This is a genomic window from Granulicella rosea, assembly GCF_900188085.1.
Classification (GTDB): domain Bacteria; phylum Acidobacteriota; class Terriglobia; order Terriglobales; family Acidobacteriaceae; genus Edaphobacter; species Edaphobacter rosea.
On sequence record NZ_FZOU01000005.1, the window covers coordinates 56,563 to 114,233 of the forward strand.

General features: G+C 65.4%; 38 protein-coding genes and 1 tRNA gene (2 of these 39 only partly in view). 24 read left to right on the forward strand and 15 right to left on the reverse strand.

From position 1 onward, the window contains the following. The 4 genes from CHB87_RS14425 to CHB87_RS14440 all read left to right on the forward strand — a co-directional run. Positions 1-319, forward strand: partial view of an FMN-binding negative transcriptional regulator gene (locus CHB87_RS14425; RefSeq protein ID WP_089409145.1) — the 3' portion only. Its footprint begins 239 nt before the window's first position; the window shows 319 of its 558 coding nt (coding positions 240-558); the start codon falls outside the window, past its left edge; the stop codon is at positions 317-319. Between the two features lie 201 nt (positions 320-520). Then, complete coding sequence (locus CHB87_RS14430; protein ID WP_176441776.1) at positions 521-1,372, forward strand: EF-hand domain-containing protein; 852 nt, start codon at positions 521-523, stop codon at positions 1,370-1,372. Positions 1,373-1,468: 96 nt separating this feature from the next. Next, positions 1,469-3,013 carry a DUF2271 domain-containing protein gene (locus tag CHB87_RS14435; RefSeq protein ID WP_142988360.1) on the forward strand — a complete coding sequence of 515 codons (1,545 nt, stop codon included), beginning with the start codon at positions 1,469-1,471 and terminating at the stop codon, positions 3,011-3,013. After that, positions 3,003-3,650 (forward strand): PepSY-associated TM helix domain-containing protein, encoded by a 648-nt coding sequence (locus tag CHB87_RS14440; RefSeq protein WP_089409148.1) that lies wholly within the window; start codon positions 3,003-3,005, stop codon positions 3,648-3,650. Before CHB87_RS14435 ends, CHB87_RS14440 begins: the two co-directional genes overlap by 11 nt. A gap of 139 nt (positions 3,651-3,789) precedes the next feature. Here the strand turns inward: CHB87_RS14440 and trpE are convergent, their stop codons facing one another. Beyond that, complete coding sequence (gene trpE / locus CHB87_RS14445) at positions 3,790-5,301, reverse strand: anthranilate synthase component I (RefSeq protein WP_089409149.1); 1,512 nt, start codon at positions 5,299-5,301, stop codon at positions 3,790-3,792. Between the two features lie 307 nt (positions 5,302-5,608). Between trpE and CHB87_RS22480 the strand changes: the two genes are divergently transcribed. Both CHB87_RS22480 and CHB87_RS14455 read left to right on the forward strand, forming a co-directional pair. Next, positions 5,609-5,944, forward strand: a complete 336-nt coding sequence (locus CHB87_RS22480) for a tetratricopeptide repeat protein (RefSeq protein WP_217897058.1) — start codon at positions 5,609-5,611, stop codon at positions 5,942-5,944. Between the two features lie 270 nt (positions 5,945-6,214). Next, entirely contained in the window at positions 6,215-7,516 is a 1,302-nt protein-coding gene (locus CHB87_RS14455) for a Glu/Leu/Phe/Val family dehydrogenase (RefSeq protein ID WP_089409328.1), read from the forward strand. Between the two features lie 38 nt (positions 7,517-7,554). Here the strand turns inward: CHB87_RS14455 and CHB87_RS14460 are convergent, their stop codons facing one another. Continuing rightward, positions 7,555-7,779: a superinfection immunity protein gene (locus CHB87_RS14460; protein WP_089409151.1), complete on the reverse strand. Its 225-nt coding sequence runs from the start codon at positions 7,777-7,779 to the stop codon at positions 7,555-7,557. Between the two features lie 229 nt (positions 7,780-8,008). Next, entirely contained in the window at positions 8,009-8,671 is a 663-nt protein-coding gene (gene pgsA / locus CHB87_RS14465; RefSeq protein WP_089409152.1) for a CDP-diacylglycerol--glycerol-3-phosphate 3-phosphatidyltransferase, read from the reverse strand. A gap of 147 nt (positions 8,672-8,818) precedes the next feature. On the opposite strand from pgsA, the gene CHB87_RS14470 reads away from it, so the two are divergent. Together CHB87_RS14470 and CHB87_RS14475 are read left to right on the forward strand one after the other, a co-directional pair. Next, a complete protein-coding gene (locus tag CHB87_RS14470; RefSeq protein WP_089409153.1) occupies positions 8,819-13,102 on the forward strand; it encodes an FG-GAP-like repeat-containing protein in 4,284 nt (1,427 codons plus the stop codon). Between the two features lie 247 nt (positions 13,103-13,349). Continuing rightward, positions 13,350-15,029: an OmpA family protein gene (locus CHB87_RS14475; RefSeq protein WP_142988362.1), complete on the forward strand. Its 1,680-nt coding sequence runs from the start codon at positions 13,350-13,352 to the stop codon at positions 15,027-15,029. 103 nt (positions 15,030-15,132) lie between these two features. Here the strand turns inward: CHB87_RS14475 and CHB87_RS14480 are convergent, their stop codons facing one another. Next, a complete protein-coding gene (locus CHB87_RS14480) occupies positions 15,133-15,864 on the reverse strand; it encodes a FliM/FliN family flagellar motor switch protein (RefSeq protein ID WP_176441777.1) in 732 nt (243 codons plus the stop codon). A gap of 57 nt (positions 15,865-15,921) precedes the next feature. Next, positions 15,922-16,488 carry a chemotaxis protein CheX gene (locus CHB87_RS14485; protein ID WP_089409156.1) on the reverse strand — a complete coding sequence of 189 codons (567 nt, stop codon included), beginning with the start codon at positions 16,486-16,488 and terminating at the stop codon, positions 15,922-15,924. 118 nt (positions 16,489-16,606) lie between these two features. Between CHB87_RS14485 and CHB87_RS14490 the strand changes: the two genes are divergently transcribed. After that, positions 16,607-17,560, forward strand: a complete 954-nt coding sequence (locus CHB87_RS14490) for a flagellar motor switch protein FliM (protein ID WP_176441778.1) — start codon at positions 16,607-16,609, stop codon at positions 17,558-17,560. A gap of 4 nt (positions 17,561-17,564) precedes the next feature. Here the strand turns inward: CHB87_RS14490 and copC are convergent, their stop codons facing one another. The 5 genes from copC to CHB87_RS22320 form a co-directional block, all read right to left on the reverse strand. Continuing rightward, positions 17,565-17,933 (reverse strand): copper homeostasis periplasmic binding protein CopC, encoded by a 369-nt coding sequence (gene copC, locus CHB87_RS14495; RefSeq protein WP_089409158.1) that lies wholly within the window; start codon positions 17,931-17,933, stop codon positions 17,565-17,567. Positions 17,934-17,967: 34 nt separating this feature from the next. Beyond that, the gene (locus CHB87_RS14500; protein WP_089409159.1) at positions 17,968-19,383 is read right to left on the reverse strand and encodes a PepSY-associated TM helix domain-containing protein; all 1,416 of its coding nucleotides are present in this window, start codon (positions 19,381-19,383) and stop codon (positions 17,968-17,970) included. Between the two features lie 127 nt (positions 19,384-19,510). Then, positions 19,511-22,504, reverse strand: coding sequence for a TonB-dependent receptor (locus tag CHB87_RS14505; RefSeq protein ID WP_245818004.1), 2,994 nt, complete (start codon positions 22,502-22,504; stop codon positions 19,511-19,513). A gap of 64 nt (positions 22,505-22,568) precedes the next feature. Further along, positions 22,569-22,982, reverse strand: a complete 414-nt coding sequence (locus CHB87_RS14510; protein ID WP_142988363.1) for a hypothetical protein — start codon at positions 22,980-22,982, stop codon at positions 22,569-22,571. Between the two features lie 175 nt (positions 22,983-23,157). Then, positions 23,158-23,535, reverse strand: a complete 378-nt coding sequence (locus CHB87_RS22320) for a hypothetical protein (RefSeq protein WP_176441779.1) — start codon at positions 23,533-23,535, stop codon at positions 23,158-23,160. Between the two features lie 141 nt (positions 23,536-23,676). On the opposite strand from CHB87_RS22320, the gene CHB87_RS14520 reads away from it, so the two are divergent. From CHB87_RS14520 to CHB87_RS14530, 3 genes are all read left to right on the forward strand, one after another. Continuing rightward, on the forward strand, positions 23,677-24,423 hold the full coding sequence (locus CHB87_RS14520) for a glycosyltransferase family 2 protein (protein ID WP_176441780.1): 747 nt from the start codon (positions 23,677-23,679) through the stop codon (positions 24,421-24,423). A 313-nt stretch (positions 24,424-24,736) separates the two neighbouring features. Further along, a complete protein-coding gene (locus CHB87_RS14525; RefSeq protein WP_089409164.1) occupies positions 24,737-25,123 on the forward strand; it encodes a BlaI/MecI/CopY family transcriptional regulator in 387 nt (128 codons plus the stop codon). Positions 25,124-25,144: 21 nt separating this feature from the next. Then, positions 25,145-27,196: a M56 family metallopeptidase gene (locus CHB87_RS14530; protein WP_089409165.1), complete on the forward strand. Its 2,052-nt coding sequence runs from the start codon at positions 25,145-25,147 to the stop codon at positions 27,194-27,196. Between the two features lie 16 nt (positions 27,197-27,212). Here CHB87_RS14530 and CHB87_RS14535 read toward each other — a convergent pair whose 3' ends face one another. The 4 genes from CHB87_RS14535 to CHB87_RS14550 all read right to left on the reverse strand — a co-directional run bounded on the left by CHB87_RS14535 (position 27,213) and on the right by CHB87_RS14550 (position 33,438). After that, the gene (locus CHB87_RS14535; RefSeq protein ID WP_089409166.1) at positions 27,213-28,490 is read right to left on the reverse strand and encodes a hypothetical protein; all 1,278 of its coding nucleotides are present in this window, start codon (positions 28,488-28,490) and stop codon (positions 27,213-27,215) included. Then, positions 28,487-29,575 (reverse strand): FHA domain-containing protein, encoded by a 1,089-nt coding sequence (locus CHB87_RS14540; RefSeq protein ID WP_089409167.1) that lies wholly within the window; start codon positions 29,573-29,575, stop codon positions 28,487-28,489. Before CHB87_RS14540 ends, CHB87_RS14535 begins: the two co-directional genes overlap by 4 nt. After that, complete coding sequence (locus CHB87_RS14545; RefSeq protein WP_089409168.1) at positions 29,572-32,535, reverse strand: FHA domain-containing protein; 2,964 nt, start codon at positions 32,533-32,535, stop codon at positions 29,572-29,574. The genes CHB87_RS14540 and CHB87_RS14545 overlap by 4 nt, the downstream gene beginning before the upstream one ends. Positions 32,536-32,634: 99 nt before the next feature. Beyond that, on the reverse strand, positions 32,635-33,438 hold the full coding sequence (locus tag CHB87_RS14550; protein ID WP_089409169.1) for a Stp1/IreP family PP2C-type Ser/Thr phosphatase: 804 nt from the start codon (positions 33,436-33,438) through the stop codon (positions 32,635-32,637). A gap of 201 nt (positions 33,439-33,639) precedes the next feature. Here CHB87_RS14550 and CHB87_RS14555 point away from each other — a divergent pair, with 201 nt between their 5' ends. The 11 genes from CHB87_RS14555 to CHB87_RS14605 all read left to right on the forward strand — a co-directional run bounded on the left by CHB87_RS14555 (position 33,640) and on the right by CHB87_RS14605 (position 55,976). Next, a complete protein-coding gene (locus tag CHB87_RS14555; protein WP_142988365.1) occupies positions 33,640-35,853 on the forward strand; it encodes a S9 family peptidase in 2,214 nt (737 codons plus the stop codon). Between the two features lie 337 nt (positions 35,854-36,190). After that, entirely contained in the window at positions 36,191-37,693 is a 1,503-nt protein-coding gene (gene aceB, locus CHB87_RS14560; RefSeq protein WP_245818005.1) for a malate synthase A, read from the forward strand. Between the two features lie 263 nt (positions 37,694-37,956). Further along, a complete protein-coding gene (locus CHB87_RS14565) occupies positions 37,957-39,909 on the forward strand; it encodes an amidohydrolase family protein (protein WP_089409172.1) in 1,953 nt (650 codons plus the stop codon). Positions 39,910-39,987: 78 nt separating this feature from the next. Continuing rightward, complete coding sequence (locus tag CHB87_RS14570) at positions 39,988-43,458, forward strand: DUF4450 domain-containing protein (protein ID WP_089409173.1); 3,471 nt, start codon at positions 39,988-39,990, stop codon at positions 43,456-43,458. Between the two features lie 299 nt (positions 43,459-43,757). Further along, positions 43,758-47,603 carry a TonB-dependent receptor gene (locus CHB87_RS14575; protein ID WP_245818006.1) on the forward strand — a complete coding sequence of 1,282 codons (3,846 nt, stop codon included), beginning with the start codon at positions 43,758-43,760 and terminating at the stop codon, positions 47,601-47,603. 277 nt (positions 47,604-47,880) lie between these two features. Next, positions 47,881-50,577 (forward strand): glycosyl hydrolase, encoded by a 2,697-nt coding sequence (locus CHB87_RS14580; RefSeq protein ID WP_245818007.1) that lies wholly within the window; start codon positions 47,881-47,883, stop codon positions 50,575-50,577. 11 nt (positions 50,578-50,588) lie between these two features. Then, a complete protein-coding gene (locus CHB87_RS14585; RefSeq protein ID WP_089409175.1) occupies positions 50,589-51,956 on the forward strand; it encodes a glycoside hydrolase family 28 protein in 1,368 nt (455 codons plus the stop codon). A 9-nt stretch (positions 51,957-51,965) separates the two neighbouring features. Next, the gene (locus tag CHB87_RS14590; protein WP_089409176.1) at positions 51,966-53,213 is read left to right on the forward strand and encodes a glycoside hydrolase family 88/105 protein; all 1,248 of its coding nucleotides are present in this window, start codon (positions 51,966-51,968) and stop codon (positions 53,211-53,213) included. Between the two features lie 23 nt (positions 53,214-53,236). After that, positions 53,237-54,139 carry a rhamnogalacturonan acetylesterase gene (locus CHB87_RS14595; protein ID WP_089409177.1) on the forward strand — a complete coding sequence of 301 codons (903 nt, stop codon included), beginning with the start codon at positions 53,237-53,239 and terminating at the stop codon, positions 54,137-54,139. Between the two features lie 159 nt (positions 54,140-54,298). Beyond that, positions 54,299-55,084, forward strand: coding sequence for a hypothetical protein (locus tag CHB87_RS14600; RefSeq protein WP_089409178.1), 786 nt, complete (start codon positions 54,299-54,301; stop codon positions 55,082-55,084). Between the two features lie 91 nt (positions 55,085-55,175). After that, entirely contained in the window at positions 55,176-55,976 is an 801-nt protein-coding gene (locus tag CHB87_RS14605) for a PGN_0703 family putative restriction endonuclease (protein ID WP_089409330.1), read from the forward strand. 21 nt (positions 55,977-55,997) lie between these two features. Here CHB87_RS14605 and CHB87_RS14610 read toward each other — a convergent pair. Beyond that, a tRNA-Phe gene (locus CHB87_RS14610) sits at positions 55,998-56,072 on the reverse strand. 272 nt (positions 56,073-56,344) lie between these two features. On the opposite strand from CHB87_RS14610, the gene CHB87_RS14615 reads away from it, so the two are divergent. Further along, on the forward strand, positions 56,345-57,671 hold the 5' portion of the coding sequence (locus tag CHB87_RS14615) for an adenosine deaminase family protein (protein WP_089409179.1). The gene runs 269 nt beyond the window's last position; the window shows 1,327 of its 1,596 coding nt (coding positions 1-1,327); it begins with the start codon at positions 56,345-56,347; its stop codon lies beyond the right edge, outside the window.

Genomic DNA, 57,671 nt, shown 5'->3' on the forward strand with positions numbered 1-57,671 from the left:
TCCCGAGCACTATATCTCGGCCGCCTGGTATCCCGGCAAGCAGGTCCATCACAAGGATGTGCCGACCTGGAACTACACTGCCGTCCACGTCTACGGCGCGCTGCGTGTGATCGAGGATGCGGACTGGCTGCTCGCCCATCTGCGCGCGCTCACCGACCGTCACGAGGCGTCGGTCGGGATGTCGTGGAGCGTCGACGATGCGGCGCCGGGCTTCATCGAGCATCTGACGCGCGCCATCGTCGGCGTGGAGCTGGACGCGGTGGGAACCCCGGCCAGCGCGGCGATGGGCGAGCTGGTGCGGTCGCGGCGTCCCCGCTGAGCCGCTGCCGTTCGTTACATTTCTTTACACATTTCGCCTTGTCTTTTGAACTCGGACTGGATTAGTCTTAATTAGACGAAGTTTTGTCTTTGAGTCTCGACGAACATATTCCCCGTCTCTACGGGCGGCGCAGGTAAGGAACTCCGGCTACGGCACGGGGCTCGCTGCAGTGCGTCTGAACGAATGCGAAAAGGAACGACGATGCGGTTGCAATGCGGCGTGATGCCGGTCCTCAAGGTGGGTGTTGGATTGTTGGCGCTGGCTTGCGCGGCGCTGTATGCGCAAGGTCCGGGCGGCGGCAGCGGACGTCCGCAGCAGCCGCGCCCGGTGCTGCTGGCGCTCGATGTGGATCGCGACGGAACGCTGTCGGCGGCGGAGATTGCCGCTGCGCCGAAGGTGTTGCCGACACTGGACGCCGACGGCGACGGGCAGTTGAGTTCGCTCGAGTATCTGCCGAAGCAGAACGATCCGAACGCAGTCGATCCCGACGCGCTGGTCGCGCGGTTGATGGTGTTGGACAAAAACGGAGACGGCGTACTGACCGCCGACGAGCTTCCGGAGCGGCTGGGCGGCATGATGGCGCGGCTGGATGCGAACCACGACGGCAGGATCACGCCGGACGAGGTTCGCGCCTCCGCGACGAAGCAGGGCGGCCCGGCCGGTCGACGGCTGACCGGGGCGGGGGCGACTCGCATGGACCCGGTGTTGAACGCGATCGATGCGGACCACGACGGAGTTCTGTCGGCGGCGGAGATTGCCAATGCGGCGGCGGCGCTGCGGTCGCTCGATCGGAACGGCGACGGCCAGTTGACGCCGGACGAACTGAAGATGCGTCAGCAGACGCCGGCCGACCGCGCGCAGCACACGCTGGACGAGTGGGACACGAACAAGGACGGCAAGCTGAGCAAGGCCGAGGCGCCGGATCGCATGCAGGAGCAGTTCGAGAAGATCGATACGAACGGCGACGGATTCCTCGATCTGGCGGAGCTGACGGCCTACAACGCCGCTCAGCCTGCGCAGGGACCGCGCCCAAACAGCGAAGGAAAGCAGTAGTTCCAAGCCAGCACATGCGACCACAAAAGCGAAAAGCGGATCCTTCGCCTCGCTCAGGATGACAAACCGTTTTCGGTGAACAAGGGAGAAGAACGGATGCAGAGCAAGACGTTACGCACACTGGCGCTGGCGGCGGTTTCGGCGCAGTGCTTCGGGCTGGGATCGGTTGAGGCCCAGACCCTGCAGCACCCGGCGACCAAGCCGGTGAACGAGGAGACCGGGACGCGGGTCTTCCACCACGAGAACGTGCTGGGCACGTCGCTGGAGCTGAAGCTGCGTGTCGCCGACAGTGCGCGGGCCGCGAAGGCGGAGAACGCCGTGCTGGCCGAGATCGACCGCTGCGACCGCATTCTGAGCGCTTGGCGCGCGGATAGCGAGTTCTCGCGCTGGGCCTCAACCCAGGGGACGGCTGTGCCGGTCTCGGCCGAGCTGATGGACGTGCTCTACCTCTTCGATGGCTGGCGGCGGCAGACCGGCGGGGCGCTGGACGCGTCGGCTGAGTCGGCCACCCGGCTATGGCGGCAGGCTGCGTTGACAGGCGTCGCGCCCACGGCTGCGGAGCGCGCGGCGGTCGTGCGCCAGATGCAGGCGCCGCACTGGACGCTCGACCGCGTAGCCGGCACAGCAACTCACCTCGACGACGCTCCGCTGGCGCTGAACAGCTTCGCCAAGAGCTACATCGCGGGCCGCGCGGCGGACGCTGCGCTGGCTGCCGGAGCGAAGGGCGTATTGCTGAACATCGGCGGCGACCTCGTCATGCGTGGCGACTGGACCGAGCGCGTCGCCATCGCCGATCCGCGCGCCGACGCCGAGAACGACGAGCCGATCGACATGGTGCGAGTCGCGAACCGCGCGCTGGCGACCAGCGGCACATACCGCCGCGGGGTGGAGTTGGATGGCGCGCATCTGTCGCACATTCTCGACCCGCGCACGGCCGAGCCGGCGATGCATGTACTCTCGGCGACGGTGATCGCGCCCGATGCCTCCGAGGCAGGCGCGCTGGCGACGGCGTTTTCCGTCATGAAGCCGTTCGAGAGCGAGGCGCTGGCTGCGCAGTTGCGCCAGGTGGACTATCTGCTGGTGCTCGCCGATGGCCGTCGGGTCGAAAGCCCCGGCTGGGCGGCGCATCAGCTTCCTCGCATCGTGCGGACGGCGTACCTTCCGCCGGTGAAGGCCGCACAAAATCTGGACCTGGTGATTACGCTGGAGCTGGCGCGCATCAACGATCCGCGCTACCGTCGTCCGTATGTGTCTGTGTGGGTTGAAGATAAGGACCGCTACCCGGTGAAGACCATCGCGCTGTGGTTCGACAAGGTGCGCTGGCTGCCGGACCTGAAGGGCTGGTATCGCGACGACCAGGTGCGGTCGCTGGCCGAGGGCACGGATCTTTCGACGACGATCAGCGCGGCGACGCGTCCGCCGGGCAAATACACCCTGCGCTGGGACGGCAGGGACAACGCCGGCAAGCCGGTGAAGCCGGGTAAATATACCCTCTGCATCGAGCTGGCGCGCGAGCACGGCGGACATCAGCTGGTGGAGCAGGTGATCGACTTCGACGGCAGGACCGCAGCGAAGTTCACACTGCCGGGCGGCGCGGAGTTGGCGGGCGCAACGCTCGACTACGGTGTCCATGCCAAGTAATTCGACGACCGAGACGAAGCCCGCACGGCAGCCTGTCCCGCTGGCCGCAAGGCTGCGGAAACAGACCGCGATCGTCAGCCGGTGGCTGCATATCTACCTGTCGATGGCGTCGTTCGCGGTGGTGCTGTTCTTCGCGGTCACCGGTCTGACGCTGAACCATGCGGACTGGTTCGTCTCGCAGCAGCGCACCTCGCAGCGCAGCGGGTCCGTTCCGCTGGAATGGCTGCCGCCCGCCGCGAAGGAGCCGGCGAAGCTGGAGATCGTTGAGCGCCTCCGTTCGGCGGAGAAGCTGCACGGCGCGGTCTCGGACTTTCGCGTGGACGCGGATCAGATTGCGGTCAGCTTCAAGGCGCCGGGCTATGCGGCGGACGCCTTCATCGACAGCCACACGGGCAAGTACGACCTGACGGTGACGAGCAACGGCTTCGTCGCCGTGTTGAACGACCTGCACAAGGGCCGCGACGCGGGCAAGGGGTGGGGCTGGCTGATCGATGCGTCCGCAGTGCTGCTGACGCTGGTCTCGCTGACCGGGCTGCTGCTGCTGTTCTTTGTGTACAAGCGGCGGGTGTCGGGGTTGATCCTGGCGGTCGCGGGTGGGGTGTTCTGCTGGCTGGTGTGGCTGAAGTTTGTGCCTTAATGTTTGAAGGTGTCATCCTGAACGAAGTGAAGGATCTGCTTCTTGCCCGTGGCTGAGATACTGCTTCGGGCAAGAAGCAGGTCCTTCGACTGCGCTGCGCTTCACTCAGGATGACAGGCTTGGTTGCAAGTCTGGGATGTTAGCTCTCCCGCGCCCGCTCGATCGCGCGGACAACGGCCCTGGCCTTGTTGCCGCACTCAGCGAACTCGCTCTCCGGCACCGAGTCGGCGACGATGCCCGCGCCGGCCTGGATGTGGCCCTGTTCGCCGTTCATGAAGAGGGTGCGGATGGCGATGCAGGAGTCCAGATTGCCGCTGAAGTCGGCGTAGAAGATGCTGCCGCCGTAGACGCCGCGGCGCGCGGGTTCGAGCTCTTCGATGATCTCCATGGCGCGAATCTTCGGCGCGCCCGAGAGGGTGCCGGCGGGGAAGCAGGCCTTGAAGGCGTCCAGCGCGCCAAGCCCGGATTTGAGCTCGCCCTCGATGGCCGAGACTAGGTGCATGACGTGGCTGTAGCGTTCGACGAACATCAGATCCTTCACTCGCACCGACCCGAACTCGCTGACGCGGCCCACGTCGTTGCGGCCCAGGTCGACGAGCATGATGTGCTCGGCAACCTCTTTTTCATCGGCGCGCAAGCTGGCTTCGTGGGCGCGATCCTCTGCCTCATCGGCTGAACGCGGTCGCGTTCCCGCGATGGGCCGGTACTCCACCTTGCGGCCGTGGACGCGGACCAGCAACTCCGGCGACGAGCCGACGATGTGCGCGACCGACGGCTTCGCTCCGGGAGCTTCCAGACCGAAGCGCAGGAAATACATGTACGGCGAGGGATTGACGATGCGCAGCGCGCGGTAGACCTCGAAGGCCGGAACCTCCGGCTTGCAGTCGAAGCGCTGCGAGAGCACGCACTGGAAGACGTCGCCCGAGGCGATGTACTCCTTGGCCTTGGTGACTGCCTTGAGGAACGCGGCCTTGCCGGTGCGTGGCGTCAGCTTCAGTTTGGCGTCCTTGCCCTTGTAACGCTTGATCTTCGGCAGCGCCTGCGCGAGGCGGCGTTCCATTTTGTCCAGCCGGCGGACGGCGCGCTCGTAGGCGCCGGGCTTCTTGTCGCGCAGCAGGTCGACGGTCGCGATCAGCAGAATCTCTTTCTTCACGTGGTCGAAGGCGAGCACCTGGTCGAAGAACATCAGGCAGGCGTCGGGCGCGCCGAGCTCGTCGGCGGCGAGGGTCGGGAGTTTTTCGATCAGCCGGACGATGTCGTACGCGAAGAAACCGACCGCGCCGGCGGTGAAGGGCGGCAGGCCGGGCAGGCGCGCCGGGGTGTGGCCGGAGAGCGCGAGCTTCAGTTCGTCGAAGATATCGCCCTCGAAGGCGCGGCGCCTGCGGCCCTCTTCGACCGTGATGCTATGGCCGCGCGCGACCATCTTCTTATATGGCTCGATGCCGATGAAGGTGTAGCGTCCGACGTGCTCGCCGCCTTCGACCGATTCGAGCAGAAACGCCTCGGGCGCATCCTGCGCGATGCGCAGAAAGGCGGAGACCGGTGTCTCAAGGTCGGCGGTGACGGTGCGGTAGACGGGGACGAGGCTGTGGGTCTTCACCAGCTTCGAGAAGTCGCGTGCGTTCGGCAGGGATTGTTTGGAGGAGGCCATGGTCGTCAGCTCAATGGTAAATGGCGTCCCGTGCTATCTCATGCCGTGCCTTACAATACCGACATTGAGCCGAACTTTTTCCCACTTTCGTCATTGGATTTCCGCGAACTCTTCCAGAAGGCGGACGTGGCTCCAGGTGCTTGTCTGTGGATTCTTCTTCATCGCAACTGGGTGTCATTCCAAACCAGTTGCGTCGTCCTCCGCAGCCAAACCTGACAATTTTCAATCTCCGGCTGCGCCTCGCAATAGGACTCCCGGAGCCCTTCTTGGTGCCTGCGAATCCCGAGATGCGGTGGGATGCATCCTTTTGGGCGTTGATTACGAAAAGGGCGACGGCGTGGATCAAGACGATAAGCAGGCATTCCACTACTTCCGTCAAGCCTGCGACCTCGGGTTGCCGGACGGGTGTTTGAGAACTGGATTCTTCTACGAAACAGGCGCTGGAATGGCTCACAAAGATCAGAAACAGGCAGCTGTTCTGTACCGCTTAGCGTGTGCCGCAGGAAACGCGAATGCCTGTTACTCAGTTGCCGTCCTTCTTCATCAAGGGAATGGCATCCCGAAGGATGACGGAGAAGCGGCCATCTTTTTCGAGAAAGCCTGCTCATTGCACTTCGATACTGCCTGCGGAGTTATCCGCTAGTCCTCAAGAGAGGCTACTTCTTGCAATGCGTTTCTTCAAAGGCCTATACTCCGCAGGGTTTGCACCTTTGGCGGATCATCCATCCGGCCTGATTTGCCAGGGATTTACGATCCTTTTCCTCGTTGGCAGCGTCTCACAGTAGAGCCTGCCGGCCGGCGAAGCGATCAGTATGGCCGGAACAACCAGCGCCCTCTCGACCCCCATGTCGCGGTCGATATATACCCAGGGGCGCGCCCTGTATTTGTAGAAGAAGAAAAGGAACGAATGACCATGTCCGTCATCAGCAAGTCTGCAAGCAGCAAAAACTCCCCTACCTTATCGCTCGAACAAGAGATCAACCCCTGGCAGGCGCAGGCCGCCCGGTTTGAGCTTGCCGCCTCCAAACTGAACCTCGACCCCGGCATCTGGAAGATCCTCTCGGTCCCGCAGCGCGAGATCATCGTCCACATTCCGGTGCAGATGGACGATGGTTCGATCGAGGTCTTCACCGGCTATCGCGTCCAGCACAGCACGTCTCGTGGGCCGGCCAAGGGCGGCATTCGCTACTCGCCGGAGGTCTCGCTCGATGAGGTCCGCGCGCTGGCCTCGTGGATGACCTGGAAGTGCGCGGTGGTCAACATCCCGTTCGGCGGCGCGAAGGGCGGCGTCATCTGCGACCCGAAGCACATGTCGCAGGGCGAGCTGGAGCGCATGACCCGGCGTTATACGGCCGAGCTGATCGAGTTCATCGGGCCGGAAAAAGACGTGCCCGCGCCGGACATGAACACCAACGAGCAGACGATGGCCTGGATCATGGACACCTACTCGATGCACATGCGGCAGACCGTGACCTCGGTTGTGACGGGCAAGCCGGTGAACATGGGCGGCTCGCGCGGGCGGACGGAGGCGACGGGACGCGGCGTCTCGATCATGTGCGACGAAGCGGTGCGGGCACTCGGCATGAAGGTCGAAGGCACGACGGTGATCGTGCAGGGCTTCGGCAACGTCGGCTCGAACACGGCCAAGCATCTGTATCTCAAGGGCTACACCGTGACCGGCATTACGGAATACGACGGCGCGCTCTACAACCCGAAGGGCATCGATATCCCCGCTCTCGCGGAGTACCGCAAGAAAGCTGGGACGATCAACGGCTTTCCGGGTGCGGAGTCTGTCGATAAGGACGAGCTGATCACGCGCGAGTGCGACATCCTCGTTCCGGCGGCGACGGAGAACGCCATCACCAGCCAGAACGCGGAAAAGCTGCGCTGCAGGATTCTGTGCGAGGGCGCGAACGGGCCGACAACGTTTGTCGCGGACGAGATCCTCGAGAACAAGGGAATCTTTGTCGTTCCCGACATTCTTGCGAACGCCGGCGGCGTGACCTGCAGCTACTTCGAGTGGGTGCAGGACCGCATGGGCTACTTCTGGACCGAGGCCGAGGTGAACCAGCGGCTGGAAGCCATCATGGTGGAGTCGTTCCGCGACGTGGTTGCCTACGCGGCGGCGCACAAGGTGAACAACCGCATCGCGGCATATATGCTGGCGATCGACCGCGTGGCGTTCACGACCAAACAGCGCGGCATGTACGCGTAGGCTTTTAATCTTGACACTTCAGGGGCTGGTTCCGCAGTCTACCGGTACCAGCCCGAGGGCCCACCGTACATGGTCGGCGGCGGCACGGCGACGCAGTAGCGCGGCCAACTCAGCAGCGCCCACAGCAGCATGGCGATCCAGCCGATGCCGGTCCAGCCGAAGAAGAGGTTGAGCAGCAGGATGCCGGTCACGCCGTGGCCGCGATGCACCGCGACGATGGTAGGAAGAAAGTAGATGAATCCGAAGAAGAGAAGAGCGAACATCGGGCGCCTCCAAAGGGCAACATCTATCCATACGCACGTCGCGGTGGGAAGGTTCCGTTGCGCCGCCCGGTTGGATCGGCATTGTGATTGAGCGCAAGCTCTGCCCAAAGAGCGACTGCGTGAAGTCGGTGAGTTTCCACCTTTCAGGCGGTTTCAAGAACAGAAGCGGATTCCCTTCGAGAACGACAAACAAAGGAACGGTCGCCGGCAAATAAGAGCGACGGCGAGGCTACGGGCGGGAGGGGTTCTCGATCGGCGGCTTGGCCTTCCGGCTCAGCACGCTGGTCCGCGTGGTGCGGGCGCGTTCGCTGGCGTGGTCGATCTTCTTCCAGAAGCCGATGAAGTAGTCCACGGCGGAGATGATCGAGACGATCGCCATCCAGTAGATCGCCGTGACGGCGATGAAGTGGACGGCGACGATGAAGCCGCCCCAGTTCCAGTAGTCCCAGCGATGCGCCAGGATGGCGGCGACGACCGAGACGATCTGGATGACGGTCTTCAGCTTGCCGATCTCGCTGGCGTCGATGGTGAAGCCTTCGGATGCGGCGATGGAGCGCAGGCCCGAGACCAGGAACTCGCGTCCGATGACCAGCACGGCGATCCACGGCGGCACGATGCGCGGGTTATACGCGACCAGGATGATGTACGCGGCCGTGACCATCAGCTTGTCGGCCAGTGGATCCAGCAGCATGCCCATGGTGGTGATCTGGTTGCGCCGGCGCGCGAGGTAGCCGTCCAGCCCGTCGGTGATCGAGGCCATGATGAAGATGGTGCAGGCCGCGATCTCCTGCGCGCCGTTATGCGCGTCGAAGGGCGAGTGCGGCGAGAGGAACCAGATGAGCAGCGGTACGCTGGCGATCCGGCTCATCGTGATGGAGTTGGGCAGGTTCATCGGCTCTCTCTTCGATTCTACGACCGCGCAGAAGGATGCTGCATAGCATTCTGTCACAGGGAGTGGTCCGACCGTGCGGCGAAGGCTGCGGATGGCGTGATAGAGTCGTGGTGAATCGACCTCCACGGCCCTGAATTGAGTCTTGCCATGCCGCTTCGCGTCTCCCGGTTCCTGCTTCTTTTGGCCGCTCTGGCGGCGTCATGGTCGACGAGCGCGCGGGCGCAGACCCAGTTTGCCCAGCCGCAGGTGGTGAAGACCGGCAACTGGCCGGCGGCTGTCTACGCGGCCGATATGAACGGCGACGGCTTTTCCGATCTTATCTATATCGATCAGGGCGCGACCTCGACGGCCTCCACAACGCATGTCCTGCTCAACAACGGGAAGGGCGGCTTCAGTGAATCTTCAAGACTTGCCACCACAGGCGTCTCCGTCGCGATCGGCGATCTGACGGGAAACGGTCATATCGACATCGGTTGGATTGGCGCGACGCCCTATCAGGCTCCTGGGAGCCCCTATAACGTTACGGTGACCGTTTCCATCGCGCCGGGTCTGGGCGACGGGACCTTTGGTGCGTTGCAGACCCGCACCACTACTGGCTATGCGCCGAATCTTCCCGATTATCGCTACCTCACGGCTGCGGCCATTCGTCCTCCTCTTCCAAGCGCCATTGTGGTCGAAGATGTCGCAAACAACTACCTGGTTGGGTTTCTGGGTACGAACTCCGGCTTTGATGCCGCTCTGCCCGACGGGCCAGGCCCGATTACCGTTCAATCGCTGTCCGGCAACGGAAAGCTGGATCTCATTGTCAACGGGACATCCGCGCAGATATATCTCAACGCCGATCTGGTGCCCCTGGGATACCCGACGCTGCCGTCTAAGCGGTTCACCAGTCCATCTGCAATTCGCTCCCTCCTTGTGCAGGAGGTCGACAATGACACCTATCCGGACCTCGTGATCGAAGGCGCAAACGGACGCTTCGACATTTACCACGGCAACGGCGACGGCACGTTCTCCACCCAGAGCGAAGGCGGCAGCGGCACGCTGGACGGCACGACCGGCAACGGCGGCCACCTGATCGGCGAAACGACGCTGGCCAATGGGACGCGGCACAACTTCATCACAGCGACCCCGGCGGGCGTGAGTGTGCTGGTGGGGCAGGGCAACCTGACCTATGTGCTGAAGGGCGTCTATAACGCCGGACCGGGGCGCAGTGCGTATGCGCTGGCGGACTTCAACGGCGACGGCAATCTCGACCTCGCAGTCGATTCGCCTGAGGGCGTCGCGATCCTTTATGGCAATGCGGATGGCAGCTTCCAGAGCTCTCTGGCCTACGCGGCGGGTCAGCCGGCGATCAGCGGCGCGCTGGGGGCGTTTACGAACAGCGGCAATCTGGACGCTGTTGTGGGGACGCCGCTGCTCACAGCTCAGGTGATGCTGGGCCAGGGCGACGGCAGCTTCGTGCCGTTCGGCGGTGCTGCTTCTCCGAAGCCGACCATCACGACTACCACGCCCGCTTCCGGCTCGTGGGGTCAGATGCTCACAGGCGACTTCGACGGAGATGGCCGCACCGACATCGGCATGACGATCGACGGGCCATCGCAGAATAACGGAAGCCCCGCCCTGCCGTACTTTGCCGGCTCCGGTCTGTGGGTGCAGTACAACCCAGGCAAGAACAATGGCGACTTCGGCTTCGTGATCGTCATGGCGCCGTATTACAGCGTTTCGACCGGGCCGAACAGCGCGGCTTATCCGTGGTTCGGGACCGGAGCGGTGGGAGCGTTTGGTGGAAGCGCCGCGGCGAAGAGCATCGCCATCTTGAACGGTGCTCGGCTGCAGGTGCTGAACGGGGCAAACACCACGCCTCCCCTGGCTCTGTTGCAGGGCTTCGACGACCTGACCGACGGCATCGGTATTGCGTACAACAGCGATGTCCACGCTCACGACCTTACCGTCGCTGGCGACCTGAACCACGATGGCGCGGACGACCTCATCGTCCAGCACAACGGCCTGCTGACGGTCTATCTGAGCCTGAAGAACGGCCAGTTCCGGAAGCTGGCGACGACCGTGCCCGTCGCCGCGTACGTTTCGAGCACCTGGGGCGGCGCCTCGCAGACCTACAACGAACCGGCGTTTCCCGGGTCGATGGCGATCGCGGACCTGAATGGCGACGGCTTCGGCGATCTGGTCGTCGCTTACGACGACATGGGAGCGGACCACACGCAGCCCACGGCGAGCCGGCCGAACCATATCCTGATCTGGCTTGGGAATGGCGACGGGACATTCAAGGGGCCGGAGACCGTCGTGCCGTCGCGCAACTTCTACCAGATCGCGCTCGCGGACCTGAACGGCGACGGGCATCCGGACCTGGTGATGCACGACGGCTACGTGCTGTCGGTGCAGTACGGCAAGGGCGACGGCACGTTCGGCGCGGAGACGCATTATCTGGCCGGTATGGGGCTGAACACGATCTCCGCCGGCGACCTGAACCACGACGGCAAGGTGGACCTCGTCGTCGCGAACGGCGGCACGTTCTTCGGCAATCCGGTCGCGAATCACGAGGCGCCGGTCGCGAATCCCGACGTGAACAGCGGCGGCGTCACGGTCCTGCTGAACACGCAGGCCGCGACCCAGCCGGCCGCCAGCGGCAGCATCGTCGCGACGCCCAATCCGGTCGCCTGGCAGGGGGCCTTCAACGTCACGATCGCGTTGAACGGGTCGCCCGCGCCGACCGGCACGGTCACCTTCACCATCGACGGCGCCCCCGCGGGCGGCTCGACCAACGGCGTCTACACGTTGACGAACGGCGCCGTCACGCTCAGCTTCCCGGTCGCTTCATTCTCCGTGCCGTTGACGCCCGGCGCGCACGCCCTGGCGGCGGTCTACGCGGGCGACGCGAACTATAGCGGCGCGACCCTGACCGGCACGCTGACCGTCGGTCTTGCGCCGACCTCCGTCGTCCTGACCCCCACGACCCCGCTGCTGGTCTACTACGGCCAGGGCATCGACGGGCTGTTCGCCATCACCGCAAGCTACCCCACGACCGGGACCTACACCGTCCTCGACAACGGCGTCGCCGTGCCGATCTGCACCAACCTACCGGTGAGCATCAACGGCGTGCCGAACGACTGCCCGTATGGCAACCCGGTGCTGCTGGACGCCGGGCCGCACTCCTTTTCGGTCGCGTACAACGGCGACTCCGAGAATGCGCCGAGCGTCTCGGCGGCGGTGCCGTACGTGGTGGCGCAGGACTTGACGACGGCCTCGCTCGCCAGCTCCCTGAACCCCTCGACGGTCGGCCAGACGGTGACTTTTACGGCGACCATGACCGGCAACGCCGCGGTTCCGGCCGGCTCGGTCACGTTCTTCGACGGTGCCGCGGCCATCGGGGCGGCGACGCTGAACGCCGCCGGCGTGGCGACTCTGACGACCGGCACGCTCGCCGTCGGCACGCATCCCATCCGGGCGGTCTACGCGGCGACGACGGACTTCAACGCGGCAAGTTCGACCGTGGTGAGCCAGGTGGTCAATCCGCAGGCCGTGCCGCCGGCGACGCCGCTGACGACGGCGATCCAGCTCACCTCCAGCCTGAACCCCGCGCCCGCCGGCTTCGGCCTGATCCTGACCGCGACGGTCGTCAGCTCGGGCAACTTTCCGGTCGTGCCGGCGGGTTCGGTCAGCTTTCTCGATGGCGGCGCCATCATCGGCACGGGCGTGCTGAACAACCTGGGCGTGGCGACCTTCGCGACCTCCACGCTGGCGGTGGGCAGACATGCATTGACGGCGAGTTATGCGGGCGCGACGGGCAGCGGCGGCGGGGTGCCTCCGCCGTCGCCGCCAAAGCCGCCGGTGCCTCCGCGCGCCGCGTACGCGAACCCGACGCAGACGCTGCTGCCAAGCGTTTCCCCGGTGCTGACCGAGGTGATTACGACGCCGTTGAAGAGCTATCCGGCGAGCTTCTCGCTCTCGGTGACGCCGGACCCGGTGTATGTGCCGGCCGGCCAGGACGCGGTGCTGGCGGTCCACGTGTTGGTGGAGGGCAACTTTACCCAGACGATCCAGCTTGGCTGCACCGGTCTGCCGGCGGAGGCGAGCTGCGTCTTCGTGAACAACACGATCGGGTCAGCCGGCGGCACGACGACGCTCTACGTGTTGCCGCAGGGGCCGCACGGCTGTGGCGCCAATGGCGCGCCGTACTACGGTCTGCTGGGCCTCTTCGGGCTGGCGTTTGTGCGAAAGCGCCGGCGGATGGGTCTGCTGCTGGCGGCGGTCTGCCTCTTCGGGCTGGTAGGGCTTTCGGGTTGCGGCAGCGGCTGCACGGATCTCGGAGTGATTCCGGGCAACTATAACTTCGTCGTGACCGGGACGCCCAGCGTGGGTCCGGTTACCGGGACGCAGGGCTGGACCGTGGGGATGAAGGTCACGCTGCCGTGATATCGGTGGAACGGAAGCATCGAGCCGTTCAGGCACGGGGTCCGCGGGGACCCCGTAAGTGACTGCAGACATTGAGCACATGCCAATGTCTCCGCGAAACTGCATCCGCCAAGGTACGTGGTTACTTAAGAAAATTCTAATTTTCCTTGCAATTCCGGCATAATTGGAGGTAGTTCCGCCGCCAAGCGCATTTTCCGCAGTATCGAATGATACGATTCGAATCCTTTTCGCGGGTTCAAGGACATCTATGACTTCACGTCTTGCTTCAATTCTTCGCCTGTCGCTTCGCACTGCATCGGCGCTCCTGCTCCTCCCCGCGCTTATGAGCCAGATCTCGCTCGGCCAGGCCACGGCAGCCGCCAGCGGAGGGACCACGACCTCGCGCGCGGAGCTCTTCGGCGGCGTCAGCACCTATCGCCCGTTCAATAGCGATATCGACGAGCGGCCGTATCATGCGATCGGCATCGGCGGCGTCGCCAGCGCGACCGCCTATTTCAACCGCTACCTCGGCTTCCAGGTCGAAGGCAGCATATTCCCGAAGGGTAACGACGACAACGACTGCGTCTACACCGCGCAGGCGGGTCCCGTCGCGCGCCTGCAGAAGGGCCGCTTCGTGCCCTTTATTCACATCCTTGGCGGTTCAGCCAAGGAGGGTGGCCCGGTCGCGCAGCCCTGCTCGGTCTGGGGATGGGGACTCACCGGCGGCATAGGTCTGGACTACGTGCTGCCCATCTTCCACGATCATCTCGCCTTCCGCCCCATCCAGGGCGACTTCACGTACAACCACATCAACAACGGCGTCGATAATCCCGCCACCGCGACCGGCGGTATCGGCGAGATCTACGCCTATCGCATCTCGAGCGGCTTCGTCCTGCGCGTGGGCAACATGTCGCCTTCGGAGGCGACGACCCTGACCTGCTCGGCGAGCCCGTCGGAGGTCTATCCCGGCGATCCGGTCACGCTGAGCGCCAATGCGCTCAACCTCGGCAACGCGAAGAATCTGCAGTACCGCTGGTCCTCTTCGACGGTCAAGATCGCTGGCACGGACGCGACCGAGACGGTCGACACGGCGGGCATCGAGCCCGGTCAGTACAGCGTCGCCGCCAAGCTGGTGCAGGGCAAGAAAGAGCGCCTGCTCGCAAGCTGCATGGCCGACTTCAAGGTGCTGGACACCGAGCCGCCGGTCGTTACCTGCGCGGCCGATCGCGCGGCCATCAACTCGGGCGATCCGGTCGTGATCACGACGACCGCGCGCAGCCCGCAGAATCTCGGCCTGACGTATAGCTACAGCACCAGCAACGGACAGATCACCGGCAACGGCGCCACCGCGTCGCTGACCACCGCCGGCGTCACGCCCGGCGCCATCACGGTTACCTGCAATGTGCTGGATGCGAAGGGCAAGACGGGCACGGCCACCACGTCAGTCGTGGTCGCGACACCCGCTCCGCCGCCGCCCGCGCCCGCCGCGCGCAGCCTCTGCGCGGTTTCGTTCGAACGCGATCGCAAGCGTCCGGTGCGCGTCGACAACGAAGCCAAGGCCTGCCTGGACGACATCGCGCTGAACCTGGCGCGTGAGACCGGCTCGAAGCTGCTCGTCATCGGCAACCATGAGCCGAAGGAGCCCGCGAACAGCGCTGCGGCGCGTGCGCTGAACGTCGGCGACTACCTGACCAAGGAGAAGGGGATCGATCCGTCGCGGCTCGACCTGCGCGTCGGCGACGCCGGCACACGCAGCGTCACCAACACCATCGTCCCGGCCGGGGCCACGCTCGACCCGGGCACGGCGGCGAGCTTCGATGGCTCGACCGTCAAGCGCCACGGCCAGCCCTATGGCAAGGCCAGGGTCGTCGCGCCGGTTCATCACAAGGCCGTCGCCAAACATCACAAAAAGAAGGTGAAGGCGAAGGATCTGCCGGTCATCCAGTGACTTCAACCGCATGACAAACAGAAGAGCCGCCTGCATCGACGGGGCGGCTCTTCTGTTTCCAGTTTGTGGTCCTCGCGGAGAATCTGTATCTCGTTCCTGCGGACTACCCCAGAAATGCGGAATGCTCCTCCGGCAGATGCAGCCGAAGCTCCGACACGCCCGTGATTCGCACGGCGTAGCCGCCGTCGACCAGCACTAGATCGCCCTGCGCGACGGTTCTGCCGCCAGCCTCGATGGTCACGGGTGACGCTACCAGCCGGTCCAGCACGATGATGTCGCCCACGCAGAAGCCCAGCACGTCCCGCATCGGCAGGTTGGTGCGGCCGAAGCACAGCGACGGCGTCACCTCGATGTCTTCGAGGGTACAGTTTCCGTCGCCCTTCGTGGCCGCGCCGGCGTCCGTCCTGGGTGTGGCGGCGGGGCGCGAAGGCTCGTTGAAGCTGTTGATCCGTACGCCCAGCTTGTCGCCGACCGGCTCCATCTCGACGCTGGCCAGAAAGATATCCTCGACGATCAGCGGGATATCGTGCGTCGCGGGCCACTGGGCCTCGAGCACCGCGCCGACCTTGATTCCGACCAGCGACTGCAACGACATGGAGGGCATCTGCACCGTCACGGTCAGGTGCGTGACGATATCGAGGCAGGCGTCCCAGCGCTCGCGCGCCATGTACCGCGCGGCCATCGCGCCATACTGCCCGGCGCCGATCTCCTGCCGCTCCAGGCCGGAACCGATTCCTGGCGGCATTCCGTTTGGCGTCGCCGGCAACTCCGTCGTCATTGCGCTCACATGGTCTCCCTTGCCGGCGCCGTTCGTCGGGCCGGTATGAGTAGCCATGCACCTCGCGGACCAACGCGCGGCGGCACGCATGAGAGTCGGCTCATGCGTGCGTTCTTAGCGGGTGGAGGCTTCGTGGTGGAAGCCGCTCCAAAGATGTCCTACCGGGTCGCGTTCGGCGTCGTTGTCGGCCAGTTGGCAGACCATATAGATCTTCACCCGCAGCACATGCCGCTCGATCTGCACGGGCAACGTCAGGAACTTGCTCTGCGGCGTCCAGATGCCGATGCCCGAGCCGTAGACCACCGTCGGAATGCCGAGCTGCATCTCGCCCAGCACGCCCTCCAGCCGCGTCTTCATGTTGCCGAAGACGATGTTCGACATCTCGGCGATGCAGTTCAGCGACTCCTCGTCCAGCTCCTCGGGCTCGGCGCCCAGCAGGCGGCTGGTCAGCAGGCAGGCGAACTCCGGCGTGCATTCCAGCACGCCCGTGCCGCTCCAGTGGCCCACCCAGCTCACCAGGCTTGCGACCAACTGGCCGTCTGGCCGCTCGGCCTCCAGCGGCAGCACCGGGCCGATCGAGACCTCCATGCCGGCCATGGTCGAAAACGCCTGATCGAGCGCGGTACACAGTGTTTCCACCATCAGATCGCGCACCTGCTCTCCGCTCAATGTTGTCTGCATGGCGTATCCCCTGTCCTAAGACCTATCGGCGGCGGCGAGACGGAGTTTAAGAGCCGGCTGAGAAATGTCCGAACCGGCTGGCGACCGACGTGCTCTATCGTCCGTGGGAGACAATCGCATGAGCCAGCCGCAACTCGACCAGAACACCATCGACGCCATGTTCAGCCGGGGGGCCAAGTCCGGGGAGATCCTGCCGGTCGACTTCGCCAACCGCAGCTCCATCACGCCGGAGCAGATGCAGGTGCTACTGAGCCTGAATGCGCAGTTCTCGCAGAGTCTGAGCGTCAACCTGTCGAGCTGGCTGGGCGCGAACATCAAGCTCGCCATGATGTCGGCCGAGCGCTGCATGTATCCGTCGATGCTCGACATGCTCGATCTGCCGCAGAGTTACTTCGCGCAGTTGCGCTTCCGCTCGCCGGACGCGCGCGCGCTGGTCTCGCTGGACCTTGCGCTGGTGGAGCCGGTGGTCCACCTCGGGCTTGGCGGGGCGATCGATTCGGCGCCCACGCAGCCCTCGAACCGCGAGCCGACGCAGATCGATGTCGCCATCATGGAGATTCTGCTTGAAAGCATCGCGAACGAGATGAACCGCATGTGGGGTCCGTTCGGGCTGCAGGCCGGGTATGAGGCCCGCGTGCTGCCGTCGAGCGTGCAGCGCGTCTTTCCGGCGACCGAGTACGTGCTCTGCTTCACCTACGAGATTCAGATCGGCAACACGCAGGGCGTCATGCAGGTCGCGCTTGCGACGGCCATCGCGTCGATGTTGCTGCGCGGCGTCGGCGGACGCACGACCGATCGCGTGCAGCCCCCGGCCACGCGGCACATGCTGCAGAACCGGCTGGAGCAGATCGGCTTTCGCACGACGCTGCGCCTGCCCCATTTCAAGGTCAGGGCGTCCGAGATCGTGAACCTGGCGCCGGGCGCGATCCTGCGTTCGAGTCTGCCGCGAAACACGCCGGCCATCTTCACGCTGCCCGGCGGCCCCACGTGGGACGCGGCGCCCGCCGTCAGCGACGGGCGCATCGCCGCCAAGCTGCTGAAGCTGCAGACGCCGCGCAATCTCCAGGGTTGAGGCGCTACTGGATGGTGAACTTGTACGAGCCGGTCATGCGGTGGCTGTCGACGGAGACGGCCACCCAGTCGACGGTGTAGACGCCTGCGGGCAGCTTGGGCAGGGCGAGCGTCATCAGCTTGGCGTCGCCGGCGGCCACGGCCGACTGCGCGATATTGACGACGTGCCCGGTGGCGTTCGAGAGGGTGATGGAGCTGAACTTCGGTTCCAGGTCGCCGCTGAAGTGCATGGCGATCTCGGTCGGGGCGGCGACGGTGGAGTCGGCCGCGGGCGTCATGCTGACGGGGTGCGAGTGGGCGAAGGCCGGGACGGCCAGCAGAAGGGCGCAGAGAAGAGCGAGGGTCAGGCCGGTGAACTTCAGAAGTTTGCGCATGTTGGTGATCCTTTCAGGTTGTGAGGTTGGAGGGTCAGGCGGGGCTCAGGCCCAGCCAGCGGCTGGCGGGAGGAATTCTGCGCAGGACGAGGCGTTCGGTGACGAGCACCAGTAACAGCGACCCGCCCAGCATGGGGAGATAGACGCCGAAGACGACGGCGAGCAGCGCCAGCGTCCAGGAGAAGCGAGGCTTGCGCGTGGGTAAGGGCGCGCCGAGCAGGCCGGTGGCGCGGCGCCTCCACCACAACACCACGGCGCTGACGCTGATGAGCACCAGGCCGATGGCGGTGAAGAGGCCGAGCAACTGGTTGGCCAGGCCGAAGAGCTGGCCTTCATGCGCGGCGATGCCGGTTCCGGAGATGCGGTCGATGAGGCCTCGCTGGCTGAAATTTTGTCGATTTGTAACCTTCGCGGTCGTCGGGTTGAGCGTGAGAGTTGTACGCAGCCGGCGGTTCTGCGCATCGGACTTCGCCGTCCAGGCTCCACCGGGCTTCTTCGGCGGCGAGAGCAGCACAGGGTAGGCGAGGCCAAGCGGCGCGATGGTGGCGACGAGGCGGTCGAGCGGTTCGAAGGCGACAGCCGGATCGAGCAGACTCTTGCCCTCGGCCATGTGGCCCATGTGGGCGGCGTGTTCGTCGGCGGACATATTGCTCATGTCCATGCCGGGCATGTTCATCGCTTCGCGCGCCGCCAGCTCCGAGCTGCGGCCGGTGGTCCAATCCTGCTGGACAGGCGCGTGCGCGGCGATGGTGCGAACCTTCTTCAGATAACCGCCCCAGCTCTTCGCCCAGGGCAGGCCGGTGAAGAGCAGAAAGAGCGCGAAGGCGGAGATCCAGATGCCGGTGACGGCGTGGAGGTCGCGCCAGAAGATGCGCTGCCCCTGCCGCATGCGGATATACAGGATGCCCGCGAGCCGCGTGGCCTGTCGAGGCCACCACAGATACAGGCCGGTGACGACCATGACGATCGCCCACGACGCCGCGAGTTCGACCAGCATGGAGCCCCGGTCGCCCATCATCAGCTCGCCGTGCAGGCGTTGCACGATCTTCATGGGACGGTCGTCTTCGCTGACGACATGGAGGATCTGTAACGTCTGCGGTTGCACATAGACGCGGTACTCGGCGCGGCCCTTGCCGACGATGACGCGAACGGCGTTATCGGGCGCGGTGGGCAACTCGTAGAAGTGCAGACTGGAGCCGGGTACGGCGGCGAGCGCGGCCTGCACCTGCGCGTCCGCCGTGGCGTGCGGGCCGGTGATGTTCAGGTGGTCGTAGGGGCGGTCGAGCAGGCGTTCGATCTGCGGCTTGAAGAGGAAGATGGAGCCGGTGATCGAGAGCCAGATGACGAACGGGATGCAGAAGAGTCCGGCGTAGAAGTGCCAGCGCCAGATGGTGCGGTAGTTCAGCCAGCCTTGCGCGACCGGCGTGGGGGATACGGTGGATGTGGCCATGTGGCTTGCTCCTGGCTTCGGTGACGGTAAGTGCAAAGGCAAAGGCCAATACAGGGGTCCTTCGCTGCGCTCAGGATGACGTGCGTTTGTGGCAGGTCATCCTGAGCCCTGAACCCTGAGTCCTGCTTTAGAAGCTGAGCTTCGCGGCGAACTCGATGCTGCGCGGGTCGCCTGCGGCCGTCGGGGTTCCGAAGGTGGAGGCGGGTGCGGTGGGGTAGGTTCCCGTGCCGAAGGTTCCGGTCGGAAAGAGGTCGTTGCGATGGTTGAGCGCGTTGAAGGCCTCGGCGATGCCTTGCAGCCTGAAGCGCTCGCCGATGGGGAAGGTGCGGCTGAGGCGGGTGTTCATGGTGAAGCTGCTGAAGCCCACGCCGGCGTTGCGTCCGATCATCGTGCCCGGCGCTGCGTTGGCGCAGGTGTTGGTTGCGTTGGGGGTCAGGGTATAGCCGGGCAGGCAGGGGCGCAGGCCGGTGGTCTGGATCGAGTTCTGGCCGGTGGTGATATTGAACGGAAAGGGCGAGTAGTAGGTGAGCACGTCGCTGAGCAGCCAGCCGTGCGTGATGTGGTCGAGCCGCGATCCGGCGCGCTCAAGAGAGCTATGCAGGGTGGCGTCGAAGACGACGCGGTGGCGCTGGTCGTCGTCCGAAAGGGAGCGGTCTTCGCGGAAGTTGTAGTTGTTCACCGGCGAGGAGAAGAAGAACTCGCTGACGTCGTCGATCGCCTTGGACCAGGTGTAGGAGATGCGGTAGCTGCCGTACTTCACCGGCCGCTGGACGTAGGAGACGGTGAGCGCGTCGTAGTAAGAGTCGGCGCCGGGGTAGTACTGCTTGTTGTTGCCGTAGTTGGGGTTGGGGCGGCAGAGGTTGATGGGGTCGACGACGGGATAGAGCGGGCCGGTCTTCGGCTGGGTGGCGTAGCAGGTGGGCGTATTGAGGTTGATGTCGAGGAGGATGTCGAGGCCGCGCAGGTGCTGGTAGCTGATGGCGAGGTTGCTGGTCCGGGTGATCTGCTGATCCACTTCGAGGCTGCTCTGCTCCGAATAGGCATTCTTCATGTTGGGGTCCATGGTGCTGAGGTTCAGGCGCAGCGTGGACGGCAGGTTGAGTGCGGTATAGCCGGTGGTGATGGCGGGGAAGATCGGCGCGCCGGTCTGGCCGTAGGAGAGCGAGAGACTCCCCAGGGTGTTGGCCGTGATGGCGGTGGTGTTCTGGTCGGATTCGAGCGCATTCGAGAGCGCGCGCAGTGGAACCCGGTCGTAGAAGAGGCCGAAGCTGCCGCGAATCACCGTTCCGCGGTTCTTGTACGGAGAGTAGGCGAAGCCGATCCGCGGCGAGATGTTGTTCGTATCGGTCGATACGGCCTTCAGCCATTGCAGGTCGTAGCGCACGCCGGCGTTGATGGTCAGTTTGGAGGTCGCCTTCCACTCATCCTGCACGTACAGGCCGAAGTTGGGGTTGGTCTGCGGCACGACGAAGTTGCCGAAGGTCTGGGCGAAGGTGGTGTAGACGCCGGAGTAGAAGCTGCTCGTGCAATAGGAGCCGCTGTATCCCGCGTACGCTTCGGACGCTTTGTCGAAGAGGCAGCCAAAGGTATAGCTGCCTCGGTTGGACATGGGGAAGGTGATCTTCAGATCGTTGAAGAGGAAGTCCACGCCGACCCGGAGAGAGTGGGCGCCGACCTGATGGGAGAGATTGTCGACGACCTCGTAGAGCCGGTCGTACCGGCCGGTGGGCGAACCGGAGAGTGTGCCGAATGAGGCTGAACCGGAGATGCTGACTGCTGGACCGACGGTGTCGGTTGGCGGAGCGAGCAGGTTGGAGTTGGTGAACTGGCCGCGGGTCTCGTTGACGGTGCGCGGGTCGATGGTGAAGACGTTGCTGACGGCGACCGTCTGATCGAGGTCGGTAAGGTTCGCGCCAGCCGAGGTGTAGCTGGTGCCGGCGACGCCGCGCGAGTTCACGCTGGAGACATGGTAGAGGCTATAGCGAAGGCTGAGCTGATCGCGCTGGTTGACCTGATGATCGGCCTTGACGAAGAAATTCTCCTGACGAACGGGGTTGGGATAGACGGTGAAGCTGGAGGGTGCGATGTTGAGCGACTGGCCGGGATACTTGTCGGCTGCGAGGATCGCATCGATGGCCGCGGCGTCGGCGGCTTTGATGCTGATGGTGCCGGTCTGGTTGAGCTGGCGGTGCTCGTAGTTGGCGAAGTAGAAGGTGCGATCTCTGACAATCGGGCCGCCGAGCGACGCGCCGGACTGCGTCTGCGTATAGGGCAGTTGCAGGTGCGAGTACGGGTTGTAGGCGTTGAGCTGCTTATCGCGGAGGTAGCCGTAGACGTCGCCGTGAATCTGGTTGCCGCCGCTCTTCGAGACGAAGTTGATGTATCCGCCGAGGGCGCGTCCAAACTCGGCCTGTCCGCCGGAGGTGACGACCTGCATCTCGCGCACCACATCGAGGCCGAAGGAGGTCTGGACGAGGCCGGCGGCGTCGTCGTTGGCCGAGAGGCCGTCGACGATGAAGGAGTTGGAGAAGTTGTGCTGGCTCGATACGGAGATGCCCTGGCCGGAGACGGCGGAGGTCTCGGCGAAGAGCTGGTTGGCGGCGGTATTGGTCGGGGAGACGCCAGGCACGAGCAGGGCGAGATCGAGGAAGTTGCGCCCGTTGTAGGGCAGGTTCGCGACCTCGTTCTGGCTGATCGTGTCGGCGATCTGGCTGCGGTCGGTCTCGATGATCGGGGCTTCGGCGTTGACGTTGACGGCCTGCGTCGCGCCTCCTACGGCCAGCTTCACGGGCAGATCGAACGCTGCCCCGATGGTCAGGGTGAGGTTCTGTTTTACATCGCCGAATCCGTCTGCGTGAACGACGACCTGATACTGGCCGACCTGCAGATAGGGGAAATGGAAGCGACCGGCGGTGTCGGTCGTCGCCTTGAAGCTGACGCCGGTTGAGCTGGCGGTGGCCGTAACGGCGGCGTTGCGGACCATGGCGCCGGTCGGATCGGTCACGCGACCGTTCAGCGAGGCGTTGTTGATGGTCTCCTGCGCCGACAGGGTAAGGGCTGCGGTGGTGCAGAGCAGCAGGGCAAGGGCAGAGCTTCTGGAGGTATAGCAGGACTTCAGCACGTTGGACTCTCCTGGGTTCGGCATGGCGTGTGGCCGATGCGGAGCTCATTGCGATACGGAGTTTCTAGCGGAGCGTGCTGAAGGTGGGTGGTCCGCGCTTGGGGTTCGCGGCGGTGCTGACTTGCTCTCTCGCTTCGCAGGAGAGGCGGCGCATGGCTTGCGCCGTGGCCGCGGGCGCCTGGAAGGCGCGGGCTTCGGTAAGCGCCGCGGCAGCGTCGAGCAGGACGCTTGCCCCTGAGGCTGGCGTGCAGGGGCACTTCTCATGCAGCGACGCCGGCGCGAAGGCGGGTGCTTCGCTCGCCTGCATCGCTTCGTTGCTGCGCATGGCCTCGCCCGCGCAGTGATGCGCGCCGTGGATGCGGCAGCAGGCGGGCAGCGATGCGGCGCGATCCGGCTCCGCCTGCGCGAACGGCGCGGCGGCGAGCAAAGCCCAGAGCGTGAGCAGCAGCACCGAGCTGATGCGCCACACCCAGTGCATCCGGGTTTTCGGATCGCTGAGAGTCATGGGAACTGAGAGACGGTCTTGCTGTAGGGCACGGCTTCAGCCGGGCCATGAATGCCGTGCAGGTAAGGTTCCGGGGAATAAACCCTCGGCGATCCTGAGACGCGGGTCCTTCGCTGCGCTCAGGATGACGGACTTAAATTGACGGGAATTAGAGAGACAGGGCTGGCGGCCCGCGCTTCCGGCGTGCGCGGTCGAGCGCGATGCGCCGGCGCGACTCCGTCTGGGCGTGGACGGCGGGGTGGCTGACCAGCTCCGCGAAGATTGCGGCGGAAGCACCCGGGACAAGCATCTGACGGCCTGTCGCAACCACCGAGGCCGGTGCGTACGGGCAGCGTTCCAGCGGCGCACGAAGGCCAGCGCCTGGATTGGCGGAGGTCTCGGGCGACATGCAGTGATGCGCTCCGCCACGGCGGCAGCAGGCGTGGGTAGCGGCTTCGAGCGGCGCATCCTGAGCCAGCGCAAGCAGCGGCGCCGCCAGCGGCAGGCCGAAGAGCAGCAGCACAAGGATGGAGAGGATGCGCTTCACGTTAGTTATGGGTATCACACTCCGGCGCGCGGCTGCAAAGGGAATCGGTTGCGTCTATGGCGGCCATCGGCGCGCACGGCGGTAATGTCCCGTCCGGCGAAGAGGTGTCAGGCGCGGTCCGCCCCGGACGATAAGGTGAGGGTGAAGACCTCATCGACCGGCAAACCTCTCGTCAGCATCCTTACGGCTTCGAAGAACGCGGCGGCGACGCTTGGCGCATGCCTGGCCAGCGTGCAGGCGCAGACGTATCCGCATATCGAACACATCGTCGTCGACGGCGCCTCGACCGACGGCACGCAGGCGATGCTGCGCGAGAGCCCCGGCATAGTTTGGGCGTCCGAACCGGATGACGGTGTGTACGACGCGTGGAACAAGGGGCTCGAGCGCGCGCAGGGCGAGTGGATCGCCTTCCTCGGCGCGGACGAGGCGTATCTGCCGGACGCGGTCGAGGCCTATATGGCGCTGGCCGCGAAACAACCGAAGGCGGAGTATCTTTCGAGCCAGGCCCGGCGCATCGCGGCGAACGGCCGCGGAAGCCGCTTCGGCGGGCCCTGGGGCTGGCCGCGCTTTCAGCGGTATATGTGCGTCGCGCACGCCGGCAGCATGTATCATCGGCGGCTGTTCCAGTCGTATGGGCGCTTCGATACGACGTACCGCGCGGCGGCGGAGTACGAGTTTCTGCTGCGCGGCCTCGGCTTTCTGCAGACCGCGTATCTGCCGCAGGTGACGGTCGAGACGCGCGCGGCGGGCGGCTCCGCCAGGGCGCTGGTGGAGGCGCAGCGCGCGAAGCGGGAGACCGGCGGACGCGCGGAGGCGCTGGTCGCGGCGGAGCTGCTGCGGGCGAAGACCTTCTTCTTCGTGCGGAGGTTGCTGACGAGGCACGCGTAGCGCGGATTTGGATCGCACCGCCAGCGCTTGTCATCCTGAGCGAAGCCGGAGGAGCTGCTTTGTTCTTGCTGTTGCTTGTTTCGGCCTCTGACTGGAGCAAGAGCAGGCAACGACAAAGACAGAAGCAGGTCCTTCACTGCGTTCAGGATGACAAGCATGGCGGGCTGGTGGTTGAGACCTAACGGTAATCCGCTGTTATAGAAGCAGATCCTTCGGCTGGGTTGCGCTCCGCTTAGGATGACCATGATGAACACGGCCGCATCTACGAAAAACTTCGTTGACATCTACGAATCAAATCGTATATGTTCTGCACATGAAGAATTTGCACGTTGTACCCCGTCCGACCGAGAGCGAACTGGAGCTGCTGACGATCCTTTGGCAGCGCCGCGAGGCCACGGTGCGGGAGCTGTACGAGGCGGTCAATGCGGGGCGTCCGGTGGTCTACACGGGCGTGCTGAAGCTGTTGCAGATCATGGCGGAGAAGGGGCTCGTCAGCCGCGACGAGACCGAGCGCGCGCACGTCTACCGCGCGGCGGTCTCGCAGGCCGACACCGAGCATCGCCTGCTGCGCGAGCTGAGCGAGCGCTTCTTCGCCGGCAGCGCCGCGCAGCTTGCCCTGCGCGCGCTGGAGATGGAGAAGGCCAGCGACGAGGAGCTCGATGCGATTCGCAGGCTGCTGAAGAAGAAGAGCGCAAGGTAGAAGGCACGGGAGGATTCGCCAATGAATACAGGGAGCTTGATCTTGTCGGGTTGGCTGTCGCGCGCGGAGTTGGTGGCGCTGGGCTGGACGCTGTTGCACTTCTGCTGGCAGGGCACTGCGGTCGCGGTGGCGTATACGCTGCTCGATCGCATGACATCGCGGGCCGCCGCGCCGGTGCGGTATGCGACGGCGCTGCTGGCGCTGGCGATGATGCCGGTCGCGGCCGCGCTGACCTTCACCGATCAACTGCACATGGCGCGGCTACAGACGGCGAACCCGGCGCGGACGGTGACTCTGCCGGCGACGTATACGCCGTCCGTCGATTCGGAGGCCTCGCAGACGCCGCAGCAGGCCTTTCAGGCGGTCGCGGATCTTGCGCTCGAGACGACGTTCGAGGCGCACCAGGAGCTGGCGGCGCGGGCCGAGCGGGCGATGCCTTATATTGATGCGCTGTGGCTGGTGGGGATGCTGCTGCTGACGTTGCGTTCGCTCGGCGGATGGTGGCAGTTGCACCAGATGCGGCGGCGTGCGCGCGGTCTGGTTCCGCTGGCGGTGCAGGCCGCGTTCGATCGTGTCCGCGTGCGGCTGCGCGCCGGGCGGCGGGTGGCGCTGCGCATCTCGGACGAGGTGATCTCGCCGCTGGCGATGGGGGTTTGGCGCGCGACGGTGATCCTTCCGGTGAGCGCGGTCGTGCGGCTGCCGATGGAGGAGCTGGAAGCGGTGCTGGCGCATGAGCTGGGCCACATTCAGCGCTGGGATTACCTCTGCAATCTCGCGCAGACGGCCATCGAGAGCGTGCTCTTCTTTCATCCGTCGGTGTGGTGGCTGAGCCGCATCGTGCGGGAGCGGCGCGAGCTCTGCTGCGACGCCATCGCCGCGCGCAGTTGTGCGGACCCGGTCGTCTATGCGCGGGCTCTGCTGCAGTTGGAGGAGCATCGCGCGGAACGCCGTATCGACCTGCCCCTTGCCATGGCCATCGATGGCTGCGGCACGTCGTTGCTGAGCAGGATCAAACAGGTGCTTGGAGAGGATGCCCCGATGGAGAGCAGAATGACGAGCGGTGTGCGTGTGGCGGCTGCGGCCGGCGTGGTGATGGCGTTGTTGCTGAGCTCGAAGGTGAGCACCGCGCTGGCGGCTCCGGTGGCGGAGCCGGCGCCGCAGGTGAGTGCGGTTCAGGTTGCGCTGCCTGCGCCGCAGGTTCCGGCTCCGCTCGCGCCTGAGCCTGCTGCGCCTGCTGTCCCAGCGCCGCCTGTGCCCGGAGAGGTTTCGATCGCTCCGGCCGCGCCTGAGTCCGCCGGTTCGTTCAGCACCACGTTCAGCTCGACGTCGCACAGCGAGTCCGGCAAGTCCTCGTCGACGACCTCGACGACCATGACGAAGACGGTGAACGACAGCGAGGTCGCCGCGGCGCTCGATGCGGCGATGCCCGCCCTGGCCGCTTACAAGGCCGATGGCGGCGCCCAGTTCGCAAGGTTGCAGCCGATGCTGATGCAGATGGATGCGCGGATGAAGGCCGATCCCGCGATGCCGAAGGGGATGGCGTACCTCGACCAGATGCGCGATGCGGGCTATGCGTTCGACCTGAACAGCGATCTGGACAAGATCATCGAGCTGAAAGCGCTGGGCGTGACGCCGGCGTTCGCGAAGGGGATGGCGTCGCTGGGGCTGGGTAAGCCGAGTGTGCGTGAGCTGACCAGCCTGAAGGCGCTGGGCGTGACGCCCGAGTATGCGCAGCAGTTGAAGCAGAGCGGCCTGACGCCGAAGGACTTCCGCGAACTCTCGAACGACCGCGCGCTGGGCATCACGCCGGAGTATGTCGCGGGCATGCGCCAGAAGGGCTTCACCGGCCTGAGCGGGCACGATCTGATGACGCTGAAGGCGCAGGGCATGACGCCCGAGTACGCCGGCTGGCTGAAGCAGCAGTTTCCGCAGGCCGGTATGGACGAGCTGAGCCGCGCGGTGGTCTTCCACTTCGACGACAAGTTTGTGGCTGCCGCGAAGGCGCATGGATACGACACGAACGACCTGAACAAGATGCTGAAGCTGAAGTTGTCCGGGCTGCTGGACGAGTAGGCTCGCCGGCTGCAGGCTATGGCAGCTTCAGGACCTTCACCGCCTCGGCCCAGGGCACGGCCTGGCCCTCGTCCTGCACGATGCCCGCGATGCCCGTTGGGCCGATCAGCGGCGAGCCGAAGACGCTGGAGTCGACCGGCGCGTCGAGGTGGATGCGACCGTTCTCGCTGTGCGCGGGCAGCAGCAGAATCTCGATCGAGCCCTCGCGCGCGCCGCGGAAGACGGCGACCTGCTCCCAGCTCTCGGCGACCTCCGGCGTGATCAGTGGGGCGATGGCCGGGCCTTCGGCCTTGAGCGTCAGCACGGCGAGGTTGCGCGGCTCCGCGCGCACCGCAACCTCCGCGCGGACCGGCAGCACGGCGCCGTCGCGCGGCATCACGATCTGCATCTTCTTCTGGGTCGGGCCGGCGTTGGCGGATAGCTCTTTGCCCAGCTCCCATTGCCCGGCGGAGGTCGCGGCGACCAGACGCAGGCTTCCCAGCCGCACCTTGACCTCGTTGGATTTGATCGCCAGCTCGACCTCGGGGTCGAAGAGCCAGGGTTCGAGCGCCTCGGCCACCGTGATCAGACGGCGCGAGTCGACGAAGAAGCCGATGCCGGTCCAGCGCATCGGCGTCGTCTTTCCCGCGGCATCGACCAGCTCGTAGGTGGAGACGATGGTCGCGACGCGCGGCAGATCGGCGTCGCGCACCTTCGCGCGCAGCCCGCCCTCCATGCCTTGCACGGGGCCTTTCAGCCGAGTCAGCGCGGCGTTGGCGCCCGAGAGCAGCATCTCCGCGCCGGCGCGTCCGAACTGCCCGCCGGGGATGTCGAGCTTCACCTCCTGGTGCAGCCGCACGGGAACGCTGGCCTGCGAGCTGAACATCATCAACCGCTGCATGCGGCCGAGTTCGATCCGCGCGGTGACCTCGCCTTCGACCAGCAGCGTGCCCGTGTCGATGGCGGAGATCAGCGGTTCGAGCGAGGCGACGTCGCGCAGGTAGACGGTGACGCGGAGCGGTTCCGGCGCGGTCCAGGTCTGGCTCTTCGCCAGGTGGATGGGCCCGGGCATGGGCGCGGCGAAGACCGGCAACCCATTCAGCCGCAGCCGCGCGACGCGTATCTCGCCGAGGTCGAGATCGCGGTCCGAGGTGAGGGCAAGGCCGACCGCGACGGTCGCCTTGTCGCTGGCGAGGCTCGCAAGCGAGACGCCGGTGATCTCCGTGTGGACGTGCTTCGCTACGTCGTCCTGCTGGGCATGAAGGCGCGCGGGGAAGACAGCCGCGAGGGCCAGAATCCGGAGCGTTCGCCTCATCGCGGAACCAGCGCGTTCATGGCCTGTCCCTGCGCCATGCGCGAGGCGAGGTACTTGTCCAGCAGGATGGGCAGGTCGTGGTTCATGCGATCGGCCATGTGGTCTTCAGCCTTCTGCAGCTTGGGATCGATGTCGTCCAGGCGCTCGTTCAGGCGGTTCATGCGCTGGTCGAGCTGCGGCATCAGCAGCGTCACGGAGCTGCTGGCCTGCTGCTGCAAGGCGAGGATCGTCTCGCGGTTCTGCTGGATCTCGTGGCTCTGGTAGAGCAGCAGGCCGCAGAGCGCGAAGACCATCGCCAGCACGCCGACCACGAGCTTCTGCATGATGTCGATCTTCTTCTCGAGCGTCAGCGCGAGGACATCGTCGATACGCGGCGCGTGCGGGGCGCTGGAGCGCGGCGCGGGCGGCGGGGTGTAGATCTGGTCCTCGAAGACGGCGGTGGTGTCGTCCGAGGGCCTGCCTTCGCGTGCGAAGGACTTCGCGCCGGAGGTCGCGCGCGGCATCGTGACGGTGCGCAGTTCGGCGGCGGGTCCGCCCAGCGGCGCGGGGTCGCCGGGACGCGCGCCCGAGACGGGCGACGGCCTGACGGCGGAGGGTAACGGCATCTCCTGCGTCGTAGCCTCGGATTTGACTGGCGCCGATGGTGGAGTGGCGGCCGATCTGGTCGGCGGCACGGGGGTCGCGGCGGCTGCGCGGGCGGCGCCGGAGGCCCGTTCTGGCGCGCGTTCGGCCGGCGTGGCGATCCGCTCCACCGCGATGTTCTGTATCCGGGTGGTGACGTCCTGACGGCCGACCGGGCCCTGCCACATCTCGAACATCGGGCCACCGGCGCCGAGCTCCAGCGTGTCGCCGGGGCGCAGCTCTCCCGACGACAGGCGCACGCCGTTTTTGAGCGTGCCGTTGGCGCTGTTGTCGTCGCGGAAGGTTACGACGCCGCCGGCGCAGTGGAAGCGTACATGCTTGCGGCTGATCTCCGGGTAGCGTCCGGCGTCCAGCGGCAGGGTGCAGTCGGAGCCGCGTCCGACGGTGCTGTCGCCGTCGGGAATCTCCCAGATGCGTTCTTCGTTCTTCAGATAGGCGATCATGATCTTCCCTCACGGCGTCGGACGGTGAGCCAAATCGTGCCGATCATACCAAGCAGGAAGAGGCCCTGAATACTGAGATATTGCGGCAGCGCGTCTTTGCCGGGCAGGTTCGCGGCGGCGAAAAAGTTGTACCGGCAGGCCTCTTCGCCGGCGAGCGGCGGCAGCGGACGAAGGGCGTCGCGCATATCGTTTGGGTGAAAGGTGCTGGAGATGGAACTGAGCAGGGGATAGCGGTAGTCGGCCGGCGGGCGCAGGGCCGAGGGGATGCTCGTGACGCCGGCCTTCGCCGCAAGCGCGATCGTCTCCGCGTAGCCCCCGTGCAGCGGCCTTGCGATGGCGTCGTGGACGTAGAGATCGCGCATCGCCTCCAGCCCCCAGCGCGAGACCATCAGGGGCGAGAGGCCATCGGCCAGGAAGCCGTTCATCTGGCGTCCGCCCTCGTACGGAAGCTGCATCACCAGCCCCGGCACGGCGCTGACGTTGGCGGCCGGCGCCGTGCTGTGGACAGGGATCAGCAGGCCCGCGAGCAGCAGCTCCGGAATCATGACCAGCGGAAAGGTGTAGAGCGCCCTCTCGCTGGTCGAAGCGATGGCGGAGATCAACAGGCCGATCAGCCCGCCCTGGATGCCCATGATCCACATCAGCCCCCATGCGCCGAGCAGGTGCCCGCTCAGCGCGCCGCCCAGTGAGAGGATCAGGATGAAGGTCAGCGTCTGCACGCCGGAGAGGCCGATGAGGTAGACGATGCGCGAGGCGAGGTACGCATCCCGCCGCAGCGAACGCTGCCGTTCGCGCCGGTAGATCGCCCACTCGTCGACGATCTCGCGCACGTTGCCCGAGCAGGCGAACCACATGGCGGTCAGGATGGTGATGAGCAGCGTCATGGGCTGGTTGGGCTGGTCGGCCATGAAGCAGAGCAGCACGCCGATGAGCGCGGGCGGCAGCACCAGCGTCGCGACCGAGTTGCCATCGCCCATGCGCAGGGCGATCTGGCGCGCCAGCAGCGTCTTCACCTGCGTCATCCAGGAGGTAGAGGGCTTCTGCCGGGCGTCGCCGTCGGCCTGTGCGGCCTGGCCGTGCGCGCGGGCCTCGGCCAGGGGCGCGGCGACGTGGTCGCGATAGGCGTCGGATGAGAGATAGCGCTGGCGCCAGTCCTCGGCGATCTGCTCTTCCTCATCGCGGCTTACGCCGGGCGGCGCGAGCTTGTAATAGACCTCGATCGGCCGCTTGCAGTCGAAGTACCCGAGCATGCCCGTGGCCGGCCCGTAGAAGACGAGCTTGCCGCGCGCCAGCACGGCGACCTTGTCCAGCAGCGAGAACGAACCCAGCAGATGGGTGTTGATGACCACCGTCGAGCCCCGGTTGGCGAGGTTGCGGAAGAGCTGCATCATCTGCATCTCGGTGGCGGGGTCCTGTCCCGCGGTCGGCTCGTCGACGTACAGGACCGCCGGGTCCGAGAGCAGCTCGATGCCGAGCGAGACGCGCTTGCGTTCGCCGCCGCTCAGCGTCTCGATCACCTTGTCGCCGCGCTCGGTCAGGCGCAGGGTGTGCAACACCTTGTCCACCTGCGCGTGGATCTCGCCGGCGGTATGGTCCGACGGCATGCGCAGCCGCGCGGAAAAGGTGAGGCACTGCCGCACGGTCAGCCGCGTGTGCAGGATGTCGTCCTGCGGCAGATAGCCGATGAGCTGGCGCAGCAGTTGCGGGTACTGGTACAGGCTGCGCTCGTTCATTCGCACCTGGCCTTCGACCGGGCGGAAGCCGTTCATCGCGTCCATCAGCGTCGACTTGCCAGCGCCGGATGGTCCAAGCAGCCCGACGAACTCGTTCGGCTTCAGCACGATGGAGACATCGTCGAGCAGGACGATCCGGCGCCCGAGGTTGTCCTTCACCACCTTGCGCAGGTTTTCGGCGTAGACCGAGATGCTCTTGCCGTCGGCCTCGCGTTCGAGCTGCAGGCCGTCGAAGACCAGCTCCATCGCGCCGAGTGCGATGCGGTCGTGCGCGTTCAGGATGGTGCGCTCGACGCGGATGCCGTTGACGAAGCTGCCGTTGGCGGAGCCGAGGTCGACCAGCTCGATCTCGCCCGAGGCGAGGTGGCGAATCTCCGCATGGTGCGAGCTGACGGTGGGGTGCGCGAGCGTGACGTCGTTGTCCGGCGCGCGGCCGATGGCGACGATCCGCTTGGTCAGGTCGAACTCGCCCAGCGTGCGGCGGCGGACGCCGGTATCGCGGAAGAGCAGCAGGTGGGTCTGGCAGGCGCCGAGCTGAATGAGGTCGCCCTCCGCCAGCCGCTTCTCGGCCACCAGCACGCCGTTGACGTAGACGCCCCCGCCGTCGCTCAGGTCCCGCACGGTCGCCTCGCCGTTCCGGGCGACGTCGAGCGCGGCGTGCTTCCCGGCTATCAGCACGCTGTCGATGGCGACGCCGTTGACGCCCGGCCGGCTGCCGAGAATCATCGTGCCGGGGATGAGCGGAATGTCGCGCACGGCATGGTCGTCGAGCACCAGTTGCAGGCGCGTGGGCAGCGCCTCGGGCGGTTCGCCGCCGAGCTGGACGGTCCTGACCGCGACGGCGGGCCGCCCGGCGGAGGCGGTTTCTTCGCGCGGGCGATCGAGGAACAGAAACGCGCTCTTCAGCCCGGAGCCGAAGCTGAGCCTTACCCGGTCGCGCAGGATCGCCTTCTGGACGCGTACGCCGTCGAGGTAGCTGCCGTTCGAGCTGTGGTCTTCGATCTGCCAGTCTCCGCCGGGCAGACGCGTCAGATGCGCGTGCGAGCGGGAGATCTCCTCGTCGTCCAGGATGAGGTCGTTCGACTCCTGCGAACGGCCGATGGCGATCGCGTCTTTTTCAAGCAGAAAGATCTCTCCCACGCCGTCGCCGACCGTGCGCACGAGTCGGGGCAGGTGGTCTTCGAGGTCGTGGGCGCGCGCTGCCGGCGTGGAGTCGAGTGAGCTCATCCTGCGGATGTTCCACGAAACAGAGATGTTGGGACGAATGCTGGGACTAGGCGGAGACTAGCACTCTCCCCGCGACGCGACAAGACGGTAACTGTTTCGTTACGGCGTTTGTACGAGAATGCAGGTGATGTTGTCCCGGCCGCCGCCCTGGAGCGCCAGCGACACCAGCCGGGTGCAGGCCTCGTGGGGCGGGCCCTGGCTGGCGGTATCGAGAATCGTGGCGTCGTCGACGTGCCGCAGCAGGCCGTCGCTGGTGAGCAGGAAGCGGTCGCCCGGCTCGGCCTCGATGCGGAAGAAGTCCGGCTCGACCCGCTCGCGGGTGCCGAGAGCGCGGGTGATGATGGAGCGCAGGGGCGATGACTCAGCCTGCGCTTTGGTCATTGCGCCCGAACGAACCTCCTCGGCGAGCAGGGAGTGGTCCTCCGTAAGCTGCTGGATGGACCCGCGGCGCAGGAGGTAGGCGCGGCTGTCGCCCACATTTGCAATCAATACATCGCGCCCAGAGAACCACGCGCAGACCAGCGTCGAGCCCATGCCCTGCAGTTCGGGCTCCAGCAGCGAACGGCAGTAGACGACGCGGTTGGCGTGTAGGATGGCCTCTTCGAGCAACTGCGCGCGCTCATGCCGGCTTTCGAGCTCCGCGCGCAGATCGGGGTCGATGGCGGCGAAGCGTCCGCGCATGTATGCGAGCAGCGCCTCGACCGCCATCTGGCTGGCGATCTCGCCGCCGGCGGCGCCGCCCATGCCGTCGCAGACGACGTAGAGGCCGAGCGCCTCGACCATGCCGTGACTGTCCTCGTTGCGCGCGCGAACGCAGCCGACGTCGGTGGCGGCGGCCGCCTGCCGGGATTCGCTCCGGGGCTCGATGTCGCGCGGCACGGCACTCCCACTTGCCAGGTTCATCTCTCCCTCATGCCTCGGAAAATTCTGGATGCGTTGTTCGGGGTCACACAATCCTAATACGGAACAGCGCCGCGGAAGCCGTGTCTTTCCAGCGCATTTGGGAGGAGAGATCGCCGGCGGATAGATTTTTCACATCCCCGGCGGCGGGGCTCTCTCGACGAAGTAGTATCGGGATAATCCAACGCTTGCCGAGGTGAATGCGTGTCCCTGAAGTTGACGTACCGTTCGTTGCTGCATCTGACTGGCTGTTTTGCTCTGGCGCTGACTGTCCCTGTGACTGCACAGACCGCGCCGGCGAAGAAGCTGACCATCGACCGGCTGTACAGCCTGCCGTGGCTGATCGGCACGCGGCCGGAGCAGCCGGTGTGGTCGCCCGACAGCAAGCGCGTCGCCTTCCTGTGGGACGACGACGGCACGAACTTCCACGACATCTGGGTGACGGACGTGACGGACGGCAAGCCGGTGCGCGTGACGAAGTTGCCGCGCCTGCCCATGCCCGCCGACGCCGGAACGGACGTCGCGAAGCTGGAGCAGGTGGCGAAGGCCGAGAGCGACCATGGCGTCTCGATTTTGAAGTGGATGGACGCGGACCGGCTGATGTTTGTATTTCGGGGTGAGGTTTATGAGGCCTTGGTTCTTCCGGGAATGGAATTTGAAGAAAAACCTAAGAAATGGTCGATGGGATCAGCGAACGTTACGGATGCGGATGTGAGGCCCGGTGGATACACGATTCACTGTGTGGCGGGAGGCGAGTTGTGGGGAATCGATACTGGCGGTGAATTAGCTCCACATCAAATCTATGCAAGCGGCAAGAAAGACGTGGGAGTCGAACAGTTCCGGTTGTCTTCGGATAACGGTGAGATTGCCTTCGTTGAAGCCGACGCGACCCGCATCCCCGTGCGTGGGATTCCGGATTATCTTGGCGATGAATCGAAACTGACGCAGGTGAAACGAGCAATTCCGGGAGAGCCTGCGGCTGGACGGCGGATTGGGTTTACGTCGTGGGACGGCAAGAATCTGCGCTGGGCGGAGCTTGGCGGCGATGCGCAGGATCTGATCACGTCGTTCGCCTGGTCGCCCGATGGGAAGACGCTGCTCGTCGACAAGAGCGACCTCTACACGAAGCATCGGCAACTGCTGCTGGTGAACTCCGCGACGGGAGCGGCGAAGGAGCTGCTGCGCGAGGACGACCCGAAGACCGTCTATCCGGAGTGGTGGTCGGACTGGGCGCCCGACGGCAAGGGCGTCTACTTTACCTCGGAGCGCGGCGGCGACTATCACGTCTTCTACCAGTCGCTGGCGGGCGGCGAGCCGAAGGCAATCACCTCCGGCAAGTGGGAGGTCGCGTCGGCGACGGTCTCGGCGAAGGCGCTGTTTCTTGTCACGAATCAAGGGAAGGTGGAAGAGCGGCAGGTCTTCCGCACGGCGCTTACCGGCGGGGCGCCGGAGCGGCTGACGACCGCGCCCGGCACGCATACGCCGGTGGCCTCGCCCGACGGCCGCTGGCTGGCGGACGTCTTTTCGAGCGACTCCGTGCCGCCGGATCTCTACCTCGTTCCCGGCACGCCCGGCGTGGCCCGGCAGGTGACGCACTCCGCGCTGCCGGAGTTCGCCGATTACCACTGGGTGACGGCCAGCTACGTCGACTTCCCCAGCGGCAAGGACGGCGTGAACCTGCACGCGCGGCTGACGCTTCCCCCAAACTTCGACCCGAAGAAGAAGTATCCGGCCATCCTCGGCTCGGTCTACAGCAACACCGTCCGCAACCAGTGGGGCGGACGCATCGCGCACCCGACGTGGGGGCTCGACCAGTACCTGGCGCAGCAGGGCTACGTGATCCTGAACGTGGACGTCGCGGGCAGCACCGGCTATGGCAAGGCGTTTCGCGAGCGGATCTTCGAGGACTACGGCGGCGTCGACGTGGAGGATCTGGCGAGCGGGGTGAAGTACCTCGTCGCGCAGGGTTATGTCGATGAGCGCCGCGTCGGCATCTGGGGCAGCAGCTACGGCGGCCTGCTGACGACGATGTCGCTCTTCGCGAAGCCCGGCCTGTACGCGGCGGGCGTGGCGGGCGCTCCGGCGACGAGCCTCTACCATGCGCTTACCGGCGAGATGCGCGTGATGATGGCGCCGGGCGATCATCCGGCGGAGTACGCGAAGTCCTCGTCGTTCCTGCGCTCGGGCGCGCTTGAGGATCACCTGATGATCATCCACGGCATGCGCGATCAGGTGGTGATGTTCAAGGACTCGGTGACGCTCGAGCAACGTCTGATCGAGCAGGGCAAGGACGTCGATCTGGTGGCTCTGCCCGGTGCTCCGCACCCCTGGGATACCGAGGGATTCGCGCAGACGCGGTACGCCTACCGGAAGCTGGCGGACTTCTTCGCTCGATATCTGGGCGAGCCGGTGAAGTAAGGATTGCTGGTCTACACGAAGTGCGTCTTGCTTAAGGGCACGGCTTCAGCCGTGCCATAGACGTCGAGGAGTCTCGCGGCTTCAGCCGCTGGGGTACGGTTTTGTCCTGAACTGGCACGAAGCGTACCTCAGCGGCTCAAGCCGACTCGCAACAGCGGCGGGCACGGCACGGCTGAAGCCGTGCCCTTAAGGACGACCCTGTCTGCGTCGCTGCCACGCGCATGGTCTAAAATCGGACGGTTGAGTGAGGTTTGAACCGATGAGTGAATTTGGTGAAGGTGTAGAGCTTCGGGCTCCGATTTCGGCCCGGTACCGTGAGATTCTGACCCCCGAGGCAATGGCCTTCGTGGTAGACCTGCAGCGCCGTTTCAACGCGCGGCGCAAGGAGCTGCTGGCGGCGCGCAAGCAGCGTCAGGCGCGCCTCGACGCGGGCGAGCGGCCGGACTTTCTGCCCGAGACGAAGCACATCCGCGAGAGCGCCTGGACGGTCGCGCCGCTGCCGGCCGACCTGCTCGACCGCCGCGTCGAGATCACCGGGCCGGTCGAACGCAAGATGATCATCAACGCGCTGAACAGCGGTGCGAAGGTCTTCATGGCGGACTTCGAGGACTCGACCACGCCCACGTGGGACAACGTGATCGAAGGCCAGATCAACCTGCGCGACGCCGTTCGCCGCACGATCACCTTCGAAGACCCGAAGACGGGCAAGTCCTACAAATTGAACGAGAAGCCCGCGGTCCTCTTCGTCCGCGCGCGCGGCTGGCATCTGGACGAGGCGCACATCCTGGTCGACGGCGAACCCATGTCCGGCGGCCTCTTCGACTTCGGCATGTACCTCTTCCACAACGGGCAGGAGCTGCTGGACCGCGGCTCCGGACCGTACTTCTACCTGCCGAAGATGGAAAGCCATCTCGAAGCGCGGCTGTGGAACGATGTGTTCGTCGTGGCCGAGGAGTCGCTCGGCCTGCGTCCCGGCCGGATCAAGGCCACCGTGCTGATCGAGACGATTCTGGCCTCGTTCGAGATGGACGAGATTCTGTGGGAGCTGAAGGATCACTCGGCCGGCCTGAACTGCGGGCGCTGGGATTACATCTTCAGCTACATCAAGAAGTTCGCGGGCGACTCCACCAACCTGCTGCCCGACCGCGCGCTGGTGACGATGACCACGCACTTCATGCGCAGCTATTCGAAGCTGGCGATCAAGACCTGCCACAACCGCGCGGTCAGCGCGATGGGCGGCATGAGCGCGTTCATTCCGATCAAGAGCGATCCGGTGGCGAACGAGCGCGCGCTGACGCAGGTGCGCGCCGACAAGGAGCGCGAGGCGACCGACGGGCACGACGGCACGTGGGTCGCGCATCCGGGGCTGGTGCCGGTGGCGCTCGAGGTCTTCGACCGCGTCATGCCGCAGCCGAACCAGATCGACAAGCTGACGCCGGACTATATCTGCACCGCCGACGACCTGCTGCAGGTTCCGGCCGGAGCGATCACCGAGGCCGGGCTGAAGCAGAACGTCGCCGTCGGGCTGGGTTATGTGGAGGCGTGGCTGCGCGGCATCGGCTGCGTGCCGCTCTTCAACCTGATGGAGGACGCCGCGACGGCCGAGATCAGCCGCGCGCAGCTCTGGCAGTGGGTGCATCATCATGCGAAGCTCGACGACGGCCGCGCGGTCACGGTGGAGCTGGTCGAAGCGGCGATTGCCGCCGAGATCGCCGGCAAGGAAGAGAAGTTCGCGCGCGCGGCGGAGCTGATGCGCGAGCTCATCCGCGCGCCGAAGTTCCCCGACTTCCTGACCGTTCCCGCGTACGCCGAGGTGCTGGCGGAGGAGACCTACGCGTAGGGGTCTTCGGCTGCACCTGCCACAGCTGCTCGTCATCCTGAACGTAGTGAAGGACCCCTGTATTGGCTTTTGCACTTGCTTTTGTTCTCTCTCGAACGAGAACAACGACAACAGCAGAGGCCAATACGGGGGTCCTTCGCGTTGCTCAGGATGACGGGCGTTTGTGGCGGGGCAAGCGGACTGGGGGACGAGCTTTCCTCAGGCTTGGAACAGAGCATCCGCTACCATCGAAGGAGCATCCCGAAAGGTCTCCTCTGAAGCTCATGCGCAAGCGTCTTGCCGTCCTTGGTCTGTTCTGCCTGCTCCAGTTCGCGCATGCGCAGAGCGGCGAGCTGCTCGTCGAGCACGGAAAATACAACGTTTACCTCCTGCTGCACCAGATCGGGACGGAGGAGTACGGCGTCACCGAGCACGGCCCGACCGGGCTGACCCTGACCGCGAGGACCATCGCGAACGATCGCGGTCGTGCGTCCGACAGCACCACGGTGCTCGAGACCGGACCGCAGTTCGCACCCATCCGGCTGCGGCAGGGCACTGCCCTGGCCGAGGTCGCGGGAGCGTCGGTGAACTTCGTTGACGGGCCGACGACCCAGCATGCGGCGAAGCCGCTGGTAGCTTTTGTCGGTCTGGGTTCCGCGCCGCCTGCCGCCGTGCAGATGATGCTGATGCGCTACTGGCTCGCGCACCATATGCCGCGCACGCTGACGATGGTGCGTCCCGGACAGGGCGCGCTGCCGCTGGAGATTCGCCTCGTCGGGCACGATGCCTTCCAGGTGAAAGGGCGTATGGTGCGGCTGGCGCGATACACGATCTCCAATCTGATCTTCGGCCGCGAGGTCGTGTGGATGAACGACTCCGGCCGGCTGGCTGCGCTCATGACCTTCTCCGGCCTGCCGCGCGAGGAGATGCTGGACGAGTACGCGACCGTCGCGGGCGAGCTGGTACACAGCGGCGTGCAGCAGCAGATGCTCGATCTCGCCGAACTGGACCACGAGGTTCCGCCGGAGATGCAGGGCGCGTACGCCATCGTCGGCGCGCGGCTGATCGACGGTACGGGCGCCGCGCCGGTCGAACACGCGACCGTGGTGGTCCGCGACGGAAAGATTGTCTCCGCCGGGCATGTGCCGGTTCCGGCTGGGATGCGCGTCGTCCATGCTGAAGGGAAGACGCTGCTGCCCGGCCTGTGGGACTCGCACGTCCATTACTCCGGCGTGGAGCAGGGCCCGGCGTGGCTCGCGGCGGGCATCACGACGGTGCGCGACTGCGGCGGAGAGTTCGAGTTCCTGACCATGCTGCGCAGGCGGCTGGAGACGCAGCACGCGCTCGGTCCGCGGATGCTGCTCGCCGGCCTGATCGACAGCGGCGGGCCGCTGGCCTTCGGGTCGGTCGACGTACGCACGGGCGGCGATGCGGTGCGCGCGGTCGATACCTACGCCGACGCGCGCTTCGACCAGATCAAGGTCTACGACCGGCTGCCGGAGGATCTGCTCCGCATCGTCACGGCGGAGGCGCATCGGCGCGGGTTGATCGTGACCGGGCATGTTCCGTCGGCGATCGACGCGTACAAGGGCGTCGAGGATGGCATGGACCAGATCAACCACCTGGAGTTTGTCGTGCATGCGATGAGCCTGGACGGGAGGCCGCTGGACCTGAACTCGGCGCTGTCCAAAGGACTGATCGCGGAGTTCAGGGAGCATGGCACGGTGGTCGACCCGACGGAGAGCTGGACCGAGTTGAGCGAGCGCCCGAAGGGGATGGATGCGGCGGCGTTCGAGCCGGGCCTGCTGTCCGCGCCGTATCCGCTGGCGCGACGGTATGGCGGCATGGGGGAGGCGGTGGATGAGGCCGCGTACCGGCGTTCGCTCGAGGTCGACCGCGGCGTGATTCACGCGCTTTATGAGGCGGGCATCCCGATCATCGCGGGCAGCGACACCGGCCTGCCGGGTTATGGACTCGACCGCGAACTGGAGCTCTATGTGCAGGCCGGGATGGCGCCGATGGCGGCGATCCAGACGGCCACGCTGACGGCGGCGCGCGCGGCGAGACGCGAGGTCGATTCCGGCTCTATCGAGGCCGGCAAGCGCGCGGATTTGGTGCTGATCGACGGCGATCCTTTGAGCGACATCCGCAACCTGCGCCGGGTGGTCAGCGTGGTGAAGGAAGGGCGGTTGTACAACAGCCGCAAGCTGGCTCGCAGCGTGGGATTTACCCGCTGATGAGGCGGCCGGATTCGCGGTTCGCCACGTAAATGCAAAAAGTCCGTATCATGGGTGAAATAATTTCAGGAGCGGACCATGGCGGATGCGGGCTGGACGAGACGGCAGTTTGTAGGCGGCGCGGCGGCGCTGGGGACGCTCGCGCATCTCGATCCGGCCGTGGCGCAGGAGGCTCTGCCGCCGCCCGCGAAGTCGCAGGGCGACTCGCCGGAGATCACCGCCGGTGGCCTGGTTCCGCTGCTCGAGTCGAACGTCGCGAGGCCGATGCGTTATCAGCCGGAGGGCGCGGGCTTTTTCATCCGCAACGGCAAAGAGTTCTTCAACCGGCCGTTGTACGGGCCGAACATTCCGTTTCGCGTGGATGGCGGCGACCTGCCGGAGTTCTCGCTGTATCTGCCGGGGCACGGGGGCAATCTGCGGCTGGGGCTGGCTCGCGCGGGGCATGCGACGAGGTGGCTGCATGAGGCGCAGGATGTCTTCACGCAGTATGTCGATGGGCGGCTGGAGTATATGGTCCGCGATGCGCTGGCGGGCGATGGCGTCGTGTCGGTGCAGGTGCAGACCGAGGGCGCTGGGCTGCGGATTGAGATCCTGAGTGTTACCGCACCGGAGGGGCTGGAGCTGGTGTGGGCCTTTGCCGGAGTGAGCGGCCGCAAAGGCAAGCGGAACGGCGACATCGGCTGCGAGGTCGAGCCGGTCAGCCGATTCTTCCAGGTGCGTCCGGAGGAGTGCAAAGGCAATCTGTGGACGCTGAAGAACGGCGTCGCGGAGGTGGTCTCGGGCAAGATCGCGCTGGCGCTGACGGCGTCGGCGGGCGCCGAGATGCGGGTCGTCGATGGCGAGGCCTGGGGTCGCGGCTGGGATGCGATGTGGGGCGCACAGGCGGGTTTGCTGCCCGCGCTGGCCGGGCGGATCGCGCTGACGGGTAAGGCGGTCGGGCTGCGGATTCAGGTGCTGGCGGGAACGATTCTGCCTGCGGCGGAGAGCGTTCTGACCGGGGAAGACCGGTCGACGAAGCTGCGAGAGATTGCGCGGGGACTGAGCTGGACGACGCCGGACGCGCATCTCGACGGGGTCGCCGGCGCGTTGAACATCGCCGCGGACGCCGTCTGGGACGAGGCCGCTGGCTGCGTCATGCATGGGGCGGTCGCGTGGCGGATGGCGCTGGCCGGTTGGCGCGGGCCGTATGTGCTTGATATCACGGGCCGTCACGACCGGATGCAGCGGCATTTGCGGCGCTGGCTGGCGCGGCAGAACGTCTCGGACGTGACGAATGGGTCGGGCGGTACGGCGTCCACAAGGGGATTCGAAGGGGTGGAAGAGGCCAGGGGCGCGCCGGATAAAGGCTCGGCGAACTCGCGGTCCGAGGCGCTGCTGCACTCGAACGGCGACCTTTCGAAGAACCACTACGACATGAATCTCGTGCTCTTCGACGCGCTGCTGCGGCATCTGCGCTGGACCGGCGATCTGGACTTTGCGCGCGAGGCGTGGCCGGCGCTGGAGCGGCATGCGGCGTGGGAGCGGCGGCTCTTCCGGCGGGAATATGGCTCGCCGGCCGCGACCAGTCCGCTGTACGAGGCCTACGCGGCCATCTGGGCGAGCGACAATCTGCAGTACAACGGCGGCGGCGCGGCGCACAGTTCGGCCTATAACGTCTTCCTGAATCGTGGTATGGCGCAGCTCGCGGAGCTGCTGGGCAAGCCGGCCGCCGTCGCGCAGGCGTATCGCGCGGAGGCCGACGCCATCCGCGCGGCCATGCGCAAGCATCTCTGGATGCCCGCGCGCGGCGCCTTCGCCGAAAGCCGCGACTGGCTGGGCGAGCGCACGCTGGCCGAATCGCCCGCCGTGTGGACGGTTTACCACACCATCGACAGCGAGGTCGCCACGCGCAAAGAGGCATGGCAGATGGCCGCCGAACGCCTGCGCGCCATCCGCCGCGTGCCGGTCGAGGGCGAGGGCGTGCCGCGGGGCGGCTGGCAGATGGCCTGCTCGGACTGGCTGCCGTATGTCTGGAGCCTGACGCTGCTGACGCTTGGCGAAAACCTGCACATGGCGCTCGCGCTCTTTCAGGCCGGCATGGCGGTCGAGGGATACGGGCTGCTCTACGGCAGCCTGGTGGACGCGTGCTATCGCGGGCTGTGTCCCGGAAACTTTCCCATGTCCCTGCAGCTCGACCCGCACCGGCAGGAGTCGCAGCGGGACTTCGCCGACCCGATTGGCTGCGCGTCGCGGGCGATCGTCGAGGGCCTGTGGGGCGTGCAGCCGGACCTGCTGGCCGGACGCCTGAACCTGCGGCCGCAGCTCCCGGCGGCGTGGGAGAAGGCGGAACTCAGGCATCCGGAGCTCACGCTGCTCTACCGGCGCGAGGGGAGGCCGGACGGCGCGAAGGAGATTTGGAGGATCGAATCGCATCTTTCGAAGCCGGTTGCACTCCGGCTGGAGCTGCCCGCCTGGATGACGGCGCTGCCGCAGGTAAACGTCGAGGATGCGAGAGTTTCCTTCGACCCAGAGCCCGTAGGGCAGCCTATCGTTGTGATCGAGCTTGCTGTCGCAAGGTCATGGACGCTCGAGCTGGTTTGGCAGGGGGAAGCGCCGATCGCGCGTCCTCGCGCCCTGTCGTGCAGAGTGGGCGACCGGATCGACTTGCCACCTGGAGCTCGGGCAGAGGCGGTCGACGATCCCCAGGGATGTCTCGATGGCCTGAACGTGAAGAAGAGCGGCACGGTCTTCGTCGCGGTGGAGCATGGCGAGTGCCGGTATTGGCTGCCGATCGAGCTTCGCTTACAGGCAGCTCCATTGCCTGTGCCTCTTCGCAGGGGGAAAGAAAGTTTTATGCCGGTGAATATGGACGGCCTGCTGACCGGGCAGGTGCGGGAGATCTTCACCCGCTCGCACGCCGCGCCGCGTTCCGGGCTGGCGTCGCTCAATCTGCCGGATGGGCTGCTGGGCGGCTGGGCGAACTTCGACGACCGGACCGTCGTCGACGACGCGGGGCTGCGCAAGGCCGGTGGCGCACTGCGCCTGGATGGCGGCCTGGTCTTCCGCACACCGGCCGGACTCGCGGCGAACTGCTGCTTCCTCTCGCAGTGGCAAGGCGACCGCCCCAGCGTCAGCCTGCCGCTAAGTGGTCAGGCCAAATGTATTTATCTGCTGCTGGCCTGTACGACCTTTCCCCAGGCGACGCGATCCGTACACGGCGTGGTGCGGGTGGGGTATGCGGACGGCGGAGCGCCGACGGTCGTCGAGTTGCGCTCCCCGGCGAACTGGTGGCCGGTCGAGCAGGACTATCTGGTGGACGACTATGTCTTCCGGATGGAGCCCTACGGCGAGCCGGAGGTGGAGCTTCCGTTGCGGGTCGACCTGCGCACCGGGCTGTCCCGAAGGCTCGACCGGACGACCCTGAAGCTGGGAGGACGAAGGGTTCCGGGCGGCTCCGCAACTGTTTTGCGGGTAGAGCTGGATGCTCGTCGTCCACTCGAAATGCTTCAGATGCGCTGCAACCTTTATGGGGTTGTCCTGGGCGTGCTGGGTATTACGCTCGGAGTCTGACTAAAGTCGGATTGGTCCGCCTTGTTGTTTTTGGCTGAAAATCGAGCATTCACGCGCATGACGGCGCCGGCAGACCGGCGTCACGGTGGAAGTGTTTGTATTTATTGAGTATTTTGGATGAAATAATTTTCCTATTGACACTTCTATCCTCCGCTCAATAGATTTCTAGGCTGATCGCTTGCCTTTGCGGCACTGTCGTTTTTAGTGGAGGAAATATGGAACTCTGTAACTCCTATCAGAGGCAGACACGAGTCTGCCCCGGGCCCCTGAGCAGCACCGGCAGGCGCTTTACCGGTTTTTTGCTAACCCTTCTTCTGGCGCTTGGCGTCGCGACTCGTACGCTTGAAGCTCAGACCGGCGGCGAGGCCGGTATCCAGGGTACGGTCGTCGACTCCACCGGTGCGGCGATTCCCGGCGCGAGCGTCACGGCCACCAATGACGCCACCGGTGTGACCACTACGCGCGAAACCTCGGGAAGTGGTCTGTTCACCATCTCGCCGATCATCCCCGGCGTGTATACGGTCAATGTGAAGGCGACGGGCTTTCAGGGCTACACGCAGAAGAACTTCAACATCGATGCGCTGAAGCTGACCGGCCTGAACATCACGATGAAGCTGGGCGAGAGTTCGACCGAGATCACGGTGGATGCGGCGCCGCCGGCGCTTGAAACCACCAACGCCGTGCTCGGCGCTGTGATGGAGAACTCGACGTACGAGAATCTGCCGTTGCAGATGAACGGCCAGCAGCGCGACCCAACGGCCTTCGCGGTGCTGACGCCGGGCGTGCAAAGCGGTTCGCGCGCGCCGATCATCGGCGGCACGGGCAATTACCTGGCGTCGGTGTATGTCGACGGTATCCCGGTCACGACAGTGAACCAGCAGGGCGATAACCGCGTGGTTTCGAACGCGATTCCGGTCGAGGCGATCGACCAGTTCCAGGTCGTCACCAGCACTCCGGCGGCGGAGTATCAGGGCGCCGGGCTCATCAACTTTACGCTGAAGTCGGGCGGCAGCGGCTACCACGGCACGGCGGCGATCTTCGTCCGCAACACAATCTTCGACACCTGGGGCTTCACGGCGCCCGCGCTGACGGTGACCAATGCGGCCGGCGTCACCACCCCGGCGCCGAAGCCGGTCGAGCATCAGAACGAGATTGTCGGTTCGCTCGGCGGACAGATTCCGTTCACGCATAAGAAGGGCTTCTTCTTCGCGACGTACGATCGCTTTCACTCGCGCAACGGCATCAACCCCAGCAGCCTGACGATTCCGACGCTGGCGATGCGCAACGGCGACTTCAGCCAGTTGCTGCAGCCGAACGTCTTCAACCCCAACGGCCCCACCGGATGCACGGGAACGACGGTCAAGTGCCAGCCGATCGGCCAGATCTACGATCCGACGACCACGGCGGCCTGCTCCGCGGCCAACGGCACGTATTGCCGCAATCCGTATCCCAACAACCAGATTCCGACGGCGGAGATCTCGCCGATCGCGCAGAAGATGCAGAGCTTCCTGCCGACGCCGAGCAATGCGGGCATCAGCGGCAACTACCTGGGCGGCGTACCGACGGGGTACGACAACTGGGAGTTCGCGACGCGCCTGGACTTCGACCTGACGCAGCGGCAGCGCCTGTCCTACGTGCTGACGATCGGCACGCGTAAAAACGTACCCTTCACCGTGGGCGGTTCGCCCGCCGGCGTCGTTCTGCCGATTCCGTATACGGCCGGCAGCACCGCGATCATCAAGCCGACCGTCATGGATGTCGAGCACACCTGGACGATTCGCGACAATCTCGTGAACCAGTTCAAGTATGGCTACAGCCGCTTCGCGCAGCCGGTCGGATCGCTGACGGAGAACGTCGCGCCCTACCGCGCGGCGGCCGACTTCGGCATCACCAACCTGCCCGCCGGTCAGGCCGCGGACGAGTTCCCGGGCGCGAGCTTCGGAGCGACCACCACCTTCGGCATTCCCGAGACGACCTGGACCTCCGCCGGCGCAAGCGGCGCCACGGGCACGACCGTGCCGAATACCTACACGATGCTCGACAACCTGCAGTGGGTGAAGGGCAAGCATGCGCTCACCCTTGGCGGACAGATCCAGTGGCTGCAGGACAACGTGGCCGCACAGGCGGGTCCGTCCGGCATCTTCACCACGGCGTACGACGCGAACTCGACCGCCAGCTTCCCGACCAATGCAGCCGGCGTCACCTCGCCGACGCTGAGCACCGCGTACACGGGCTTCTCGTACGCCAGCTATCTGCTGGGCGCGGTGCCGAGCTCGAACGTGGCGATTCAGGGCGTGTCCGAGACCGGCGGCCGCTACCGCGACATGTCGCCCTACGTGCAGGACGACTGGAAGATCACGCCGAAGCTGACGGTGAACCTCGGCCTGCGGTGGGACTACCTGCCGCCATACCACGAGGTGGAGGATCGCTGGAGCTTCCTGAATCCGAACATCGTCAACACGGCGACCGGCAACCTCGGCGCGCTGCAGTATGCCGGTAACCGTGGCGCGGGCGTAAGCTGCCAGTGCCGTACACCGGTCAATACGTGGTGGAAGAACTACGGTCCGCGCGTGGGCTTCGCCTACGCGGTGACGCCGACGACGGTCATCCGTGGCGGCTATGCGCTGGTGTACTCGCTGGGCGGCGGCGTCGGCGGACGCGGCGGCGCGGGCACGGGAACGGGCGCCACCGGCTTCAACGTCAGCGCAACGACGCCGGCCCAGGTGACGACCGGTACGACTGCCGGCCCGTCCTATTACCTGAACAACAGCCAGGCCTTCACGGCGGCGGGTCTCGCCAACACGGCGTACGGCGGTCCGGGCTATGTTCTGCCAACGCCTACCGCGCCGAGCACCGCCAACCAGACGCTCAACACGGGTAACTATCTGAACGCGGCTGGCGCGTACGTCACCGCCAGCACCATGGCTTACGCGGACCCGTATCTTTCCAGCCGCGCGCCGGAGTTCAGCTTCTACAACGGCGGCATTCAGCAGTCGCTGACGAAGGATCTGACCCTCACCCTGAACTATGCCGGCACGCAGAGCCACTTTGTGGCGGCGAGCGGTTCGAACGGACGCGGTTACTGGTCGAATCAGTTGAATCCGACCTATCTCGCGGCCCTGGGCAACGTAACGGATTCGACCGGCGCCACACCGCTGCTGAGCGCGCAGGCGACCCCGGCGAACGTCGCGATCCTGCAGGCCAAGATGCCTACGGCGAAGCTGCCGTATGCCAGCATCTCGTCCACCAACTCGAAGACGACCACCATCGCCCAGACGCTTGTCGCGTTCCCGCAGTACTCGGGCGTGACCGACACCTGGGGCGATGTGTCGAACTTCAGCTACAACGCGTTGCAGGCTTCGCTGGCGCAGCGTCTTGCGCATGGCGTCAGCTTCACCATCAACTACACCTGGTCGAAGAACGTCGGCGACGACGGCACCTTCCGCAGCGGTTACGATCTGCCCTCGGGCGCGACCTCGAACGGAAAGTCGTACAAGGCCAACCGCATCGATCGCGCCGAGACGGTGACTAACATTCCGCAGAACATCTCGTTCTACGGCGTGTACCAGTCGCCCTTCGGCAAGAACAAGCTGGCCGGGGGTAACAAGTGGGTGAGCGCGATTGCCGGTGGATGGCAGCTCTCGAACATCTACACCTACACCTCCGGCGCGCCGATCGCGATCACCTACGCCGGTTGCACGACGCCGCTGGTCGGCCAGTGCATGCCGGACGTCAATCCGAACTACGTCGGCAGCCCGCGCATCAACGGCGCCTTCGGCTCCGGCATCAAGGCAAACGCTCTGTCGGCGAAGCAGTACATCGATCCGAAGGCGTTCATGGCTCCGAACAACTACGGCGCTGGCGCAACCCCGATCACCAAGATCGGCGACGCGCCCCGCACCGCTCCGTACGGCATGCACGCTCCGGGCAAGTACAACCTTGACCTGAGCCTGCGCCGCACCTTCAACCTGACGCCCGAACGCCTCCGTCTTGTTCTGGAAGCCGACGGCCTCAACATCACCAACCATCCGACATTCGGAACGATCGGGTCGGTTTGGAGCACGGCAGCCAATTCAACCTTCGGCACGGTGGGCAGCGCGAGCGGTAATCGCGACTTCCAGTTTGCCGGTCGAGTGAACTTCTAACCGCGGTCGAATCGGCGAGGGCTCCTCATTGCAGGGGCCTTCGCCGTCTGAATCGGGGCATCGGTCGATGCTCGCAACCGCCACTTCCGTTGAGCTTACGCGCTCGATTGGACGTGGCGGTTGCGAGTGTTTACACTCCCTGCTGAAGCTGAAAAGTGCAATCGGGAAACCTGAAAACAAGGACTGTATGAAGCGTACAAAGATCAAGACAGACGCGGCTGAGAGCTTCATTCCGGGTAGAGTTCGCAGGTGGATGTTCTGCGCCGGAGTTTCCCTTTTGACATTGCCGCAAGGCGTCCGGGCGCAGGCTCCAACCGCGCCCGAAAAGGGCTCCATCGCCGCCGTTCAGGCTGGCTTCCAGACGCCGCCGGACGATGCCCGCATCATGATGCGCTGGTGGTGGTTCGGTCCGGCGGTCGTCAAGCCGGAGCTGGAACGCGAGATTCTCGCCATGAAGGCAGGCGGCATCGGCGGCTTCGAGATTCAGCCCGTGTACGCGGTCGCGCTCGACGACAAAGCGAAGGACTTCAAGAACCTGCCTTATCTCTCCGACGGCTTCATGGACGTGTTGAAGTTTACCGGCGAGAAGGCGCACGAGAACGGCATGCGCGTCGACCTGACGCTGGCCAGCGGATGGCCCTACGGCGGCCCGCATGTATCGATCGACGAGGCTTCGAGCCGTCTGCGCTTCGCGGCGGAGGAGCTGCCCGCGAACGCGGCCTCGGTGACCGTGCCGAGCATCGGCAACGGCGAGAAGCTCATCGCGGTCTTTACCGGCGAGGGCAACGCGAAGAAGTACGACGCGGCCAGCATGATGAAGCTGACGGCGGCCCCGAGTGAGGGCCGCATTGCAGTCGCGCCCAGCAAGCATACGCGGGTGGTGCTATTCTTCATCGCCAGTCGCACCGGCCAGCAGGTGAAGCGCGCGGCGGTCGATGCCGACGGCTTCGTGCTCGACCACTTCAGCCGCAAGGCCGTCGACAGCCATCTGAACCTGATCGCCAACAAGCTGATCGCGGCCTTTGGCGACAACCCGCCGTACGCGGTCTTCTCGGACAGCCTCGAAGTTTACGGAGCGGACTGGACCGACGATCTGCTGCCGGAGTTTGAGAAGCGCCGAGGCTACGATCTGACGCCGCATCTGCCGGAGCTTTGGAGCGGTACGGGGCCGGGCGCAGCGGCGTTGCGTCGTGACTGGGGCTTGACCCTGACCGAGCTGATCGACGAGCGCTACCTGACGCCGGTGAACGACTGGGCGAAGGCGCATCATACGCAGTTCCGCTCGCAGACCTACGGCGAGCCGGCCGTATCGCTTTCGAGCAACAACCTCGTCGCGCTGCCCGAGGGCGAAGGCCCGCAGTGGCGTGCGTTTTCGTTCACGCGGCTGGCCAGCTCGGCGAGCCATCTGTATGACCGCAACGTGACCTCGGCCGAGACGTGGACGTGGCTGCACTCGCCCGCCTTCCGCGCGACGCCGCTGGACATGAAGGCCGAGGCCGATCGCTTCTTCCTGCAGGGCGTCAACCAGCTCATCGGACACGGCTGGCCCTATACCGCTCCGGGTGTGGAGGAGCCGGGCTGGGCGTTCTACGCCGCCGCCGTCTTCAACGATCACAACCCTTGGTGGCCGGTGATGCCGGAGGTGACGAAGTATCTCCAGCGCGTCAGCTACCTGATGCGTCAGGGCAAACCGGCGAACGATATCGCCGTGCTGCTGCCGAACGACGATGCCTATGCGGAGTTCAAGCCGGGCCACGTGACGTTGTCGGGCGAGATGGCGAAGTACATCACGCCGGGTTTGATCGAGCAAGTGCTCAACAATGGTTACAATCTCGACTACATCGATGCGGAGGCGATCCAGAAGGTCGGCATCCCTTACCCGGTGCTGGTGCTGCCGCATGTGGATCGCATGTCGCCCGAGACGTTGAAGGCGATCGCGGCATACGCGGCCAAGGGCGGCAAGGTGATCGCGGTCGGCTCACTGCCTGCGCATGCGCCGGGCTTCGCGCATGAGGAAGAGCTTTCGAAGCAGGTTGCGGGACTGACGCAGAAGCTCTTCGCCGATCCGAAGCAGGCGCGGCAGATCACCGGCGATGCCGACCTCGGCGCGGCATTGAAGCAGGCGCTCACGCCCGACATGGCCGTGACGGGAACGGCGTCCGAGATGGGCTTCGTGCATCGCAAGCTGGCGGACGCGGATGTCTACTTCGTGGTGAATTCGAGCAACGTGCCGGCGCATGCTTCGGCGACGTTCAGAGCGTCGCGTGAATTTGTAACCGCGCTTGATCCTTTTACCGGCGCGGCCACGGATATGACTTCGGGGCCGGTCGCCGGACCGGTTGCGCTCGAGTTGGCGCCGTACGAGTCGCGTGTCTTCGTGTTGTCGGACAAGGCTCTGCCCGGAGCGGTGAAGGCTGCGCCGGAGAAGCCCTGGGCGCCGCTGGCCGACATCTCGCACGACTGGAAGGTTGCGTTCCCCGCCTTGAAGATCGCGAAGACCGAGCCGCAGCCTGCGTCGTGGACCGACGATGCGGCGACCAGGTACTTCTCGGGTGAGGCTGTCTACACGAAGAGCGTGCGGGTGGAGGCAAAGGATCTGAAGGGCGCGGAGATTGCGCTGGACTTCGGCGTCGGCACGCCGGTCGTAGTCGACCCGGCGATCAAGGCAGGCATGCGCGCGCTGCTCGAAAGCCCGGTGCGCGAGGTGGCCATGGTGTATGTGAACGGCAAGCGCGCGGGTGGCGTCTGGCATCCGCCGTATCGCGTGGACATCGCGCCGCTGCTACACGAGGGCGAGAACGCGATCGAGGTGCGCGTCGACAACCTCGCCATCAACACGCTTGCGGGCCGCGCGCCGACGGACTACAAACTGCTGAGCGCGCGCTACGGCCAACGCTTCGTCCCGCAGGATATGGATCACCTGGAGCCGTTGCCCTCGGGCATCCTCGGCACGGTGCAGTTGATGAAGAGATAGCGGAGAGGCGAATGAATCTTGTACGTTGCATCGCTGTATCGGGTCTGATCGCGCTTGCGCCGCTGGCGTTGGCGAAGGACTACAACGTCTCCGCGTACGGCGCCAAGGGCGATGGCAAGACGCTGGATTCGCCCGCGATTCAAAAGGCGATCGACGCGGCCATGACCACGGGCGGCACGGTGACGTTCGCGCCGGGCGTGTATCTGAGCGGGTCCATCTTCGTCAAAAGCGGCGTCACGTTGAAGCTCGACAAAGGCGTGACGATCCTTGGTTCGCAGAAGATCGCCGACTACCCCATGATGCCGACGCGCGTGGCCGGCATCGAGATGACGTGGCCCGCCGCGCTGGTCAATGTCTACGAGCAGAAGAACGCAACTATCACCGGCGAAGGCACGATCGATGGCGATGGCAAGGTCTTCTGGGACAGCTACCGCACGCTGCGCGCGGACTACGAACCGAAGGGCTTGCGCTGGGCTTCGGACTATGACGCGCGCCGCCCAAGGCTGGTCGCGATCTTCAAGTCCGAGGGCGTGAAGGTGGGCGGCGGCCTGCTGCTGCGGCGCTCCGGCTTCTGGACGCTGCACATCTGCTACTCGCACGATGTCGAGGTCGATGGCATCACCATCCGCAACAACGACGACGGCAAGGGACCAAGCACGGACGGCGTCGATATCGACTCGTCGAAGAAGGTGCTCGTCGCGCATGCGGACATCGCCGTCAACGACGATGCGCTGTGCCTGAAGGCCGGGCGCGACTCCGACGGACTGCGCGTGAACCGGCCTACGGAAGACGTCGTGCTGCGCGACAACATTGTGCGCGCCGGCGCCGCGGGCGTCACCTTCGGCAGCGAGACCTCGGGCGGCTTTCGCAACATCGAGGCTTACAACATCACTGCGATCAGCCCGGTGCCCGTGGGTATCCTCTTCAAATCGGCGCATACGCGCGGCGGCTGGGGCGAGGACATTCGCCTGCACGACTTCAAGCTGCAGGATGTCGCCGTCGCTCTGCGCGTGACGATGAACTGGAATCCCGCGTACAGCTATGCGACGATCCCGGCGAGCATCAAGAACTATCCGCCGTACTGGGTCGCTCTCTCGACGCCCGTGCCGGATGAGAAGGGCATCGCGCACTTTCACGACGTACACATCTGGAACATCTCGGGCACGGCGAAGACCGCGTTCGAAGTCGACGCGTATGCGAAGTATCCGCTGGAGCGGTTCAAGCTCGATCACCTCGACCTCGACGCGGGTAAGGCAGGGCACATCGCCGACGCGAAGGACTGGACCTTCTCGGACATCAAGCTGAAGACGGCCGACAACAGCAAGGTTCTGCTCACCGAGAGCGACCATGTCACCGGCATTGCGACGACGGAAAAATAAGGACGAATCATGACGACCACGAAGACACTTCTTAGACGAACCGTTCTCGGCAGCGCAGCGGCGCTGATCTTCGCCGGCACGATGCAGGCGCAGGCTCCAAGCTATCCAGAACCTACACCAGCCATGCAGGCCGGTATCGACAAGGACGCCAAGCGTCACTTCGGCGACGCGCCGCTCGATGGCGGTCCGTTGGCCACGGACCTGTCCGCGAAGATCGAGCCCGCGGCGATCGACGCGGCCGTGCGCAAGGTCGCTGACTGGGAGCTGAAGACCTGGCAGCCGTACTTCGAAGGCGAACGCGTGTGGACGTGGAGCGTGCTTTACAGCGGCTTCATCGCCGTTGCGGATTCGACGGGCGATGCGAAGTATCGCGACGCCATGACGAAGATGTCGAAGCACTTCAACTACGAGATCAAGGACCAGTATCCGAACGCCGATGCGCAGAGCATCGGCCAGACGTACGTGGAGCTTTATCTCAAGTCGGGCAAGAAAGATAAGTCGATGATCGAGCCGACGAAGGCGTCGCTCGAGCAGGTCATCGGCCTCGACACGCTGAAGCCGGGCGATCCGCGCATCCCATGGTGGTGGTGCGATGCGTTGTTCATGGCGCCTCCACTGTGGGCGCGCATGACCGCCGCGACCGGCGACCCGAAGTATCTGAACTATCTCGACAAGCAGTGGCATGTGACCTATGACCGCCTGTGGGACAAGGAAGAGCATCTCTACGCACGCGACGAAAGCTACATCCCCAAGCGCGGACCGAGCGGCAAGAAGATCTTCTGGTCGCGCGGCGAAGGCTGGGTGATGGGCGGTCTTGCGCGAACGCTGGAGTACATGCCGAAGGATGATCCGCGGCGCGCGTTCTACGTGAAGCAGTTGCAGGAGATGGCCGCGCGCGTGGCCGAGCTGCAGGGCGCCGATGGTCAATGGCATGCCGACCTGCTCGACCCCAAGGACTATCCATTGGCCGAGGTCTCGGGCGCATCGTTGATGGTCTTCGGGCTGGCGTACGGTGTAAACGAAGGCATCCTCGACGCGAAGGTCTATAAGCCCGTGATCGAGCGCGGATGGGCCGGCATCCTGACGCATGTCTATGCGGACGGCCGCCTCGGCTGCATTCAGCAGACCGGCGCGGAGCCTGCGTTCTATCGCCCGACGGCAAGCTACGACTATGGCGTGGGCGGTTATCTGCTGGCCGGCGCCGAACTGAAGCGGATGGCTTCAATGCCCTCCAACGGTAAGCCCTCGAAGAGATAACGCCAGAGTTTGAGGAGAGTGTCATGCGTCTGTTGCAGTCGTTCCGGCCCGCCGTTCTAACCCTGGCTCTGCTGACCTGTGGCGTTGCCGCGCTGCATGCGCAGGCGCCGACCTACGCGAACACCGACCCAGGCCTGAACGCGCGGCTGAACCTGCCCGTGCCTGCGAACAAGAAGCTGCCGACGCTGTGGCTGGTCGGCGACTCCACCGTGCGCAACGGCAAGGGCGACGGCGCGAACAACCAGATGGGTTGGGGCGAGCCGCTGGTTGCGTTCTTCGATACGAAGAAGATCAACGTGGTGAACCGAGCCATCGGCGGGCGCTCGAGCCGGAGCTACATCATCGAAGGCCACTGGCAGGAGGTGCTCGACATGATGAAGCCGGGCGACACCGTCATCTTCCAGTGGGGACACAACGACGAAGGCAAACCGGACGACCCGGCGCGCGCTCGGGCCAGCCTGCCGGGCTTTGGCGACGAGACCGTGGAGATCGAGAACCCGATTCTGAAGCGGCATGAGACGGTGCATACCTACGGCTGGTACATGACGCAGTATGTAACCGATACGATTGCAAAAGGCGCGACGCCGATCATCTGCTCGCCGATTCCGCGCAAGACGTGGAAGGACGGCCACATCGAACGCAACAAGGCCAAGTACGGCGGTTGGGCACGGCATGTTGCCGAGGCCAAGGGCATCGGCTTCATTGACCTGAACGAGATCATCGCGCGGCAGTACGACCAGATGGGCGAGGCGGCGGTCGAGCCGCTCTTTGGCGACCCCCACACGCATACCAGTCTGCCGGGCGCAAGGCTGAATGCGGCGAGCGTCGTCGCGGGGTTGAAGGGGCTGGCGAAGGATCCCGTTGCGCCCGATTTCTCGCCGCTGGCGTCGCAGATTCCGGCCTATCACGACCCCGACGCGAAGTAGTCGAAGCGGCTCGTTTTGGGATTACAAAAAGAATACAGAATGCACCGGGCAAATCGGGAATGCAGGAGGCCATTCGGCTTCCCGCATTCGGTTTAATTCAGTATGGTGAATGCAGGCCTATCGTGAGCGACTGCGATCCGGCCGAAGAAATGGGCCCCGATGCGTACTCCCACCGCCTTTCTCCGATCCTCCGTCCTCGCGCTTCTGCTTGGCGCCTGCGCCGTCACGAGCGCGAACGCTCTGGCTCTTTCCTGCCCCGTACACGATGCGGCCTTCGCGACGAAGCTGCCCTCGGGTGTAGAGGCGACTGCGACGCCGCATCGCCTGATCGTCATCGGTTTCATGGGCGGGCGCGTGGACGCGGCGAATGCGGTCCATCGCGAGCTGATGGTCGCGCAGCAGTTGCAGAAGCGGTATCCGCAGGCGGTGCATGCGGCGGTCTTCGCCAATCACGACGAGAAGTCCGCGCTGCGGGCGGTGCTGACGCAGCTCGATGACGACAAGGACGGCTGCCTGAGCGCGACGGAGAAGACCGGCGCGCGCGTGGTTATCTACGGCCACTCCTGGGGCGCGTCGGAGACCGTGGCGCTGGCCCGCAAGCTCAACGACCTCGGCATTCCCGTGCTGCTGACCGTGCAGGTGGACAGCGTGCAGAAGCCCAACCATCAGGACGGCCTCATTCCGCCGAACGTGGGCGAGGCGATCAACTTCTACCAGACCGAAGGCCTGCTGCACGGACGCACGACGATCGTCGCGATGAATCCCAAACGGACGAAGATCCTCGGCAACTTCCAGTCGAGCTACAAGGGGCAACCGGTGGATTGCGCGGGATACCCCTGGTTTGCGCGGACCTTCATGAAGGCGCACATCGAGATCGAGAATGACCCGACCGTGTGGGACAAGATCGAGGCGCTGATCGGGACCAAGGTCGTCGAGCCGGCATAGCGTGTGGGACGAGGCCGAGATGCGGGAGATCGAGCCGGAGCGGCCGCAGCGGCGCTCGTCGGCGCTCTTTCCCGCGAACCTCCGGCGTGCCGTGACGGATCGGAGCGTAGCTCGCGTACGATCGGCTGCGGCTCCGCATGAGCTGACGCGCGGCGCGATGCCGAGCGTGATCTACGCGCCCGGTGACGGGCGGCACGGCAACTTCATCGAGGCGTCGTACCGGCGGATCCTGGCCGATCCGGCATGGAGTCAACGGCTGGAGAAGTCCCACACCGCAGGGCGCCAGGCCGGCCCCACGGGACCGGACGAAGAGGTTCGGCGCTGGCGCGAGCTTGACACGGCGACCAGTTCCGACGCGCTGCTGATGAACATCTTCTGCTATCCGCGCGTGCTTGCGGGCAAGCGGTTCACTTCGCTGCTGGGGCTTGCAGAGGGGTTGCGCCCGGAGTTCGGCTATCGCCCGCGCACGCAGTTGGAGCGCCAACTTACCGACCGGACCGAGATCGATATGCGCCTTGGCAATCTGCTGGTGGAGGCGAAGCTGACCGAGTCCGACTGCCAGACGGCGCCGCTGCGGCTGATAGAGCGCTACCCGCGCTTCGCCGAGGTCTTCGAGCGCGAGGCGCTGGAGGTTCGCGGCGGCCGCGTGCAGGCCTACCAGCTCATCCGGGGCGTGCTGGCCGCGGAGGCGGAGGCTGCCGGCTTCTGCCTGATGTGCGATGCGCGGCGCCCCGACCTGATCGAAAGCTGGTACGGCGTGATGCGCGCCGTACGCGGTTATGAACTGCGCGCGCGGCTGCGGCTGGTTACCTGGCAGGAGATCGCAGCCTGCGTGCCGGTCCCGCTGCGCACGTTCCTCGCGGATAAGTACGGTATTGAGTCGCCGGTCTAGAAAATATATCTGAGAGGGAAGTGGTGGCCAGAGACGGGATCGAACCGCCGACGCCGGCCTTTTCAGGGCCGCGCTCTACCACTGAGCTATCTGGCCTTGGCATGTATCGCGTGCTGCGGGCAGCCAAGAGAAGCCCACGCACGGTTACGTTTTTCATCCGTCGTTCGTGTACTTGGAAGGGGAGAGCCCAGCCTGTTACGAAGGTTCGGGTCGGGGCTGGCAAGGGAGGAGCCAGCCGCTCAAACGCATTCTCAGTATAGCAATCCTCGGCCAATCCGCCAAACTGCCGAGCGAAAAACATCGCATCCCACTTTCCCCGCTGGCCGCGTTATCCTGTTCTCCACTCTTTTCATACAAAAAGGACGACGATGCCCAGCCTTACCCGCACTGCGATGCTCCTGCTTCTGGCCGCACCTCTGACCGCGCCTCTGCATGCCGCGCCGCCCGCGGGCACGCCGGAGCAGCGCGCCGTTCGCGCCTTTGCCGCTGCCAAGAAGGCCGGCCCGCTCGACCTGCACGCCTTTCTGGTCGGCATGCCCAAGGGCGCGGACCTGCACATGCATCTCTCCGGCGCCATCTACGCGGAGACGTTTCTGAAGGACGCGGCCAGGGATAAGCTCTGCATCGACGTCGACACCCTGAGCTTTTCGAAGAACGACAAAGGGCCGGAGTGCGGCGCCGGCATGGCGCCCGCGGCGGAGGTCTTCAAGAATCAGCACCTTTACGACCAGATGATCGATAGCTTCTCCATGCGCGCCTTCGTGCCTTCGACCGGAGTCAGCGGGCACGACCAGTTCTTCGCCACCTTCGGCCGGTATGGCGGAACCAGCAAGGATCACGCGGGAGAGTGGCTGGACGAGGTCGCCACCCGCGCCGCCGCGCAGAACGAGCAGTATCTCGAGATCATGAACACGCCGACGCTCGCGAACGCCGGGCGGCTGGCCGGCGGCGTCCGCTGGCCGGCTGCGCCTGCCGTCATCGCCGACTACGGCCAGGACATCACCGGAACCAACACGGCCGAACTCAGCAAACTGCGCGATCAGCTTCTCGCCGGCGGTCTGCGCGACGACATCGCGGCGGACCAGAAGGACTTCGCCTCCGCGCTCGCCTCGCGCAACGAGATCGAGCACTGTGGCACGCCCGCAGCGACGCCGGCCTGCTCGGTGCAGATCAAGTTCCTCTTCCAGATCCTGCGCCAGAACGCGCCGCAGTTTGTCTTCGCGCAGACGCTGCTGGCCTTTGAGGTCGCATCTTCCAACCCCGACGTCGTCGGCCTGAACTTCGTCCAGCCGGAGGACGCCTATCTCGCCATGAGCGAGTACACCCGCCAGATGCGGATGGTCGATTTTCTCCACGGACTCTACCCGGCGGTCCACATCTCGCTGCACGCGGGCGAGGTCGTGCCCGGCATGGTCGCGCCGGAGGGCGTCCGCTTCCACATCCGCCAGGCCGTCGACCTTGGCCATGCGGAGCGCATCGGCCACGGCGTCGACGTCATGTACGAGGATGATCCCGGTAAGTTGTTGAAGGAGCTGGCCTCTCGCCACGTCATGGTCGAGATCAACCTCACCTCGAACGACGGTATCCTGGGCGTCAAACCGCCCTTCCACCCGCTGCCGGACTACCTTGCGGCACACGTGCCGGTCGCGCTTTCGACCGACGACGAGGGCGTCTCGCGCATCGACCTGACGCACG

What these genes read in the sequence shown, in the direction of transcription:
- CHB87_RS14535 (WP_089409166.1), bottom strand. Translation starts at nt 28,490, where the DNA reads ATGAGGCGAACGCTCCGGATTCTGGCCCTCGCGGCTGTCTTCCCCGCG.
- CHB87_RS14440 (WP_089409148.1), top strand. Translation starts at nt 3,003, where the DNA reads ATGCCAAGTAATTCGACGACCGAGACGAAGCCCGCACGGCAGCCTGTC.
- CHB87_RS14480 (WP_176441777.1), bottom strand. Translation starts at nt 15,864, where the DNA reads ATGGCTACTCATACCGGCCCGACGAACGGCGCCGGCAAGGGAGACCAT.
- trpE (WP_089409149.1), bottom strand. Translation starts at nt 5,301, where the DNA reads ATGGCCTCCTCCAAACAATCCCTGCCGAACGCACGCGACTTCTCGAAG.
- CHB87_RS14500 (WP_089409159.1), bottom strand. Translation starts at nt 19,383, where the DNA reads ATGGCCACATCCACCGTATCCCCCACGCCGGTCGCGCAAGGCTGGCTG.
- CHB87_RS14600 (WP_089409178.1), top strand. Translation starts at nt 54,299, where the DNA reads ATGCGTACTCCCACCGCCTTTCTCCGATCCTCCGTCCTCGCGCTTCTG.
- CHB87_RS14510 (WP_142988363.1), bottom strand. Translation starts at nt 22,982, where the DNA reads ATGCACTGGGTGTGGCGCATCAGCTCGGTGCTGCTGCTCACGCTCTGG.
- copC (WP_089409158.1), bottom strand. Translation starts at nt 17,933, where the DNA reads ATGCGCAAACTTCTGAAGTTCACCGGCCTGACCCTCGCTCTTCTCTGC.
- CHB87_RS14430 (WP_176441776.1), top strand. Translation starts at nt 521, where the DNA reads ATGCGGTTGCAATGCGGCGTGATGCCGGTCCTCAAGGTGGGTGTTGGA.
- CHB87_RS14530 (WP_089409165.1), top strand. Translation starts at nt 25,145, where the DNA reads ATGAATACAGGGAGCTTGATCTTGTCGGGTTGGCTGTCGCGCGCGGAG.
- CHB87_RS14470 (WP_089409153.1), top strand. Translation starts at nt 8,819, where the DNA reads ATGCCGCTTCGCGTCTCCCGGTTCCTGCTTCTTTTGGCCGCTCTGGCG.
- CHB87_RS14550 (WP_089409169.1), bottom strand. Translation starts at nt 33,438, where the DNA reads ATGAACCTGGCAAGTGGGAGTGCCGTGCCGCGCGACATCGAGCCCCGG.
- CHB87_RS14545 (WP_089409168.1), bottom strand. Translation starts at nt 32,535, where the DNA reads ATGAGCTCACTCGACTCCACGCCGGCAGCGCGCGCCCACGACCTCGAA.
- CHB87_RS14525 (WP_089409164.1), top strand. Translation starts at nt 24,737, where the DNA reads ATGAAGAATTTGCACGTTGTACCCCGTCCGACCGAGAGCGAACTGGAG.
- CHB87_RS14490 (WP_176441778.1), top strand. Translation starts at nt 16,607, where the DNA reads ATGAGCCAGCCGCAACTCGACCAGAACACCATCGACGCCATGTTCAGC.
- CHB87_RS14435 (WP_142988360.1), top strand. Translation starts at nt 1,469, where the DNA reads ATGCAGAGCAAGACGTTACGCACACTGGCGCTGGCGGCGGTTTCGGCG.
- CHB87_RS14460 (WP_089409151.1), bottom strand. Translation starts at nt 7,779, where the DNA reads ATGTTCGCTCTTCTCTTCTTCGGATTCATCTACTTTCTTCCTACCATC.
- CHB87_RS14570 (WP_089409173.1), top strand. Translation starts at nt 39,988, where the DNA reads ATGGCGGATGCGGGCTGGACGAGACGGCAGTTTGTAGGCGGCGCGGCG.
- CHB87_RS14485 (WP_089409156.1), bottom strand. Translation starts at nt 16,488, where the DNA reads ATGCAGACAACATTGAGCGGAGAGCAGGTGCGCGATCTGATGGTGGAA.
- CHB87_RS14590 (WP_089409176.1), top strand. Translation starts at nt 51,966, where the DNA reads ATGACGACCACGAAGACACTTCTTAGACGAACCGTTCTCGGCAGCGCA.
- CHB87_RS14540 (WP_089409167.1), bottom strand. Translation starts at nt 29,575, where the DNA reads ATGATCGCCTATCTGAAGAACGAAGAACGCATCTGGGAGATTCCCGAC.
- aceB (WP_245818005.1), top strand. Translation starts at nt 36,191, where the DNA reads ATGGCCTTCGTGGTAGACCTGCAGCGCCGTTTCAACGCGCGGCGCAAG.
- CHB87_RS14585 (WP_089409175.1), top strand. Translation starts at nt 50,589, where the DNA reads ATGAATCTTGTACGTTGCATCGCTGTATCGGGTCTGATCGCGCTTGCG.
- pgsA (WP_089409152.1), bottom strand. Translation starts at nt 8,671, where the DNA reads ATGAACCTGCCCAACTCCATCACGATGAGCCGGATCGCCAGCGTACCG.
- CHB87_RS14455 (WP_089409328.1), top strand. Translation starts at nt 6,215, where the DNA reads ATGTCCGTCATCAGCAAGTCTGCAAGCAGCAAAAACTCCCCTACCTTA.
- CHB87_RS14565 (WP_089409172.1), top strand. Translation starts at nt 37,957, where the DNA reads ATGCGCAAGCGTCTTGCCGTCCTTGGTCTGTTCTGCCTGCTCCAGTTC.
- CHB87_RS14595 (WP_089409177.1), top strand. Translation starts at nt 53,237, where the DNA reads ATGCGTCTGTTGCAGTCGTTCCGGCCCGCCGTTCTAACCCTGGCTCTG.
- CHB87_RS14475 (WP_142988362.1), top strand. Translation starts at nt 13,350, where the DNA reads ATGACTTCACGTCTTGCTTCAATTCTTCGCCTGTCGCTTCGCACTGCA.